This window comes from Pseudomonas sp. NPDC089996, from assembly GCF_044748405.1.
Classification (GTDB): domain Bacteria; phylum Pseudomonadota; class Gammaproteobacteria; order Pseudomonadales; family Pseudomonadaceae; genus Aquipseudomonas.
The window spans coordinates 285500-340424 of the sequence record NZ_JBIVGA010000007.1 but is presented as its reverse complement, the minus strand read 5'-3'; the positions used below and the strand labels follow the sequence as shown (position 1 = coordinate 340424).

The following is a 54925-nucleotide window of genomic DNA, read 5'->3' as shown; positions in this document are numbered from 1 at the left end:
CCCGGCCGCGCGCGCCTGCTCGGCCAGGTGTGCCGGCTCGCGCGCGGCCCAGACCAGCAGCCGCCCTTGTTCGGCCGCCACCTTGGCCACCAGGCCCGGCGCATCCACGGCAAAGTGCAACTGCCCCCAACGGCTGGCAAAGAAGCGGCGAATGTTGTGCTGCTTGTGGCGCTTGACCCCCAGCACCGTGGTGCGCCCGGCGAACTCTGCGTCACGGGCCTTCTTGCCGGCCAGCTGGCGGGCTACGGTGAGGGCGTCGGTCAGCGCGCCGGTCAGCGGGTCGACATAGCGGCAGTAGCGCACGTAGGCCGCTGCCACCAGTTGCACCAGGTCCGGCTGTGCCTGGCGGCGGGGGATCGCCATGCGGTCGTCGGTCAGCCCCCAGCCCGCGTAGAACGGCAGCCCGAAGCAGGTCACCGGCACGCCCTGGATCAGCGCTTCGAGGCCCGCCTGGCTGGTGCCGATATACACCCGCCTGGCGCGCCTGGCCAACGATGCCCACGCCACCGGCCGCGCCTCCAGGGTCACCCCGCGGGCCTTGGCCGCTGCCAGCAGGCAGCTGGGCTTTTGCCCACCCAGGCAGTCCGGGTGGATGCGCACCCGCACATCGGCGTCGGGGTTTTCCGCCAGGGCGGTGTCGAGCATGCGCACGTAATCCGCCTCGCACAGCCCACCGCCGGGGATCGAATAGTCACCGGCGGTCTGGTCGACCACCAGCACCAGCGGCCGCTCGCGGCCCAGCGGGTCATCGGCGGGCAGGTCGGGGGCGTTGTTGTACTTGCCGATGCCGCTGCTGCGCATCAGCGCGATCAGCTCGCGGGCACAGTCCAGCTCCGCTGTGCTCAGGGCTTCGGGCTGCTGCAGGATGTTTTCCAGCAGCGAAGGCCGATCGGCCAGGTAGTGGATGCCGATCGGGTCGACCACCATCGACATCGGTGTGTCGCCTTCGATGCCCAGCGATGAGGAACGCAGGAAGCCGTCTTCCAGCGCAATGTAGGGCAGCCCCCAGCGCTGGCACAGCACCCGTGCGTGGGCAGACGACTGCTTGTAGCCGATGCCGGCGATGGCCTTGAGCCCCTTGGGCTTGCGGCTGCCACGGCGCCACAGCCAGAAGGGCGGCCCTTCAGGGCCAAGGAACTGCGGCAAGTGCAGGACCTTCCAGGCCACCCACTGCGACATGATGCCGACCCAGCCCGGCCCTTCGACCAGCGCTTGCAGGTCCACCTGCTGTGGTGTGTTCATGGCAGCCCCCGCCACATCCCGCGCACCGGCGGGAACGGCACCAGGCGCTTGCGGCGCAGGGCAAAGCCGTTGTGCAGGTACAGCCGCCGTGCCCGTGGGTTGTCCAGTGGCACTTCCAGTTCGATGCGGGCGAAACCCTGGGCAGCGGCGTGCGCGCAGCAGGCCTGTACCAGGGCTGCACCGACACCCTGGTTGCGCGCAGGCTTGTCCACGCGCAGCCCGTACAGCAGGAACGGGTAGCGCCACTCGCGCCATTCGCTCAGGCAGAAACCGGCGAAGCGTACCCCGCCAGCGACCAGGCCGAACTCACGCACGAACGGCCGCCAGCGCAAGGCGAACGGCCCGCGCCGGGCATGCTTGAATGCCGCGAAGCCCACCGCCCGCTCGCCGTCGAAGGCCAGCAGCACGCGGTCCCAGTGAATGCCCGTGGTCAACAGGCGATAGCGGCAGGCGGCATCGCCGAGCAGAAACGCCAGCGAGCCGCGGCCCTGGCTCAGCAGGTGCGCCAGGGCCGGGTCTGCGGCACGCTCCGGTGCCAGGTCCGATCCCAGGACGATGCGCAGCACGGTGTCAGGCTACCCCGGCGGCGGCTTTGCACGCCGGCTTGCTGGCGTTGGCCGCGAGGGCCTCGGCCAGCACCGCGCTGGACAACGCTTCGACGCGGATCGGGGCGGCCTGGCTGCCCGGCTGACGGCGGTTGGACCAGATCAGGTAGTCGGTATCGCCGGCCGGGGCGCCGATGGCCTGGTACACCTCGGGCAGGATCGGCACATGGTCACCAAAGAAGCACAGCAAGGCTTCGCCGGGCAGGCCCTGCAAGGTATCGCGCAACATGCCGAGCATGCGGTCGGCGTTGCCGATGTGGCGCAGGTAGGGTGCCAGGTCTTTCATGCCCGCTTGCAACGGGCGGTCGAACCAGCTGGGCAGCTCGGCGTCGGTGACGCTTTCAAGGTGCAGCGGGCCGTGGTTTTCCATGGTGATGGCATGGATGAACAGCGGTTGCTTGCGCATCGGGTCTTGCAGCAGCACGCGGATCTTTTCTGCCACGGCGCAGTCGCCGATGAACGGGCCGGCCTTCTGCGACGGCTCGAAGGCGCGCACGTCGATGAACTCATCGAAGCCCAGCGCCGGCAGCACCTTGTCGCGGCCATAGAAGCTGCCGTCGTAGGGGTGGATGCAGACGGTGCGGTAGCCCAAGGCCTTCATGTGCGCGGCGATGCTTGGCAAGCCCTGGCGGGCCAGCACGCGGTACGGGTTGAAGCGGTGCACACCGAGGCGTTCGGCCGGGATGCCGGTGAGGTAGGCGAACTCGGTACGCACCGTGTTGGCGCCCCAGGCGGCGACCTGCAGTTTGCCGTGGGCCAGGGATTCGCTGGCCAGGCGGTCGAACTGCCTGAGTACATCAGGGCGCACGCCGGGCCACAGGCTGCGCACGTCGAAGAACGATTCGCTCTGGATAGAGACCAGGTCGGGGAGGTGGGTTGGCTGTGCTGGCCTCATCGCGGGCAAGCCCGCTCCTACAGGTTTCGCGCTCGCTATAGGAGCGGGCTTGCCCGCGATGGGGCCAGCACAGCCGCCATCACCCGCCCAAGCGAACGGAGACCCCAGCCCATCCCGGTCCACCTTGACCCTTGCCGCCCAGAAGTAGCGCCACAAACTGCCCGCCAGTCCCCAGCCCAGCACATCCCGTTCGGCATCGAAACTCGGCCGCACCTGCCGGTGCCCCAAGCGCAGCAGGCCCAGGCCAAGCACCAACGGCAGCACTGCCTCGCCACGCGCCTTGGGCACTTCGAAACTCAACCCTGCCCACAGGTAAACGAGGAAGCCGGCCGCCAGCACCGCCGCCTTGCCAAACCCGAAGAACGGCAAGTACAGGCGCGGAAACTTCACCGCATCGCTGAAGTACTCGAAGTCCGCGCACACGAACGGCTCGCGCAGCGAGTGATACTTGGCATTGCTCACCAGCACGATCAGCAGCCACAGCAACAACAGGTTCACGCCACTGAACAGCGCCCGCGCGGTCAGCCCGTAGAGCACGGCAAAACCCACGCACCACAAGCCTGCGTGCAGCAGCCAGCAATCCAGCGGGCGGTTCAGGGCGGGGCGGGGCACCAGCAGGCGTTCGACCAGGACGGTCAGGCCCAGCCCGACCACGGCAACCGGCAACAAGGAAACATCAATCACTGTACTTCAGCCCACGCAGGATCATCGAAGAAAGCCACTGCGGGATCAGCCCCAGCAGCCAGGTGCCCAGGTTGAGCGGGAAGGGGAAGCTGATGCGCGCCTGGTTTTTCGCCAGGCCACGCTTGATGCGCTTGGCGGCTTTTTCAGCCGTCCACAGAAACGGCTTGGGCCCGGGCATTTCGAAGCACATCTTCGACTCCACATAACCCGGCACGATCACATTGACCTTGACCCCCTCCGGCGCCAGCCAGTCACGGATCGCCTCGCCATACACGCGGATCGCCGCCTTGCTGGCGCTGTAGGTCGGGGTCACCGGCAGCCCGCGCCAGCCGGCCAGCGAGCTGAACAGCCCGATCTGCCCGTGGCCACGGCTGCGCATGGCCGGCAGCGCCGCTTCGACGGTGGCCAGCGCAGCCATCACGTTGACCTCCAGCAGGGCGCGGCTGTCGTGCCAGGATTCGGCCTCGCCATTGGCGCCCACGGCCGTGTTCAGGCCGGCGCCGACCAGCACCAGGTCGGGCTGATGGGCGTCGCTGACCCGGCGCACCATCGCCCGCAAGGCGTCGAGGTCACGCACGTCGATGGCTTCGAGCAGCACGTCGGCACCCAGGGCGCGGCATTGTGCGGCCATTTCCTCCAGCCGGTCCTGGCGCCGGCCTTGCAGGATCAGGGTCACGCCCGGCGCGGCATAGGCCGGCGCCAGGGCGCCACCAATGCCACCCGTGGCGCCGGTGATGAAGATGCAGCGGGGCGAAGCGGTGCGGTTCATAGGTACTGTTCGATTCTTGAAGTTTTTGCCATCAGCACTTCCAGGCAGTTGGCCACCGCCATGTCCATGCCACAGCCGGTGTAGAACCCGCCGTTGACCTGAGTGGTGTGGATGACCGTATTGCGAAAGCGTTGGAACAAGGTGTTGTCGGGCACCTCCGGCTGCTGCCAGAAGGTGTCCAGCCCACCTTGGTGGGTAAGGCCCGGCATGGCGTAGATCGGCTCGGCCAGCACGCAGGTGGGCCGATGGTGCAGCAGCGCCGAAGCCCCGGCGGTGCTGTTGACGGTGATCATGCCGGCGATGTGCGAAAGCAGCGTGGGCATGTGCCCGCTTTCCATGAAGTGCACGCGGTCTTCCACGCCGTACTGCGCAGCAAGCCTGGCGACCACCTTGCGGTAGTTGACGAGCCCCGGCGTCAGCGGGTGGTTCTTGATCAGCAGGCGCGCATCGAACGGTGCGTTGAGCGAAAACGAGTCGATGACATGCTCGATCACCTGCTCCATGTTCTGGAACGGCGAGTGGTCGCGAATTTGCGCATCGCTGTCCAGCTGCAGCGGCAGCAGGAAGGTCGGGTGCCGCTCGCGGGCCACTTCCGCCACCAGCGCATCGTCATGCACGCGGGCGCGCATCAGGCGTAGCCCCTGGCGGATGAACCCGGCATATTCGGTTGCCGCGCTGAACGGCGCATGGGTGCGGTAGCGCGGGTAGAGCAGGGCGTTGAGCGCTCCCCCGGCGTGGTACAGCACATCGTGGGTGGCACGTGCGGCAAACGACAGCTTGAAGGCGTTGCCGTTGTGGTAGCGCGGGATGTGCTTGCCCACCTCGCGGTACCACTGCGGGTCGCGTGGCAGGCGCGAATGGTTGTTCACCCCGTCGCGTTCCAAGGTCACCCAGTAGGGCCGGAAGTAACCCTCTTCGAACACATGCACGCGCACGCCATACAGCCGCGCCAGCTTCACCGCCGGGCGATGCACCGGGCGGCAGTCGCCGAACAGCACCAGGTCGGTGATGTCGAGCTGGCGCAGCACCTGGGCATACCAGGCTTCGCTGTCCTCGGCCTTGTGCGGGCAGTTCAGGTAGCCGCCATTGGCGCCATACAGCGCATCGCCGACGTTGTAGCGCACGCTGTGCACGCGCTGGCCAATACCGCGCAAGGCCGTGGCCAGCCGGTTGAAGAACGGCGAGCTGACCCCTTGCAGGAACAGGAAGTTATGGGTGGGAATACGCAGCAGCGGACCACGTGTCGCCCGTGCATTCAGTTGTTGGGGCGCTTGATCCCCAACAAACCGCTCAAGCGTCGTTTCAAGTCCTGCCATCGGGAAGTAGCTCCTTGCTGCTGCGGTAACGCATGCCAATGCTGTAGTTCGTAAAGCGTCTGTTCTGCGGTGGTGAAGCGGTTGGTGATGCGGCTTACGTAAGTGGGGTAGAGCAGCAGCGTGCCCGCCACCAGTTCGTCCAGGCTCAGGCGCCGGCTGCGCCGTGCCTGCACCTGGGGTTGCAGGTCCCTGTCGCGGGTCAGCCCCCAGCCGGCGTAGAACGGCTGGCCATAGGTGGTTACCGGCACCCCGCGCAGTAGTGCTTCGAAGCCCGACTGCGAGGTCAGCACGTGCACCTCGTCCACCACCTCCAGCAGCTGCTGCAGCGGTGTGTTGCCGATCACCTCGTCGCACCAATGCACGGTTTGTGCCTCATCGTCGCCACGGGCGCGGGTACCGGCCAACACTTCCGGGTGCGGCTTGTACAGCACCCAGGCCTGCGGGTTGTGTTCGCGCACGGCGCGCAGCAGTTGCAGGTTGCTGCGGATCTGGTTGCCGCCGAAGCGGATCGAGGCGTCGCCCTCGACCTGGCCGGTGACCAGGATCACCTGGCGCGCCTCGGCAGGCCGCTGCCAGCTGGCGCCGGGCAGGTTGTACTTGGTCAGCCCGGCACTGCAGATGGCCAGGCGCAGGGCCTGGGCACGGGTCAGCAGTTCAGGGGTGAAGGTTTCGCTGGCGAGAATGCGCTCCAGCCGCGAAGGGCGGGTGGCGTCGTAGTAGATGCCCAGGTCATCGACCACCCACGACAGCGGCCGCGCCTTGCCGGCGCCCAGGCCTACCGAGCGCAGGAAGCCGTCTTCCACGCGGTTGACCGCGTGCGGGTGGTCGAGCAGGTGGTCGTCGTGCTTGCAGCCCCACGACACCACCGGCATATCACCGGTCAGGGGTTGTTCGGGCTTGACGAAGCGAATGGCTGCGCCATTGAAAAACAGATCTGCCAGTGGCTCTTTCCAGCGGCTGAAACCGAGCATCTGCACGTTGCCGGGCAGCACGCTGCGGTGCCGGCGCTGCAGGCCCAGCCAATTGATCAGCACTTCCGGCGTGCACGGCGTACCGCGCTCGGGGCACACATAACGCGGGTAGGCCACCAGGCTGGCGTGCACCAGCTGCGCCAGCGAGACCGGCATGCGCCGCGGCGGTGCCGGCAGGCGGTCGTCGGTCAGGCCCCAGCCGGCATAGAACGGCATGCCCCAGGTGTGCACCGGCACGCCCCACAGCAGGGCATCGAAGCCCAGTTGCGAGGTCATCACATACACCGCGCGCATGCGCGGCAGCAGCTCGGCCGGGTGGACGTTGCGCGCCAGCACCTGCACCCGAGGGTTGCCCGCCAGCGCGGCCAGATCGTAGTGGCCGGCCTTGCGCCCGGCGACCACGTCGGGGTGCACCTTGAGCAGAATGGTGCTGTGGGGGTAGCGCGCCAGGGCTGCTCCGAGCATGGCCTGGAAGTCCGCCGCCCCGGCGCCTTGCAACGAAGCGTCGGCGCAGGTCTGGTCGGCCACCAGCACGCAGTCCGCCGGCAAGGGCGGCTGTTCGATACGGGCGTCGTTGTACTTGGACACCCGCTGCTGCTGCCACAGGCTGCGCAGCGCCTCGGCGCGCTCGGCCTGTTCGGAAGTCAGGGGCGTGGCGATCAGTTGCTCGAGCCGTGACGGCTGGCTGGCGTCGTAATACACCCCGACGTCGTCGACGATCAGCGACAGCGGTGGCTCATCGGCCCCCAGCCCCACCGAACGGATGAAGCCGTCTTCCAGCGTCAGTACCGGCTTGCCGGCCTTGCTAGCCTCGGCCATGGCCTTGAGCGCACTGGGCTTGCGCCCCCAGGCCATCACTCGGTCGGCGCCCGGCACGTCGCGCACGGCACCGTTGTGCAGCGCGTAGTCGGGCAACAAGGCAGGCAAGGTACTGATGCGCTGGGCACCTTTGGACAGGATCAGCAAGCGCGGGCGGTGTGACGCGTCATCCATAAACGAGAAGCGGGCTTCCATACCAGAACAAGGTGTCAGGAGGTCGGTCCCTTATGGGATCCAGAATTCGTAGGCGGCGAATCTTAATACAATTCCGCATAAGGAAAATTGCTTTTAGAGAAATTTCCTACAAAGAAATCAGAGGTTTTTCAGCAATGTCGGGGGGATTAGAGGCGATTTGATATCAAATCGCCGGCAATGACCGTCTGTCGGTCAATTTTTGTGACGGACTTTCGACTTTGGGGCCTGCAGGCAATCGGCAGCGAACTTTGAGCGCAGCGCTATCCTCGTAATCAGGTTCGTCAATTGATTGATGTCATGGAGACCTACCGCATGCACAAAGCCAAAATGCTGCACCGGACCTGCATCCTGGCCATGATGGCTACCCCTCTCGCGGCAACTGCCGCTCCCAGCACTGAACCCCGCTTCGTCGTTGGCCTGATCGGCGCCTACGACGAATTCAATTTCCACGGTGGCAGGCAATCCCAGAGCGAGCACGTCTGGGAAGGTGGCCTGTTCGCCAGCTACGGCAACAAGATGACGGCCGAGTCCGGCCTGGTGTACCAGCTTGGCGCGGAGGGCAAGTACGCCGAACAGGACGACTACAAGTTCAAGGATGCCCGGGCCGCCCTGGACGTGGGCTGGCGCATGGCGTTGGATGCACGCAATTTTGCCGATGTGATCGTGGGGGTCGGTTACACCTGGCAGCGTTTCGAGCTGGTGTCGCACAGGCTCGACACCGACCTGACCTACAAGGCGCCGTTTGCCAAGCTGGCGCTGGGTTACAACCACCAGTTCGATTGGTCTACGGTACGAGTGGAGGCGGGGGTGCGGCGCATGTTCGATGGCCGGGTCAATCTGGATGTCGAAGGCTTTGACGATAATTCGGGCGACATGAAGGATCGCACCAATCCCTTTGCGGAAATCACCTTGTTGATGAACCAGCAGGGTGACTTCCCGATTCAGGCGGGGGTTTATTACATTCGGTCCAATTATGAGATCGAGGACCAGTCGCTGGTGAGGGACAACACCGAGCTGAAGCGGGATGAGTATGGGGTGAAGCTGGGGATGGCGTTCTGAGGTTGGGTTGGGTTGGGGATTGCGCCAGGGCATCAAGGGACCCGCCATGGCATTTTCAGCGCCTGTGAGATCGAGCGCCGCCCGCGCGGCGCATCGCGACCAAGGTCGCTCCTACATCTGTTTCGGGCCAGTCCCTCCTGTGAAGCCAACAGGGACCGCCTTGGTGCATGGCTGGAGACGGGTGGAGCGGCATCGGCGCGCGGATCCTGTTGGCGGCATAGGAATGACTGGCCCGAAACAGATGTAGGAGCGACCTTGGTCGCGATGCGCCGCGCGGGCGGCGCTCGATCTCAAGAGCGCTGAAGATGTAATGGCAGGCACCTGTCAGCCCGGACACTGTCATGCCCCAACCACCACCGCTGCAACAACTTTTCGTTGTACATCAGCCGCCTATGCCGCAGCATACCCCCTTCACAGCTACAGATGGACACACGGCTGCTGCCTGATCGGATGCCATGACTGCCCCTTCTCGCCCGCCCGCAGTGAGCAAGACGCTCTACCGCTGGCAACGGGCCCCTCTCGCCGAGCACCTGCACGCACTGATGCCCCAATGGGCCGGTCAGGCGCTGGATATCAGCAGCCAGGACCTGGCCTCGAACGCGTCTTTCGTCAATTACGTGCGCCACCATCGCTTCACCGACCCGTGCACTGGCCAGCCGGTTGAGGTAGTGGAAAAATCGATCCGCAAGGTGGCCTTGCTCGGCAGCCAGGAAGCGCGTTTTCACCGCGAAGCAGGCATGCTGGCCGGGAGCACGCAGTTCCGTTATCCCGCCTGCCTGGGCGTGATCGAAACCCCCTGGGAAAGCCTGATCTTCAGCGAATTCGTGCGCGGCAAGCCGCCACGCATGCAGGCCATCGCCCGGCAGCTGGCGCTGGGCATCGCCGAGCTGGAACAGCTCAGCCATGCCCACCTGCAGGCCCAGCCGTTGGCCAAGGCGCCGCTGTTGTGGAGCATGGACTTCTTCCGCCCGTGGTTCCTGCTGCGTCCACGCTTCAATTTCGCCCGCTGCATGCCGGGCCTGGCACAACTGGGCCGCGAGGATGCACGTTTTGCTAGCCTGGCGCAGCGCTTCGAAGCGTTCATCCCGCTCACCCGCCAGTTGGCCCGCGAAGCACGCCGCAGCCCGCGCTGCTTCAGCCACATGGATTACCTGCGCAAGAACCTGTTCGTCGACAAGGGCCAGTTGCACCTGATCGACTGGAGCGAGGTGAAGGTCGGCAGAGTCGGTTTCGATGGCGGCGCCTACTTGGGCAGCCTGTTCCGGCGCAAGGACATGGCGATGTACCTGGCCGCGCAAGATGATTTCATCAACGCCTACCGCGAAGCATTGCCACCACACTTCGCCACAGAACAGGCGCTGCGCAACATGCGCTATGTGTTCTTGCTGACCGCCTTGTTCCACTGCCTGCGCCCGGAGACGCTGGACGAGTACCGCGAACGCGAGCGCATGCCCTTGTTGCGCGAGAAATACGATTATCTGCTGGGTCTGGTTGCAACCGATGCCACCAGCCTCTGAAAGGACATGCTGCATTCTGTTGCCTCGACCCGATCTCCAGCCCTGCACCTTGTAGCCCTCATGCAATCCCCAGGCATGCCCCAAAGCGAGCAGTGGTGACCACACAGGAATGACTGGCCCGAAACAAACTGTAGGAGCGGGCTTGCCCGGGATGCGCCGCGCGGGCGGCGCTCGATCTCACAGGCGCTGAAGCTGTTGTGGCAGGCCCATGGCAGCCTTCACCCAATCTCCAGGCAGGCCCCCTGTGGCCCTGATGCAGTTCAACTCGACCCTTACTGCCCCGGCGCCGTTCGCTCCATGGCCGCCCCAAGCGCTTCCGACTGCCCCCAGGCAATCTGTATCGCCCGCAACCCATGCAGCAGAAGCTGGCGCGTCTCTTCATCCTCGATCCGCTCGAGGGCTTGGCGACTATCGCTATAGGCAAACATCAGGTAGTTGGAAATATTCAGCAGCACATATTCCTTGGGAACAAGGTTGTCGCTGATGGCTCTGGAAAAGGTCCGATCGAGTGGCAGATCGAGAGAGTGGGGTGGATCGGGTACGATTTTTTTCATGATTTATCCTGAACGCTTATGGCACACCACCTTTCCGTTCCACAGGAAGGGTGGCGGCGGTACGCAGGGTGGAAACCCGAGTGCATTCAGGAAAACTCGGTAGGCACGTGGCCTCCCGCGTACAGCCGCCATTAACGACAGAATCCAAAAATGCTTATACGGGTTTCCACACCCGGCCGCTGAGAATCAGCGACCCGGAAAGCCTAAGGTGCAAACTTCCCAGCCACAATCAGACGCCTGCCGACAGAGTGCGTAGGATATTTTCCCAGCTCCATGATCTCCAGCCCCAACTTGTAGGAAGCGTCTGAATCCGAAGTAGGACCATGCCATTCAGAACCCCCCAGTCACTTTCCCGCCAAACCCCGCCGCAACGCTTTGCTTCACATGACAAAAACCTTACCATTCGCCGCTTCGCATTAACTGCAGTCTTCAGGGACGAAAATGAACCACCTCGACATCGCCAAAGAAGCCCTCATCGCCCAGGCCCAAGCCGTCACCCAACTGGCCGACCGCCTCGATGGCGAATTCCAGAGCGCTGTAGAACTGATTCTCGGCTGCAAGGGCCGCACCGTGGTGTGCGGCATGGGCAAATCCGGCCTGATCGGCCAAAAGATGGTCGCCACCTTCGCCTCCACCGGCACCCCAAGCTTCTTCCTGCACCCCGCCGAAGCCTTCCACGGCGACCTGGGCATGCTCAAGCCGATCGACGTGCTGATCCTCATCAGCTACAGCGGCGAAACCGAAGAGCTGATCAAGCTGATCCCAAGCCTGAAGTCGTTCGGCAACAAGATCATCGCCATGACCGGCAACGGCAAGTCGACCCTGGCCAAGCACGCCGACATCTGGCTGGACATTTCGGTCGAGCGCGAGGTCTGCCCGAACAACCTGGCCCCAACCACGTCGACCCTGGCCACCATGGCCATGGGCGACGCCCTGGCCGTGGCCCTGATCGAAGCCATCCAGTTCAAGCCGATGGACTTCGCCCGCTACCACCCCGGCGGCAGCCTGGGCCGCAAGCTGCTGACCCGTGTGCGTGACGTGATGCACTCGCCGGCACCGGTTGTTTCCTTGGATACTCATTTCCACGACTGCCTGCTGATCATGACCCGCAGCCGCCTTGGCCTGACCGTGGTGATGGACAACGACAAGCTGGTCGGCATCGTCACCGACGGCGACGTGCGCCGGGCGCTGCTGGAGGATGAAGGCATCGTGCATGAGACCGTTGCCAAGTTCATGACGGCCAACCCGCATACCATTCAGGAAGATGCACAGCTGTCCGAGGCTGAGACGTACATGCTGGATAACAAGATCCGGGCGTTGGCGGTGACGGATGCAGAGGGAGCTGTAGTGGGTGTGGTCGAAATCTTCGACTGACACTCAGGCCAGCAGTGTCAACACGCTGCTGGTTGTCCCAGCTGTTGCAGGCGGCTGTTTATGCTCACAGGGCGCGAGCGGCCTTGACCAGTTCGTAAGGCAGTACGTTTTCTGGGCAGGCCTCGTACAGTGGCGGTAGCAATCGAGCGTCATTTGTAAGGATGGTGTATTCGCCGGCCAGCTTTACCAATGACGTGTCGGTGATGCCATAGCGGAGGAAGAGGGCGGGTGCACTGTCCTCTTCGATGTCGGAATTTATCTTTTCAAAAATCCTGAAAAACGCTCTGGCGACTTCGAGTGCGCGCTCATACACATAGCCAGTGAGGTCGATAAGGTTTGAGATTTCAGTTGCGATGTACGGCGTGATGTAGACCGCTCGATACTGCTGCATGACATTAAGAACATTTTGATAGTCACTTTCTTTAAAGGCTTTGAGGCGGTTCGAGCTTTTTATATGCCTTCCATTTTCGATGGAGCCAACGATAAGCAGAAGTAACAAGTTGGTGTCTATTATCAATTTCGATTTTTTCAAACTCAGGCCTCTTTCTGGCTTTTGAAGCCTTTGAACTCACCTGTTTCGCTGTCAATGAGAAAGACCTTGTACTCTCTGCGTTTGCTCAGCAAGTTGGCGAGTGTCTTGAAGGTATTGGGCGTGCCGTCTGGCAGCGCGTCAGCATCGGGGCTGAGCCTGTCGTAGCTGAATGTCACCTCGTAGAGCTTTCCATCCGAGGAAATGAGCGCGCCTTCCACCTCGAGGTTGGTCGCGGTTTTCACGAGTTTTTTGACATTGGCCTCGGCGACACTTATGGCTTTGTCGAAGTCGATCATGGAATCTCCAGTAGATTTTGCTTAGGCACCCGGTTGCCCTATGCCGGCTGCCGCAGTTTGTCATTCATGAGTGTAGGATTTCCACCCCAGCATGAAGTAGGAAATTTGCTCTGAGAGATGGCAAAGGCTGTAAGCCTGAGGGGCATGTTTCGTAGGGCTGTGGGAAGTTACGTATTTTCGTAAGTCAGACAGGTGCTGTTCGAGCGGCCTCAATTTCCCCGCAGCTGAATGGCTCGTCAGGAAAGGCATGCGGCCAGGAGCAGGCGATGCCCCTGGCCGGTTCGGGTACTGATTATGCTGTTGCGAATCGGCTAGCGATCACTGAGCCATCTTCGCCATCACTTTCGCATAACCCGCAGCACTGCCCAGTACTGCCCCTTTGCCTTGCGCAAACAGAATGGCATCAGCCACCTCACGGAACGCACCGGTACCCCCCGCCGCATTCAGCGTCTGAGTAGCCGCCGCTTTGACGTAAATCGGCGCATCAGCCACCGCAAACGCCATCCCGCAAGCCGCGAAGGCCGGCAGGTCGATGCAATCGTCCCCGATGCAGGCGGTTTGCTCTGCAGTCACCCCAGCCTCAGCCATCAGCTGGTTACAGGCCGCGAGCTTGTCCTTCACGCCGAACTGGCACAGCGTCACTCCCAGGTCTGCCACCCGCTTGCGCAGTGTCGCCGAATCACGCCCGGACAGCACCGCTACCCGAACACCATTCTCTTCCAGCAAACGCATGCCCATGCCGTCGCGCACATGGAAGCGCTTGAGGCATTCGCCGGTCGCGTCGTAGTAGATGCCGCCATCGGTCAGCACGCCATCCACATCGGTGATCACCAGTCGGATATCCGCAAGCGTTGGCTTGGGCATCGGCGCTTGGCCCGTCATCAGGGCGCGTACCTGTTCAAGGCACTCTGGTGTATCCACACCGGGGCCGGTCGGTTCGACGACATAGGCCCGAATGCAGTAACCGACAGCCATCAAGCGCAGCTGCTCAAGTTTCTCGGCGTGTTCCATCATTGGCTGCGGCAGGCTGGAGTACTCAGCCAGCACTGCACGGCGATAGGCATAGACGCCAACGTGCTTGAGGTAGGTCGCCGCTTCACTGTCACGCGGGTAGGGGATAGGCGAGCGGCTGAAGTACAGTGCATTGCCATTGCCCGCCAGCACCACTTTGACGGTGTTCGGGTTGGTCGCTTCGTGCGCGTCGATGGGGTGGCACAGGGTGCCTACACTTACGCTGGCATCGGCCAGCATGCCGGCAGCCAAGGCTTCGATATCGCTTGGGCGCACCAGCGGCTCGTCGCCTTGCAGGTTGATGTAGATGTCCGCTTCAACCTGGGCCATCACTTCAGCCAGGCGGTCGGTGCCGGAAGGGTGGTCCGGCGAAGTCATCACGCACTTGCCACCAAAACCACGCACGGCCTCGGCAACGCGTTCGTCGTCAGTGGCGATGACCACGACTTGTGCATTGGCAACCTGCAGGGCGCGTTCGTAAACGTGCTGCACCATCGGTTTGCCAGCGATATCGGCCAGCGGCTTGCCCGGCAGGCGGGTGGAGCCGTAGCGGGCCGGAATGACGATCGCGACCCGTTGTTCAGAAGTTGCCATGCTTGTAGTCCTTGTTGCCGAGGGCTTACGAAATCACCAGCGGCTGGAAGCCTTTGATCAGGTCATCCAGTGCCTGGATCTGCGCCAGGAACGGCTCCAGCTTGTCCAGCGGCAGGGCGCTCGGGCCGTCGCACTTGGCCTGGTTCGGGTTCGGGTGAGCTTCCAGGAACAGGCCAGCCAGGCCAGTTGCCATGCCGGCACGGGCGAGGTCGACCACCTGCTCGCGGCGGCCACCGGAGGCCGCGCCGGACGGGTCGCGATTCTGCAGGGCATGGGTCACGTCGAAGATGATCGGCAAGTCGTCACAGGTGCGCTTCATCACGCCGAAGCCGAGCATGTCGACCACCAGGTTGTCGTAGCCCATGCAGGTGCCGCGGTCGCACAGGATCAGCTGGTCGTTACCGGCTTCCTTGAACTTGTGCACGATGTTCTGCATCTGCGACGGGCTGAGGAACTGCGGCTTCTTGATGTTCACCGGCTTGCCGGTCTTGGCCAGGGCCACCACCAGGTCGGTCTGGCGGGCGAGGAAGGCGGGCAGCTGCAGCACGTCGACCACTTCGGCGACCGGTGCGCACTGGTAGATTTCGTGCACGTCGGTGATGATCGGCACGCCGAACTCGGCTTTGACCTTCTCGAAGATGCGCAGGCCTTCTTCCATGCCTGGGCCACGGTAGGAGTGGATCGAGGAACGGTTGGCCTTGTCGAAGCTGGCCTTGAACACGTAAGGGATGCCCAGTTTCTCGGTAACCCGGACGTACTCGGCGCAAGCGGTCAGGGCCAGGTCCTCGGATTCGAGCACGTTGATGCCGCCGAAGAGGACGAACGGGGCGCTGTTGGAGCACTCAATAGTTGGGGTTATTTTCAATGTTCTTACTCGGGAAATTCTAGGGGCATGCCTAGCTGGCTAAGCAGGGAAGTTAAAGCATTAGCCAAAGAAAGTTAAGTTTCCGTTGTCTATCTATGAGCCAGCTGTAGACTATTCGGGCATCTTGGCTGATGCCCGAATGACTGCGGGTTTGTGACTTATTTGGTAGCTAGGATTTCTGGCTCTTTAACTGGGCGTACCAACAGTTTAAGGCCGAAGCGGAACAGAGGTCCGTGATACTTTTCAATGAAAAGGAATCGCAGGCTTCTGGTCATCGGCTTCTTGGCATCCTTGAAGTAGTTATAAGGAGTGGTACGGAGCTTTTTGTTAAGCTTATACTTCTTATATTCCTTGCTGTTCGTCAGAGCGTGATCTTTAACGGGGGTGTCGGCTGCTGGCTTTTTAGTTAACACAGGTGCCAGTTTCGGCTCGGCGACATCTGCTGGGGTGGCAGCTGGATTTGATGCGCTCTTGTGATAAATATTGTACTTCGCTGCGAGATAAGAGCTCTTGAAATAGGTGCGATCTTGCTTGGATGGCGTAACGTTGATGTGGAAGTCATCAATATTAAGACGTTTAGGCAAGATATTTTTGTATGCGTGAGATTTCCTGTCTCCAAAGTCTCTAACAACAGAGTCGGCGAGGAAATAAGAGTACTTTCTGTGTGCAAGCCAGCCGACAAATTGGAATACGGCAGCGGGCGATACTTTTTCCGCGCTCTCATCGTGGATGGCTTTTAGTGCCTCATCAAGATCTGCAGCTTTCTTGGCGAGTCCTGATGAGTGGCTATAGAAAGAGTTGCCAACGGTGTAGGTCTCTTTGCCGTGAACTAGACTGAGAAGTCCTACACCGCTGTTGTAGCAGATTACAGCGTCGCTCAAGTCAATAAGTGCGTGGATGTTGTCGGAGTGATCGCAAACAATTACGTTGTTTTGCGGGAACTCAAGTTTATAGGCTGAAAGTGGATGCGGCTTGATGAATACGACAGTGTCTTGATCAATTTTGTCGCAAATTGACAGTACCGAGTCATAATGATCGCTATAGCTGACGTGCCCCTCGGTGTAGCGAGTTACAGCCATGTCATCATGCAATTGAAGAGGGATGAATATGGTCTTCTTCGCAAGTGCAGAAACTAGCGAGTGTTTGTCATAAGTAGGCTGGTAGTCAGAAAGCTTTTCAAGGGTGCTGCTACCTCCTTGGAGCTCGCTAATAAGTGCAGTGGTTGCTTCTGTTTCGACTTGGCTGGGGCTCCAGTCGAGATAAGCTTGAGTCTTGTAGTCAGAGTCGTTGTAAGCTACTTCAGGCGCGTAGTACCAGCTGCCTGGCAGAGCGCCACGCTCTACAACAATTGTTTTGATACCGCATTTCTTCGCCAGTTCATGATAAGGCCGAATGGCTTCGTGCGATTTCATGTAAGGATTGAAAATCGATACGGCGTCATAATAACCGTTCTCGATTTTATCTACTACGCGCTCGGGCATATGCTCGCCTGGAAGCAGCACCTCGATGGAGTAGCCAGCTGATCTCATTGGCAAGAAGTATTCATACTGGTCTTTATGCTTCAGTAGCACCAGTAGTTTTTTTTCTCGCGGAAGCCAATCCTGTTCAAGGATTTTCCACGGAGTTTTCATGATTTTCTCAAGCTCAATATTGAAGTTACTACGTTTCCAGTCGTTTTTGGAAACCCAGTCACTTACCGCTGGCTTGTCATGATGCAAGTGCATGACTTTCAGGCCAAGGAGTTCGGCCGGGGCCGAAAGGACCTCAAATAGTCTTCTGTAGCCTTTATATTCTTTAAGCTCTGTGTAGTAGGCGTCTCGAAGAGGGCCGTAAAAATCTTTGTCAAGATGCGCAGGTGTTGGCAGATATTTGCTGATGAGCGCGTATCTGATAAGGAATTCGAAATCTTCTGATCCGTGGCCGCGGAATGTTTCGTTGTACCCGCCAAGGTGTTCAAAGTAGTCTTTGCGAATAAGGAAGACGTTGCTATATGGGGCAACGAAGTCGACGTGCTGGCGTCTCCAGGATGCAAGTGACCGGTGTGCAGTTTGCTCCATTTTTAGAGACATCAGTGCATTGGCTTCTTGCTCAGGAACATAACCTTGAGCGATGTCGGTGGTTGCTTCTTCAGTTAGATGGTAGACCGGCATGTTTAGCATGCGATCCCAGTACTGATCTAATTGCTCGATATTGGCTGCGTGGGCAAGCTTTGCAAAGAAATCAGATGTCCAGAAACAATCGATGTCGTTGAAGAAAATAAGTGGCGTTTTTACATGAGCAACTGCCGAGTTGCGAGCAATGGCAGGGGAAAAGGTCTCATAATCTTCTACGAATTGATAGTCGAACCCGTGCTGCTCGCAAATTTCTTTAATTTTTGCGCTTTGGTCTTCAGGTGAGCCAAAGTCGACAATAACTACCTTAGGCAGAGGATTGTAGTAGCTGCCTACCAGTGCTAGACGCTCGAGAACCCATGGGTTGTAGTCGCGAGCCCGGATGCCGAAAACTAATGTGATATCGTTATGTGAGTAGCTCATGCATATTCCTTCCGCATGTCTAAAGGCGAATATTGATATGTGATTAAATTCAAAGGCCAGTGATGAACCTGAGCGGATTCGCACAATTCATTCGTCACCGGCCTGGAATGTGAAAAGTTAGTTGACGGCGCCAGTTGCTCTTCCAAGAAGCATGGTCTGCACAATCGGCGAAATAACCTTTTGCCATTCATACACAGCCGCATTGGTCACATAAATAGTGTCGTCCGGCTTAACCGCAATCTGCCGCGCATAGAAGATCGCCGCCGGATCACGCATATTCAGGCGCAACACAGTCGGCTTCCCATTCGCCGAATCACCCATGCGGAACACAAACACACCCTCCGGGTTGGCATTCGCTTCACGCAAACCACCTACGCTACCCAACGCATCCAGCAAGCTAGTGTTCTGGCTAGGCAAATCTTTCAACCCAGGCTCACCCACAGCCCCCATCGCCACAAACCGCTGACGCGCACGGTCCAGCACCACTTCCGAATTCGGTCGCAGCACCATGTTGTTACCGGCCAGCACGTCCTCATAGTTGAACTGCTGCACCTGGCTACCGGTACGCACAGTCACATTGACCAGATGCGGCTCCAGCACCGGCCCACCCGCCTGGTTCACGGCATCCAGCAGCGTCAGCGGCCCTTGCAGGGTGCTGAAGCGCCCCGGCGTCTTCACCGCACCCGCAACCAGCACCGAGCCCGACAGGTCACCCACCAGCTCAACGTGAGTCTGCACGTCGGTAGTGATGCCCTTGAGCTTGCGACGGATCATCTGCTCAACCTGGTTCAGAGTCATGCCAGCCACAAACTCGCGACCGACATATGGCAGCGAAATCATGCCCTGCGAATCGACGCGCGATTTGAGCATCGTGCCGCCGGTAGCCAGCGGCGCGAACAGTGCCGAGCCTTCCGGCGCGGTATCAGCAATCAGCACGTTAAGCACATCACCCGCCGCCAACCGCACTTCCGCCGACACTGGCTTGGTAACGCTGGCCAGGGCAGGGCGCGCTGCACCAAACATGTACGGCGCAATGTTGCTCGCATTGATATCGACGAGGTTGTACGCCTCGTTCTTGCTCTCGATCGTGCCCTTGTAAGGGCCAGCGCCCGACAGGGTGCCGCCGCAACCGGCCAGGCCCAGGGTCGCCAGGGCAAGTGCTGCCAGTTTCAGGTTGAAGCGCTTGGAAACAGCCAGGGAGTTAATCACGGTGATCCTCGATCGAAGCCAGAATGAAGCGGGTGATGCCGTACACCATCAGCAGGCCAAGCAGAATGGTCGCCAGGTTGTACAGTCGCTCCGGGTAAAGGGCGAGTTGCGGGGTGTTGGGGCTGACTACGGTCACCAGAGTGCGGATCTTCTTGCTCGCTTCGATGCGGGCATTGTCCAGCGCGGCGACGGCAGTCTTGTAGGTTTCTTCGGCAATGCCGGCGTCCAGCATCAGCTGCTGGTAGCGCGAGGCAACCACGTTCAGCTGCGAGCCTTGTGGCGACGACACCAGCAGGCGCTTTTCTTTGGCCAGCTGCTGGGTGATGGCTTCGACTTTCTGCTTCTGCTGGCGTACCTGTGGGGCATCGCCGCGTAGCTTGAAGGACATTTCGGTCAGGGCGGCCTGTTCCTTGGTGTACTGGCTTTCCAGGTCGGCAATGATGGTGGCGCGGCTCTGCGCGGTGTTGCCGCCGTCCAGTACCTTGTTGTCGTTCTGGAAGGTCAGCAGCTGGGTCTTGCGCTTGCCGTAGTTCAGGCGCGCGGTTTCCAGCTCGCCCTGGGCGAACTTCATCTGCTCGCGGGCGATGTTGTGGCTCACTTCGTTGACGAAGTGCTCGCTGGCCTGAAGGATCACCCGCAGCATCTGCTCGGACAGCTCAGGGGTGAAGGCCTGCACTTCCACCCGCAGCAGGCCGGTGGTTTCGTCGTAGTGGGCCGAGACCATGCGCTGGTAGTACTCCAGCAGGTCTTCGCGCGGGGCGTCTTTGTCGAGCCAGAAGAACACGTCGCCACGCTGGGCGGCGTACTGCTCGATCCAGTGCACTTTGCTTTCCAGCAGCAGCATCATGTCCATCGAGGTGATGTATTCGCGCAGGTACAGGGTTTCTTCGCGCGAAGCGGGGTTGGCGCCGGTCAGCAGGGTGGCCAGGCCGGGCACCTGGGCGCCCTGGTTGTTGCCGTCCTGGCGCACCACCACCTGGGCGGAGCTGACATAGCGGTCGATGGCGAACACGCCGTAGTACACGCCGGCCAGGATCATTGGCAGGACCACCATGGCCAACGCCAGGCGCCAGCCCTTCTTGTTACCCGTACTGCTCATAGTTGGATGCATCCTTGATGTCGAACGGTGCTGCTTAATTGGAAGAGGGTGATCAGCTGTTGTAGGCCTGGATGCCTTCGGCGACGTCGTCGTACACCTGGATGCCGCCATCGCGCACCAGCAGCACCACGTCGCAGAGCTTTTCGATTTCCGGCATGGAGTGGGAAACCAGCACCACGTTGGATTTCTGCAGCTTTTCCTTGAATACGTCGGCGCACTTGCGCTTGAACTGGGCGTCGCCCACCGACATGACTTCGTCGATCAGGTAGTAGTCGAAGTCGAACGCCATGCTCAGGCCAAAGGCCACGCGCGAGCGCATGCCCGAGGAATAGGTCTTGATCGGCTCGTCGATCCAGTCGCCGATTTCGGCGAATTCCTGCACGTAGCGGATCTTCTCGCGCATGGCTTCGCCGGTGGCACCGTAGATGCGGCAGACGAACTTGATGTTGTCGCGCCCGCTCATGCTGCCCTGGAAGCCACCGGTCAAACCCACCGGCCACGAGATGCTGCGGTCGGTGACGATGGTGCCGGAGTCGGGCACGTCGGCACCGCCCAGCAGGCGCATCAGGGTCGACTTGCCGGCGCCGTTGCGGCCGATCAGGCCGATGTTCTTGCCGGGCGGGATGGCCAGCGACAGGTTGCGGAAGACATACCGCCGGCCATTGGGCGTGAGGTACGACTTGGTGACGTTTCTGAGCTCGAACACGTGTGGCCTGTACTTAACCGTTCTTGGTGGAAATCAGGTGCATCCTGCGGGCGCGGTAGGCACCAAGGGACAGGAACAGCAAAACCATGGTGAAGCTGATGACGTAGGTGACGGACACGCCATCGACCGGGATGTAGTGCGGCAGCACCTCGGCGCGGATCAGTTCGAGGATGTGCAGGAAGGGGTTGAGCAGCAGCACCGGCATCATCGCCGGTGGCAGGTAGGAAGCAGGGATCAGCACGCCCGAGATGAAATACAGCGGGAAGAACGCCATGCGGATGACGATCTTCAGGCTTGGCAGGGCATGGGTGACCAGGGCCAGCAGCATGCCCAGGCCGAAGGCGAACAGCAGGCCCAGCCCCAGGGTTGCGACCCATTGCAGGGGGCTGTGCACCGACATATCGAAGCCGTACCAGGCGAAGCCGAACACGATGATGGCGTACACGGTGGTGGCGATGCAGGTTTCGACCAGTACCCGGGCGACATAGGTGTCGAGGGGCTTGATCTGTTTGTAGCCGAATAGCGAGCGGTTCTCGCGCAGGCTGTCCATCAGGCGCAGGGCGGTGTTGCGGTAAAGCAGGAACGGCGCCATGCCAACAAGGATGAAGACGGGGTATTCGACGCCAGACACGGTACGACCGCGCAGCATGCCAAACAGCAGAGAGAAGATGAGCAGGTGGCAGATCGGTTCAAGCAACAGCCACACGGCACCCATGCGGCGGTCGCCGAAACGGGAGCGGGCTTCACGCAAAACGAGGGCAAAGATGACCGATTTCTGGATCTGGAGGGAGGAACGAGGCTTCAAGATGGTAACCGCAAAGCAAAGCAGCGCGCCAAGGCACGCCGGAATTCATCTTCAGGAAAGGCCCGAGCCCAGCGGCATTTTGCCTGGGGATGTTCCGGAGACTTCCATGTTCTAAGGCACGCGAGGTTAAGCGCGAGAAGGCATAAGCGTCAAGGATGTACCACGAAACAATCGGAAAGTTCCTACCGTTCAAGAAGCTATTTTCGCCGTTGATCGTGTTTCATCTAGCCTTTTAAGGATGGTAATGAAGGCAATGTGCCGTATGTCGGATTTGGCCCGTTCCCGGTATGCCAGGCGTCACAACAGGGGGAAGCGCGCCAGAACGCTTGAGGCCGGCGCAATCGCGTTTACACTATCGCCATCATTCATTTGGCCAGTACGGGAACGACCTGACCCATGACTATTCTGGTTACCGGCGGAGCCGGGTTCATTGGCGCCAATTTCGTGCTCGATTGGGTAGGCCAGTCGGGCGAGACGATCATCAACCTCGACAAGCTCACCTACGCGGGCAACCTGCAGAGCCTGGCCAGCCTGGAAGGCAACCCCCAGCATGTGTTCGTGCACGGCGACATTGGCGACCCTGCGCTGGTGCGGCGCTTGCTGGCCGAGCATCAGCCACGGGCGGTGCTCAACTTTGCCGCCGAGTCGCATGTCGACCGCTCCATCCACGGCCCGCAGGCGTTCGTCGACACCAACGTGGTTGGCACCTTTCAACTGCTCGAAGCAGTACGCGGCTATTGGCAGGGCCTGGACGAAACGGGGCGCGGGGCGTTCCGTTTCCTGCATGTGTCCACCGATGAGGTTTACGGCTCGCTCAAGGCTGGCGAGCCGGCGTTCACCGAAACCCATCAGTACCAGCCCAACAGCCCGTACTCGGCCAGCAAGGCGGCCAGTGACCACCTGGTGCGCGCCTACCACCACACCTATGGCCTGCCGGTGCTGACCACCAATTGCTCGAACAACTACGGGCCGTTGCATTTCCCGGAAAAACTGATCCCGCTGATGATCGTCAACGCCCTGGCTGGCAAGGCGCTGCCGGTGTATGGCGACGGTCAGCAGATCCGCGACTGGCTGTACGTCAAGGACCACTGCAGCGCCATCCGCCGGGTGCTCGAAGCGGGGCGGGTAGGGGAGGTGTACAACGTCGGCGGCTGGAACGAAATGCCGAACCTGGAGATCGTCAGGCGCGTATGCGCCTTGCTGGACGAATTGAGCCCCAAGGCGGGCGGCCAGCCCTACGCCGAACAGATCACCTACGTCACCGACCGGCCGGGCCACGACCGCCGCTACGCCATCGATGCCCGCAAGCTTGAACGCGAACTGGGCTGGAAGCCGGCTGAAACCTTTGAAACCGGTATTCGCAAGACCGTGCAATGGTACCTGGCCAACGCCGACTGGGTGGCGGCGGTGCAGTCGGGCAGCTACCGCGAATGGGTCGAGAAGAACTACGCGGCGCGCAGCCAATGCTAGGCTTGCCAGTAATGGCAAAAAGATGGCTAACCACTCGCCATACCCGTCTGAACGGAAGCTACTGACATGACCACGCTCAATCGCAAAGGCATCATTCTGGCCGGTGGCTCGGGCACACGCCTGCACCCGGCCACCCTGGCGATCTCCAAGCAGCTGCTGCCGGTGTACGACAAGCCGATGATCTACTACCCGCTGACCACGCTGATGCTGGCCGGCATTCGCGACATCCTGATCATCTCCACCCCGCAGGACACACCGCGCTTCGCCCAGTTGCTGGGTGATGGCCACCAGTGGGGCATCAACATCACCTACGCCGTGCAGCCGTCGCCGGACGGCCTGGCCCAGGCGTTCATCATTGGCGAGGACTTCATCGGCAACGACCTGTCGGCGCTGGTGCTGGGCGACAACATCTACTATGGCCACGACTTCCAGGCGTTGTTGATGGATGCCATGGGGCGGCGCGAAGGCGCCAGCGTGTTCGCCTACCACGTGACCGACCCGGAACGGTACGGCGTGGTGGAGTTCGACGGCAGCGGCAAGGCCATCAGCCTGGAAGAAAAGCCGCTGCAGCCGAAGTCCAACTACGCCGTGACCGGGTTGTACTTCTACGACCAGGATGTGATCGAGATGGCCAAGGGGCTCAAGCCCTCGCCGCGGGGCGAGCTGGAGATCACCGACCTCAACCGCCTTTACCTGGAGCGCGAGCAGTTGTCGGTGGAGGTAATGGGGCGTGGCTATGCCTGGCTCGACACCGGCACCCATGACTCGCTGCTCGAAGCCAGTGGCTACATCGCCACCATCGAGCGCCGCCAGGGCTTGAAGGTCGCCTGCCCGGAAGAGGTTGCCTACCGCCAGCGCTGGATCGACGCCGAGCAGCTGGCGAAGCTGGCCGCGCCGCTGTGCAAGAACGGTTATGGGCAATACCTGCAACGGGTGCTGCGCGATACGATCTTCTAATGGTGTAGGTAGTGTGCACGCCCGTTGTGGGAGGTTTTTCTCAACGGGCGTGCAACATGTGGTGACGTCTAATCTGGTAACCATTCCCCTGTGGGCCGATGGCCTGTGAGCCGCTAGTTTGAAAGGGCAGCCAAGGAGCTTGCTGCATTCAAACCCAACTCACAGGAGTGCCCTTCATGCGCAATACCGTCCTCAATTACCTGCTGCTGCCGCTGTTCGCCGGTCTGTCGTTTTCCATCAGTGCCGCGCCGGGGGCTGCGACCGTACCCAAGGAGCCGGTGCCAGTGGTCAGCCAGGTGCAAGCGCCAGCCGGTATGCTCAACCTGAACACGGCCGATGCACCTACCTTGCAACGCGAACTCAATGGCATAGGCAAGGCCAAGGCCGAGGCGATCGTGGCGTATCGGGAGGCCCATGGTGCGTTTGCTTCGGTGGATGAGTTGCTGGAGATCAAAGGCATCGGCAATGCCTTGCTGGAGCGTAACCGGGCCAACCTGACCGTGGAATAGCTAGTGGCTGGGCTGGCCCTTTCGTGGGGCAAGCCCGCTCCTACAGGATTTGCGCGATCCCGGTGGGAGCCGCGCTTGCCGGCGATGGGCTGCGAAGCGGCCCCGGCAAGTTATGAAACAACCTTGAAATCGTGGGGCCGCTTCGCGGCCCATCGCCGGCAAGCGCGGCTCCCACACGTCCAGTACACGCCTGGACGCTGGTTGAAAACAGTGCAGGCTCAGCGGTCCTGCGCATCCTTGGCATCGGCCTCGGCATTGCGTTCATGTACCTTGCGCAGTTGCTCCTCGGTCAGGGGCAACTTTTTGGCCGTGTCGCGCAGCATCATCAGCCCGCCGACGATCGAGCCAAGGGCTAAGATGAGTATCAGCCAGGCATACCAAGGCATCGTGTGTTCTCCTGTCAGCGTCATGGGGCAGTGCTTGTACAAATATTGAGCAGTTGCCGGTTGCGTTGGTTCAATTATAGGTGGCGCACCTTACCGGGCCAATTCCGTTGACCCGCGGCCCCCAAAGCCACTGCCACTTCGTTTACAATGCGCGCCGTTTACGACTTGCCAAGAGAACCCCGACCATGTCCGCCTGCCAGACGCCCCTGATCGTCGCCCTGGATTTCCCCACCCGTGACGCCGCCCTGAAGCTGGCTGACCAGCTCGACCCTGCCCTGTGCCGGGTGAAAGTTGGCAAAGAGCTGTTCACCAGCAGCGCTTCGGGCATTGTCGAAACCCTGTGCGCGAAGGGCTTCGAGGTGTTCCTGGACCTCAAGTTCCACGACATCCCCAACACCACGGCCATGGCGGTCAAGGCCGCTGCCGAGATGGGCGTGTGGATGGTCAACGTGCACTGCTCCGGTGGCCTGCGCATGATGGCCGCCTGCCGCGAAGAGCTGGCCAAGCGCAGTGGCGCGCAGCCGCTGCTGATCGGCGTGACCGTGCTGACCAGCATGGAGCGTGAGGACCTGGCCGGCATCGGCCTGGACGTGGACCCGCAGGTGCAGGTGCTGCGCCTGGCAGCGCTGGCCGAAAAGGCCGGCATGGACGGCCTGGTGTGCTCGGCACTGGAAGCCCCGGCGCTGAAGGCCGCCCACCCGGCGCTGCAGCTGGTAACCCCTGGCATTCGCCCTGCGGGCAGCGCCCAGGATGACCAGCGCCGTATCCTCACTCCGCGCCAGGCGCTGGACGCCGGCTCCGACTACCTGGTGATCGGCCGCCCGATCAGCCAGGCGGCAGACCCGGCCCAGGCGCTGGCAGCCGTGGTGGCGGAAATCCGCGGCTGATACGCGTCGCAAAAAAAGGGCCGACCTGCACAGTGCAGGTCGGCCCTTTTTTTATTGCTCTCGAATCAGGCAATAACCAGCGGCTGGAAGCCTTTGATCAGATCATCCAGCGCCTTGATCTGCGCCAAAAACGGCTCCAGCTTGTCCAGCGGCAGGGCGCTCGGGCCGTCGCACTTGGCCTGGTCCGGGTTCGGGTGAGCTTCCAGGAACAGCCCAGCCAGGCAAGTTGCCATGCCAGCACGAGCCAGGTCGACCACCTGCTCGCGGCGGCCACCGGAGGCCGCGCCGGATGGGTCGCGGTTCTGCAGGGCATGGGTCACGTCGAAGATGATCGGCAAGTCGTCACAGGTACGCTTCATCACGCCAAAGCCCAGCATGTCCACGACCAGGTTGTCGTAGCCCATGCAGGTGCCGCGATCGCACAGGATCAGCTGGTCGTTACCGGCTTCCTTGAATTTGTGCACGATGTTCTGCATCTGCGACGGGCTGAGGAACTGCGGCTTCTTGATGTTGACCGGCTTGCCGGTCTTGGCCAGGGCCACTACCAGGTCGGTCTGGCGGGCGAGGAAGGCGGGCAGCTGCAGCACGTCGACCACTTCGGCGACCGGTGCGCACTGGTAGATCTCGTGCACGTCGGTGATGATCGGCACGCCGAACTCGGCTTTGACCTTCTCGAAGATGCGCAGGCCTTCTTCCATGCCTGGGCCACGGTAGGAGTGGATCGAGGAACGGTTGGCCTTGTCGAAGCTGGCCTTGAACACGTAAGGGATGCCCAGTTTCTCGGTAACCCGGACGTACTCGGCGCAAGCGGTCAGGGCCAGGTCTTCGGATTCGAGCACGTTGATGCCGCCGAAAAGAACGAACGGGGCGCTGTTGGAGCACTCGATGGTGGGGGTGATCTTGATCATGGTCATCTCTGCAAATCCCTGTCACTGGTTTCAGTGGCGAAGGGGAATCTTACAAGATCTGTGCTGCCTGTGCCGGCCCTTTCGCGGGCAAGCCCGCTCCTACAGGGCCCCCACAACACTTGAGCTGGCCGGCACAGGCATACCCCAATCTCAGACCTTGAGCACCAGCTTGCCGAAGTTCTCGCCACTGAACAGCTTGAGCAGCGTCTCGGGGAATGTCTCCAGCCCTTCGACCACATCCTCCTTGCTCTTGACCTTGCCCGTGGCCAGCCAGCCGGCCATCTCCTGCGCAGCCTTGCCATAGTCCTTGACGTGGTCCATCACCACGAAGCCTTCCATGCGCGCGCGGTTCACCAGCAGTGCCAGGTAGTTGGCCGGGCCTTTGACGGCTTCCTTGTTGTTGTACTGGCTGATGGCACCGCAGATGACGATGCGCGCCTTGAAGTTGATGCGGGTGAGCACGGCGTCGAGGATGTCGCCGCCGACGTTGTCGAAGTAAACATCAACGCCCTTGGGGCATTCGCGCTTCAGGCCGGCCAGCACGTCCTCGGCCTTGTAGTCGATCACGCCGTCGAAGCCCAGCTCGTCCTTGAGGTACTGGCATTTCTGCGCACCCCCGGCGATGCCGACCACATGGCAGCCCTTGAGCTTGGCAATCTGGCCGACAATGCTGCCCACCGCGCCGGCCGCGCCGGAGATGACCACGGTGTCGCCGGCTTTCGGCTGGCCGACCTCGAGCAGGGCGAAGTAGGCAGTCATGCCGGTCATGCCCAGGGCCGAAAGGTAGCGGGGCAGTGGGGCAAGGCGGGGGTCGATCTTGTGCAGGCCCTGGGGTTCGCCGGTGTAGTAATCCTGCACGCCGAGGGCGCCGCTGACATGGTCACCGGGCTTGTAGTCCGGGTGGCTGGAGGCGACCACTTCGCCCACGCCCAGGGCACGCATCACTTGGCCCAGGGCAACGGGGGGGATGTATGACTTGCCTTCGTTCATCCAGCCGCGCATGGCCGGGTCCAGCGACAGGTACAGGTTGCGCACCTGGATCTGGCCATCGGCGGGGGCGGCGGCGGCCACCGTCTCGAAGGTGAAGTCGTCACGGCGCACGGCGCCGACCGGGCGTTTGGCAAGCAGGAAGCGGCGGTTGGTCTGGGTCATGGCAGGTCCTTGTGGGCGATGGGGGCAGAGCGGTCAATTTAACCTGCTGATGCAAGTTGGTCTGCAAAATCACTGGTAAGCATGGTAGCCCAACCGTTGCCCTGATGATGCTGCCCGGCCGGGCGGTGGGCTGACTAGACTCTGAGCCCATCCATCACCTTCAGGAGCAGACGATGAGTATGACCTTTTCCGGCCAGGTAGCCCTGGTCACCGGCGGTGCGGCAGGTATCGGCCGGGCAACGGCGCTGGCGTTCGCCCGCGAAGGCCTGAAGGTGGTGGTGGCCGACCTCGACCCGGTCGGTGGCGAGGCCACGGTGGCGTCGATTCGCCAGGCCGGTGGCGAGGCGCTGTTCGTGGCCTGTGACGTGACCCTTGATGCCGAGGTTCGGCAATTGCACTCGCGCATCATCGAGGCTTACGGACGGCTGGATTATGCCTACAACAACGCCGGCATCGAGATCGAGCAGGGGCGCCTGGCCGAGGGCAGCGAGGCCGAGTTCGACGCGATCATGGGCGTCAATGTCAAAGGCGTGTGGTTGTGCATGAAGTACCAGCTGCCGTTGCTGCTGGCCCAGGGCGGTGGGGCGATCGTCAACACCGCCTCGGTGGCGGGCCTGGGTGCGGCGCCGAAGATGAGCATCTACGCCGCGTCCAAGCATGCGGTGATCGGCCTGACCAAATCGGCGGCCATCGAATATGCCAAGAAGGGGATCCGGGTGAACGCCGTGTGCCCGGCGGTGATCGACACCGACATGTTCCGGCGTGCCTATGAAGCAGACCCGCGCAAGGCTGAATTTGCCGCCGCAATGCATCCGGTGGGGCGTATCGGCAAGGTCGAGGAAATTGCCAGTGCAGTGCTGTACCTGTGCAGTGACGGTGCGGCATTCACCACCGGGCACAGCCTGACGGTGGATGGCGGGGCTACCGCAATCTGATCATCGTTCGAGATACAGCGCGCAACCCATTGACCGCTAGCGTTAAGTTGAGTAAAGGCGGGTTTCTGATTCACCGGCTATACTTGCGCTTCTCAGTTGTGGGGAGCTGCAGTGGAAAGAGTCAACGCCAACACGCCCGCCCGGCATGCTTCGATCATGGATTTCGCGGCATGCCGGGGTATTGCCGAGGGGCCCGTATTCATCGTCGCGTCTGGGGCCTCCGCAAAGGACTTCCCCATTCAGCGCTTTGCGGATGTGCCGATGATCACCCTCAACGGCGCGATCTCGATGTTCCCGGAACAGGGCCCGCGGCCTTACTTCTATGTGTGCACCGACACCGGGTTTGCGCACCAGCAGCCCGAGCTTTACGCAAAGGCGGTGCGGCTCAGCCAGCGCCTGGCGATCTGGCCGGAAGAAGTCGAGGCACTGCCGGAGCCAACAAGCAAGGCGCAGATCTTTGCGCTGGCCAAGGCGGCCCGCTCGGGGCTGTATGACGCGCTGTTCAACCCCGATCCGCACATGGTCCGCAGCCGGGTATTCTGGGGCAGTCGCTCCCGTTCGGTGGGCTTCAGCAAGGACCTGTCGCAAGGGTTTTTCGATGCGCGCACGGTAGCCTACGCGGCGCTGCAGATTGCCTGTCACCTGGGCTTCAACCAGGTGTTCCTGGTGGGCGTGGACCTAGACCAGTCGGTGGGGCGCTTCTACGAGACACCGGGCCAGTCGGTTTCGCGCTGCCACCTGGATGAATCCTACGAGCGGCGTATCCTGCCCTCGCTGAAGCTGATGGCCGACCGGGTTGTCGGTGAGCATTTTGCCGTCTACAACCTGTCGGCCACCTCAAGAATCCCGGATGCAGTCATCCCCAAGGTCACCCTCGACCAGGCCCGGGCGTTGATCCTGGGTAACACGCCTCAGGCCTTCATGTGCAGCCACCCCGCGTGACCGTCTACTTCCTGGGCTGGCAAGCGCGTTACGAGCAGATCATGATCGAGCAGTTGGCGCAGTCGCACGCGGTGCGCGTGTTTTGCCTGCCTGCGTATGTACGCCGGGGTGTGCGCCTGGCGCGGGCGCTGGGGGGCGTGCCAGCGTTGCTGAAGTGGCTGGGCAGGCGAGCGTGCCGGGCCAACCGGGCCACCGCCAGTGACCTGCTGGTGTGCAACGAGGGCCAGCTCAAGCGCGGGCGCCAGTTGCATGTGGTGCAGGGCTTTCCCGGCAAGCGGGTGCTGCTGGTGCGCGACCTGGTCGATGCCGCCTTCGTCGAGCGCATGCGGCCGCTGTTCGACCGGATCTACAGCTACGACCCGGTGCAGTGCGAGTGCCTGGGCATGGCCCATCTGGAGCAGTTCTTCCCGTTCGACCCTGAACGCGTCCGGCAGCCGACTGCCAAGCGCTGCGCTGGCCTGCACTCACCGTTGTGCTTCTTCCTGGGCCGCGACAAAGGCCGCGCTGCGCGCCTGCAGGCCTTGGCGCAGGCGCTGGACGGGCTGGGTTGCGAGCTGGACTTCCACATCGTGAAAGACGCCACCACCCAGGCCCCGGGCCGCTATCACGTCGATGCGTTGTTGCCCTACGAGGCCAACCTGGCCAGGGCCAGGGCGTGCGATGTGCTGGTGGAAATCAACCAGCCAGGCCAGGCTGGCCTGACCCTGCGGCCGCTGGAGGCGGCGTTCTTCGACAAGCAGCTGATCACCGACAACCGGCGGGTCAGGGAGACGGCGTTCTATCATCCCGACCGCTTCTATGTGCTGGGGGATGAACAGCGTGGCCTGCAGGCGTTTCTGGCCAGCAAGGCTCCCGTGGTGGCGCCGGATGAGCTGCGCAAACATACACCGACGGGGCTGATGGAGCGCTTGCTGGAGGACGTGGTTCAGCATTGAGCCGGTTTTCAGCAGGTTGTGATGACCCTTTGTGGGAGCGGCCTTGTGTCGCGAAAGGGCTGCGCAGCAGCCCCGGCAATATCAGCATGAGAGCAGATATTCTGGGGCTGCTGCGCAGCCCTTTCGCGACACAAGGCCGCTCCCACAGGGGCCGCGCAGGCCTTTCAGATTTTGAGCGAGACCGTTGCTCCCACAAGAGCAGTGCGCTGGTCTTCAGGCCTTGCGCGGGTTGAGGATCAACAAGGTCAACACCCCCGCCACGATCCCCCAGAACGCCGAGCCGATCGAGAACAGGGTCAACCCCGAAGCCGTCACCATGAAGGTGATCAGCGCCGCTTCCCGCTCCCTGGCCTCGCTCATGGCCACGGTCAACCCGTTCATGATCGATCCGAACAGCGCCAGCGCCGCAATCGACAACACCAGCTCCTTTGGCAACGCCGCGAACAATGCCGCCAGGGTGGCGCCGAAGGTGCCGGCAATGCCGTAGAAAATCCCGCACCACACCGCTGCGGTGTAGCGTTTGCCCGGGTCTTCATGGGCATGCGGCCCGGTGCAGATCGCCGCGCTGATCGCGGCCAGGTTGATCCCGTGCGAGCCGAAGGGGGCAAGCAGCAGCGAGGCGAAACCGGTGGTCGAAATCAGCGGCGAGGCGGGCACCTGGTAACCGTCGGCACGCAGCACGGCCACGCCAGGCATGTTTTGCGAGGTCATGGCCACCACGAACAGCGGGATGCCGATGCTGATGGTCGCGGCCAGCGAGAAGCTTGGCGTGGTCCACACCGGGGTGGCCACCTCCAGCCTGAAGCCGCTGAAATCCAGCAGGCCGAGGGCACCGGACAGTGCCGTGCCGACCAGCAGTGCGGCCAGCACGCAGTAGCGCGGCGACAGGCGCTTGACCAGCAGGTAGCTGAAGAACATGCCCAGTACCAACAGGGTGCGGTGCTGGGCGGCAACGAAGATTTCGCTGCCGATCTTGAACAAGATCCCGGCCAGCAGCGCCGAGGCCAGCGACGCCGGTATGCGCTTGACCAGGCGCTCGAAACTGCCGGTCAGGCCGCAGATCAGCACCAGCACCGCACAGGTGATGTAGGCACCAATGGCTTCGCCATAGCTCACCCCGCCAAGGCTGGTGATCAACAACGCCGCACCGGGGGTCGACCAGGCCACGGTAATCGGCGTGCGATAGCGCAGCGACAGGCCGATGCTGCATGCCGCCATACCGATCGACAAAGCCCAGATCCACGATGAAATCTGCGCGTTGGTCAGGCCCGCCGCCTGGCCGGCCTGGAACATCAGCACCAGCGAACTGGTGTAGCCGGTGAGCATGGCGATGAAGCCGGCGACCACTGCCGACGGGGAGCTGTCTGCCAGGGGCCGCAGGCGTGCGGAGGTGGCATCGGTCATTGGGTTGGGTCCTTGTCCATGTGTAAGCAGTTTTTTCAGACTAACGCGGGCCGCATTGATCTTTGCCATACAGCAGGCATTGCTTTTAGCCGTACAGTCGCCAACTATTGGGCACGATTGCACAACTGCATGGGAGGGGATGGGCGATGCTCAAGGTGTATGGCGACTACCAGTCGGGCAACTGCTACAAGGTCAAGCTGATGCTCAGCCTGCTTGGCCGCCCGTATGAATGGCAAGCGGTGGATATCCTCAAGGGCGAGACCGAAACCGCAGCGTTTCTGGCCATGAACCCCAACGGCAAGGTGCCGGTGCTCAAGCTGGAGGACGGTACCTGCCTGTGGGAATCGAATGCCATCCTCAACTACCTGGCCGACGGCAGCGAGTACTTGCCCAGCGAGCCGTATCTGCGGACTCAGGTATTGCAGTGGCAGTTCTTCGAGCAGTACAGCCATGAGCCGTACATTGCCGTGGCGCGGTTCATCCAGTTCTACCTGGGGCTGCCGGACGAGCGCGTGGACGAATACCGCAAGCTGCACAAGGGCGGTTACAAGGCGTTGAAGGTGATGGAGCGGCAGTTGCAGATGACGCCGTACCTGGTCGGGGACCAATATTCGATTGCCGATGTGGCGTTGTATGCCTACACCCATGTGGCGCATCAGGGTGGGTTCGACCTGGCGGATTACCCGGCGGTGTGCGCCTGGCTTGAGCGGGTGGCCAGCCATCCTCGGCATGTGGCGATGGTCGAGTAAGCCGGCGCTGCTTTTGTAGGAGCGGCCTTGTGTCGCGAAAGGGCTGCAAGGCAGCCCCGGCGATAGTGGCACCGCTGCTGAAATCCTGGGGCCGCTCTGCGGCCCTATCGCGACGCAAGGCCGCTCCTACAGGGGCGGCGCAGGCGCTTTACGCGAAGCGCTTGTCCAGGTAGGCAATGATCGCCTTGGACTCATACATCCAGGTCACCTTGCCCGCTTCTTCGATGCGCAGGCACGGCACTTTCACTCGGCCACCGCCTTCGAGCAACGCCTGGCGATGCACCTCGTCGTTCTTGGCATCCCGCAACGCCACCGGCACATTCAAGCGGTGCAGGGTACGGCGGGTCTTCACACAGAACGGGCAGGCATGGAACTGGTACAGCGCGAGGCCCTTGGCCTCCTGCTCGACACGCGCCTGGGCCGCCGCATCACGCTTGCGCTTGGCCGGGCGGCTGATCCAGTCGCCGAACACGATGAGCTGGCCGAGGCCGACCCGCAGGGCTTTGACGATCATGGGCTACTCCTGAAATGCAAAAGCCGACCCCTGGGGGCCGGCTCGGGTCATGCGCCGATCACTTGATCAGGCTGAGGAACTCGCTGCGGGTGGCGGCGTTCTCGCGGAACTCACCCAGCATCACCGACGTGAGCATGGTCGAATTCTGCTTCTCCACGCCGCGCATCATCATGCACATGTGCTTGGCTTCGATGACCACCGCTACACCCGCGGCCCCCGTCACCTGCTGCACGGCCTCGGCGATCTGGCGGCTGAGGTTTTCCTGGATCTGCAGGCGGCGGGCGAACATGTCGACGATGCGCGCGACCTTCGACAGGCCCAGCACCTTGCCCTTGGGCAGGTAGGCCACATGGGCCTTGCCGATGAAAGGCAGCATGTGGTGTTCGCACATCGAATACAGCTCGATGTCCCGGACCAGCACCATCTCGCTGTTGTCGGAGGTGAACAGCGCGCCGTTGGTGACTTCTTCCAGCGTCTGCTCGTAACCGCGGCAAAGGTACTTCATGGCCTTTGCAGCCCGCTTGGGCGTGTCGAGCAGGCCCTCACGGGAGACGTCCTCGCCAAGTTGGCTGAGGATCTCGGTGTAGTTCTGTTCCAGGGACATGTATCTACCTGTGGGTAAAAATCGCAAAAAAGGAAGGGTACGGCGGCGCGGGCGGCGCTGCAAGCGCGGCGTTACTCGTCGCGGCCTTCCATCATGGTTCGCTTGAGCATCACGTACACCGCGCCAGTGCCGCCATGGCGGGCCTGGCACGAGGTGAAACCGAGCACTTGCGGATGCTGGCGCAGCCAGGTGTTGACGTGGCTCTTGATCATCGGGCGCTTGCCGTCCAGGCGTGCGGCCTTGCCATGCGTCACCCGCACGCAGCGCACTTCCAGCTTCGTGGCTTCGGCGATGAAGGCCCACAGGGTTTCACGGGCCTTTTCCACGCTCATGCCATGCAGGTCGAGGCTGCCCTCGAAGGCGATCTGGCCGAGCTTGAGCTTGCGGATCTGGCTTTCCTGCACGCCATCGCGGCGCCACATCAGCTCGTCTTCGGCACCGACGTCGATGACGAACTGGTCGGACAGGCCGTCGATCACCAGGGCCTGGCCGCTGCGGATGGTCGCCGCCTGGCGCAGGCCGGCCAGCTGCTTGCGGTCGGTTTTCGGCTTGCCCACGTCGGCGCGGTCGTGCTTGATCGGCTTGACGCCGCGCACTTCAGCGCTGAACAGGGAAAAATCATCGTCTTGCATGGTGCCTCCACGTGGGCGGCGTAGTTTACGCGATCAACCCTGTGCCGTCAGTACCGGCCTCTTCGCGGGCTTGCCCGCTCCCACAGGGATGGTGCAAACCTTGACTGTGGCGCTTTACCTGTGAGAGCGGGCAAGCCCGCGAAGAGGCCAGCAGCACAAACCACTAATCATGCTTTTTCATCAGGTGCGGCGACAGGTTCAGTTCGCGCCCACGGCGCAGGCGAATGCGGCTGCGCCGCCAGAAGCGCACGCCAACGTACAGCAGCAACAGCCCGGCCACGGCCAGGATGCCGGCCAGCGGGCGGTTGGCATTGAGTTCGGCCAGGGCGGTGTAGTTGCCGAGCAGCCCGGCGATGCCGGCCATGGCCAGCAGCACACCGAGCGTGGCGATCAGGGCCGACAGGCCGGCGGCAATGCGCGCACCCCAGTTACGCGGTTCACGCGGGCGCAGACGCTTGGCGTCGAAACTGCCTTTGAGCTTCATTCCAGTTTCCTCTGTGGACATCCGGAATTCGACCTGGGCCCGGCCCTCGGGTTCCGCCCGGCTGCCGGGCGGTCATCGCAACGTCAGCTCAGATCAGGCTGGCGGTAGGGGCGACACAGGCGAAGTTGTCGGCCATCACGGCCATTTCGCACGCGTGGATCTGTGCGGCGGGAATCACTTGATCCTTCAACGCGAGGTCGCGCGTTGCCGAGGCGTCTTCCACCAGGGTGCAACGATAACCATAGTCCTTGGCGCGGCGCACCGTGGTGCTGACACTGGAGTGGCTCATGAAACCGCACACGATCAGGTCCAGGTGCCCCAGCGCTTGCAGGGTGTCGTGCAGTTGGGTGTTCTTGAAGGCGTTGGGCATGCGCTTTTCGATGATGACTTCACCTTCGCGCGGCTCAAGGCCCGGAATGAACTGGCCAGCCGGGCCCTGCGGGTCGAAGCGCCCGCCAACGGTACCGAGGTGGCGAACGTGGATGATCGGGCGGCCGGCCTTGCGGGCGGCGTCGAGCAACCGGGCGATGTTGGCCACGGCCTCGTCCATGCCCGACAGTTGCAGAGGACCGCTGAGGTATTCCTTCTGCGCATCGATGATGATCAGGCTGGCTTGGCTCAGCTTGGCCGGCGGATAGTCGCGGCCAGTGAGGCGGAACATCGTGGTTGGAACGGACATCAAGGGCTCCTTCGGTAGGGCTTTTGTATACCTATTCTCCCTTGCCTTGGCGCCAATGGGAATGGTTGACATCGCAAGCGGCGTGGTTACTGGCCTGTGGCCTGCCGCTGGGGCATCACGGGGAACAATTATGCGGGTTGGGCTGTTAGACTTTTGTACGGTCTGAAATAGGAGTACCCCGTGATCACATCTCGTCTGCGCACGTTGCGCGACCATATCCGCTGGGCGGTCAGCCGCTTCCATGAGCACGCGCTGTTCTTCGGCCACGGTGCCGACAATGCCTGGGACGAAGCCCGCCTGCTGGTACTGGGCGCCGTGCACTTGCCATGGGAAATCGCCGACAGCTACCTGGACTGCCAGCTCGAGGACGACGAGCGGGTACGCCTGCAGCACCTGCTCAAGCGCCGCATCGAAGACCGCGTGCCGACCGCCTACCTGCTGGGCGAGGCCTGGTTCTGCGGCATGTCGTTCATTGTCGACGAGCGCGTGCTGGTGCCACGTTCGCCGATCGGCGAGCTGATCGAAAAACGGTTCGAGCCGTGGCTGGCGGCGGAGCCTGCGCGCATCCTAGACCTGTGCACCGGCTCGGGCTGCATCGGCATCGTGGCTGCCGACGTGTTCCCCGAGGCCGAGGTGGTACTGGCCGACCTGTCGTTCGACGCGCTGGAGGTGGCCAACCAGAACATCGAGCGCCATGGCCTGGACGAGCGCGTGTTCACCGTGCAGGGCGACGGCTTCGCCGGCTTGCCGGGGCAGCGTTTCGACCTGATCCTGTCCAACCCGCCGTATGTCGATGCCGAAGATTTCGGGGACATGCCGGCCGAGTATCACCACGAGCCGGAAATGGGCCTGGCGTGCGGCAATGACGGCCTGGACCTGGTGCGGCGGATGCTGGCCGAGGCGGCGGACCACCTGACTGAAAAGGGCTTGCTGATCGTCGAGGTCGGCAACAGCCAGGTGCATGTCGAGGCGCTGTACCCGGAAGTGGACTTCGCCTGGCTGGCGTTCGAGCGGGGCGGGCATGGGGTGTTCATGCTGACCGCCGAGCAGTGCCGCCAGCACCAGGAGCTGTTCAAGGCTCGCGTCTGACTGTGGATTGCCGGGGCCGCATTGCGGCCCTTTCGCGACACAAGGCCGCTCCTACAGGAGTACGCAATTCCCTGTAGGAGCGGCCTTGTGTCGCGAAAGGGGTGCAAAGCAGCCCCAGCTGTCTACCGGGTTGCAATCCAGATCAGCAACCCCGCCTGGAACACGGCAAACGCCACCAGGCAGGTGATGGTAAAGCGCAACCCGCCATCCTCCCGCCGATACTTGGCCACCCGCTCATCGCGCTCGCGCAGCTGCCCCTCTTTCTCCAGCAACTGCTGCTCGGCCTGCTGCAGCATGCCCGCCGCATCGAGCATGCTCACCTGCTGCACCTTGTCGGTATTCCAGCCGCCCTTGAGCTGGCCCACCGTGGTGTCGAGGGTGCGGCCCTTGAGGTGCTGCGGGTCGGCGTACTCCACTTCCAGGCCGGTGGCGGTGATGAAGCGGTCGCGGCGCAGGCGGGTGTCTTCGTTCAGCGCATCCTTGTTCGGCAGCGCCATGCCTTCGACCCGGTAGCTTGCCCAGCGGCGCTGCAGCCACTGCACGGCCTGGCCCAGCATGAAGCGGCCGACGCCGCGGTTGAGCGGCTCCAGTTGCAGGCCGCTGTCGCTGCCGATTTGCACCAGGCGCTCGGCGTGATCCACCCGCACATCCAGCTGGTTCTGCTCCTTGCGCACTTTCTGCCCCGGCAGGCGGATTTCCATGCGCAGCAGGCTGTGAGCCTTGTCGTGGCGCTCGGCATAGGCGAACTCGACGAAGCGCAATGGCCGTGCACCGCTGTTGCGGTCGGTGGGCATGGGCGCCAGGCGCAGCAGCTGGAAGTGTTCGACGGCAAGGTCGGCCCAGGGCAAGGCGGCGGGTTCCGTGGCCTGTGGCTCTTCGGCTGGCTCTACGGCGGTGGCATCGGTCATCAGGGCGTTTCCTCAGGTACGGGCGGGCACCGATAGGGGCGCGAAGCGGCCCCAATCAGCACCGATACCGCGTTATCGGCAGGTTTTGCCGATGTTTGAGGGTCAGGCCGAAGGCAACTGGTGAATGAAACTGACCACCTGCTCGCCAAGCTCCCTGGCCAGTGGCAATTCCGGGTTCAGGTAGCTGTCACGCTGCAGGTGCATGTCCTTGGGGCTGATACGCAGCATGTGGTTCATGCCGTCGATCAGTACCAGCCGGGCATCCGGCTTGGCCGCCTTGAGGCGTTCGGCGTCGGCCACGTCGACTTGCACGTCGTTGCGGCCCTGCACGATCAGCGCCGGCATCGGCAAGCGGGCGAAGGCTTGCGCCGGGTCCTGCTGGAGCAAGGTGATCAGGTAGGGCTGCACGCTGGGGCGGAACACCTGACGCAGCGGTGCCGGCACATCCAGGCTGGTGTGCCCGGCCTGCAGGCGGTCGAGCAGGGCGCTGCCGCCGGCCAGTTGTGCCGGTGACATACGCTGGGCCAGCTGCTCACGCAGTACGTCAGCCAATGGCCGGCCCATGCCGGCCAGGGTGATTACCGCGCTGGCACCGGCGCGCTCGGCGGCCAGGCTGGCGATCAGCGCCCCTTCGCTGTGGCCGACCAGGATCAACGGGCCGAAGCGCGAGTCCGCCTTGAGCTTGCGGCTCCAGGCCACCACGTCGTCCACATAGCGTTGCACGCTCAGGTTGCGCTCATCGGGCGTGGCCGGCTGGCTGGCGGCCACACCGCGCTTGTCGTAGCGCACGCTGGCGATGTGCTCGTTGGCCAGCACCAGCGCCAGGCGCTTGAGGTTGTCGACGCGCCCCGAGGCCGGGTTGTTGCCGTCGCGGTCGGTGGGGCCGGAGCCGGCGATGATCAGCACCACAGGCGGCGGTGTGGCCTGTTGCGGCAACAGCAGGCTGCCATGCAGCACGCCCTGGCCGGTGTCCAGGTCGATGGGGCGTTGCAGCACGGTGGGGGCAGCGGCGTGGGCCAGGCCAGTGCACAGCAGGAAGAGGAGGGCGACGAAGCGCGACATCATGGGGGTACTACAGTGGGGAGATGACAGTTTGACCCAATGATTGCGGGAAGGTTCGCCCGCCAGTAGTTCTGTGCTGGCCTCTTCGCGGGTAAACCCACTCCCACAGGGACCGCACTGCATTCAGGCCTTGTGCGGTCCTTGTGGGAGTGGGTTTACCCGCGAAGAGGCCAGCACAGGCGAGCGATCCATCTGTATACTCGCTGCTTTCGTTCATCTCAGGCAGATTTCGCGGAGCGTCCATGTCCGGCAATACCTACGGCAAGCTGTTCACTGTCACCACCGCTGGCGAAAGCCATGGCCCGGCGTTGGTCGCCATTGTCGATGGTTGCCCACCTGGCCTGGAAATCTCCATCGCCGACCTGCAGCACGACCTCGACCGGCGCAAGCCCGGCACCAGCCGGCACACCACCCAGCGCCAGGAAGCCGACGAAGTGGAGATCCTCTCCGGCGTGTTCGAAGGCCGCACCACTGGCTGCTCGATCGGCCTGCTGATCCGCAACACTGACCAGAAGTCCAAGGACTATTCGGCGATCAAGGACCTGTTCCGCCCGGCCCATGCCGACTACACCTACCACCACAAGTACGGCACCCGCGACTACCGTGGCGGTGGCCGCAGCTCGGCGCGCGAAACCGCCATGCGCGTGGCCGCCGGTGCCATCGCCAAGAAGTACCTGGCTACCCAGGGCATCCAGGTACGTGGCTACATGAGCCAGTTGGGTCCGATCGAAATCCCGTTCAAGGGCTGGGATTCGGTGGAGCAGAACGCCTTCTTCAGCCCCGACCCGAGCAAGGTGCCGGAACTCGAGGCCTACATGGACCAGCTGCGTCGTGACCAGGATTCGGTCGGGGCGAAGATCACCGTGGTGGCCGAAGGCGTGATGCCAGGCCTGGGCGAGCCGATCTTCGACCGCCTCGACGCAGAACTGGCCCACGCGCTGATGAGCATCAACGCGGTCAAGGGTGTGGAAATCGGCGCCGGGTTCGCCAGCGTTGCCCAGCGTGGCACCGAGCACCGTGATGAACTGACCCCGGAAGGTTTCCTCAGCAACAATGCTGGCGGCATCCTCGGCGGCATCAGCTCGGGCCAGCCGATCGTCGCCCACCTGGCGCTCAAGCCCACCTCCAGCATCACCACCCCGGGCCGTTCGATCGACGTCGATGGCAACCCGGTCGAGGTCATCACCAAGGGCCGTCATGACCCGTGTGTAGGCATCCGTGCCACACCCATCGCCGAGGCGATGATGGCCATCGTGCTGATGGACCACCTGCTGCGCCACCGTGGGCAGAATGCCGATGTGAAGGTCGACACCCCGGTGCTGGGCCAGCGCTGATCTAGCCTGTACCGGCCTCTTCGCGGGCTCGCCCGCTCCCACAGGATCACCACAATCTCCAATATTGTGCGGTCCCTGTGGGAGCGGGCGAGCCCGCGAAGAGGCCGGCACAGGTTTCCACAAGGCCCACCCCATGCCCCCGATCCCCTACTGGCGCCTGTCCAGCTTCTACCTGTTCTACTTCGCCCTGCTGGGCTCCACCGCGCCATTCCTGGCCCTGTACTTCGACCACCTGGGCTTCTCCCCGGCACGTATCGGCGAGCTGGTGGCCATCCCCATGCTCATGCGCTGCATCGCCCCCAACCTGTGGGGCTGGCTCGGCGACCGCAGTGGCCAGCGCCTGCTGATCGTGCGCCTGGGCGCCTTGTCGACCCTGGCCACCTTCTCGCTGATCTTCTTTGGCAAGAGCTACGCCTGGCTGGCGTTGGTCATGGCGCTGCATGCGTTCTTCTGGCACGCGGTGCTGCCGCAGTTCGAAGTCATCACCCTGGCTCACCTGCATGGCCAGACCTCGCGCTACAGCCAGGTGCGCCTGTGGGGCTCGATCGGCTTCATCCTCACCGTGGTCGGCCTGGGGCGGCTGTTCGAATGGCTGAGCCTGGACATCTACCCGGTGGCGTTGGTGACCATCATGGCCGGCATCGTCGCCGCCAGCCTGTGGGTGCCCAACGCTCAGCCGGTGGAGCAGGGCGAGCGGCGCGAGGTGGGCGGCTTCCTGCGCCAGCTCACTGCGCCGGGAGTGATCGCCTTCTATATCTGCGTGGCGTTGATGCAGCTCAGCCACGGCCCGTACTACACCTTCCTCACCCTGCACCTGGAACACCTGGGCTACAGCCGCGGTGCCATCGGCTTGCTGTGGGCACTGGGCGTGGTCGCCGAAGTGTTGATGTTCATGGGCATGAGCCGCCTGTTTGCCCGCTTCAGCGTGCAGCGGGTGCTGCTGGTCAGCTTCCTGCTGGCGGCGGTGCGCTGGCTGCTGCTGGGCAACCTGGCGGGTGAACCGGCCGTGCTGATCTTCGCCCAGTTGCTGCATGCGGCCACCTTTGGCTGCTTCCATGCCGCGTCCATCGCCTTCGTCCAGGCGAGTTTCGGCGCTCGTCAGCAGGGCCAGGGCCAGGCGCTGTACGCGGCACTGTCGGGTACCGGCGGTGCGCTGGGCGCCTTGTATTCGGGCTACAGCTGGAAACTGCTGGGGCCGACCTTCACCTTTGGTATGGCCAGCGCCGCAGCAGTGGCTGCAGCCGTTATCATTGCCACTCGTTCGAAATCGACCAGGACCAGCAGCCGATGAGCATCCTCTGTGTTTTCCACCCGTCCAGCCCGGGCTCGCCGAACAAGGTACTGACCCACCACGACGACATCGCCGCGACCCTGGCCGAGCAGGGCGTGCGCTTCAGCCACAGCCCGTTGACCCTGCGCGTGCGCCCGGGCAGCAGCCAGGCCGAGGTGCTGGACGCCTGCCGTGAGCACCTCGACGCGCTGATGACGGCTCAGGGCAGTGTGGCGTTTACCCTGCTTAACCGCGATGGCCTCGATCCGACGCAGGTCGATGTGCGTGACGAGCATGTACACGACAGCGACGAAGTGTTCGCCGTGGTCACCGGGCGCGCGCAAGTCGGCCTGCGCCTGGGCGAGTACGTGTATGCGGTGCTGTGCGAGAAGGGTGACCAGCTAGAGGTGCCGGCGGGAACGCGGCGCTGGGTGGAGCTGGGGGACAATCCGTTCTGCCTGGCGTTGCGCCTGTTTGGCAGTGAGCCGGGCGTAGAGCCGCGATTCACCGGTGATGTGACTGCCCGGGCGTTTCTCGGGATCGACGAGTTGTAATGCCTGCCCCGGCCTCTTCGCGGCTATAGCCGCTCCCACATGAACCCCGCCATCCCTAAGGGCAATGCAGTACCTGTGGGAGCGGCTTTAGCCGCGAAAGGGCCGGTGCAGGCAGACACTTAACGGTAGGTCGGCAGCGCAAACCGCTGCTGACTCTGCAGCATGGAAATCACCGGCAGTTCACTGGCCTGCTCGGCCAGGTCACGGCGGATGGCGCTGATCGCCCAGGACAGTTGCTCGGCGCTATGCAGCTGCCCGTAGGTCAACACGCGGCGAGTCACCACGCCGTCGGCGGCACGCAGGGTCAGCAATACGCCACCGTCAGGGCGGGGCTGGGTGGTGACCTGGTGCGCTGGGAACACCGAGACGAATTTTTGCTGGATGAGGTCCATATCAACTCCTGACTGTTGTGTGGGCAGACGTGAGTTGATTGTTGCAGTGACCGTGCCAGAACGTGGCGGTGGGAAAAGCCCAGTAAATACAAGGTGTTATGGGATATTTGGCGAGGCGGGACCGTGCAGGCTGCATGGTCGTGCATTTTGCATAGTGCATTTTGCACGGCTCAGGCTCTACCTATTGGCCCCATAGAATCTGAACCTTTGACCGCAATGGCTTGCCTGACAAAGACTTGGGCAATCATTTATGCCAGGAGGTTCCCGATGTCTGCTCACCCTACCGCCACCGCCATGACCGACGATGAAACCGCCGCCTTTGCCGAGCAGGTGTTCGAGCGGGCCCGCCAGGGCGACGCCGAGATGCTTGGGCGCCTGCTTGCCAGCGGCCTGCCGGCCAACCTGCGCAACCACAAGGGTGACACCTTGCTGATGCTGGCCAGCTACCACGGCCAGCATGAAGCGGTGCAGGTGTTGTTGGCCCACGGGGCCGATCCGCTGATCGCTAACGACAATGGTCAGCTGCCAATTGCTGGTGCGGCGTTCAAGGGGGATCTGCCGATGGTCCGCCTGCTGCTGGAAAGCGGCGTACCGGTGGATGCAGCCGCGCAGGACGGGCGTACCGCGCTGATGCTGGCGGCGATGTTCAACCGCTGCGAGATGCTCGACTACCTGCTGGCCCAGGGCGCCGACCCGGCGCGCCAGGATGCCCGCGGCGCCACGGCGCTGATGGCAGCGCAGACCATGGGTGCAGTGGACACCAGCGCACGCCTGCAAGCGCTGGCCGGCTAACCGCCCGGGGGCATTTGCGGCTATCCTTGGCGACTTTTCACCCGTCGCAGGCCCCCTTCATGAAAAACCAGTTGCTCGAATTCATCAGCCTCATCGGCGCCGGCTGCATGCGCGATGAGGACATCGAGCGCATCGCCGACGAGGCCGCGCAGGCGTACGCCGACCCCGCCGCCTTCCTGGCCGCCAACCCCGACATCAACTACGACGACAGCTTTCCGATCCCGCTGGGGGAATGGGTGGTGCTCGGCAGCCTGCCAGACACCGTGGTGTTCCAGGCCGACAGCTATCAGGAGCTGTTCCAGCACATCAGCGATTCGTTCGACCAGAGCGTACCGTTCACCCTCAAGCCCAAGCAGCTGGCGCGCACCGAGCCGCTGACCGCGCTCAACCGCATCCAGGTGCAGATGGGCGCGTTGAACAAGGACGCTGGTGGTTATGTGCTGCTCAACTTCAGCCAGCTGCTCGATGACGAGCTGCAGATGGTGATGGTTGGCCAGCAGGACCTGGCGCGGGTGCTGGAGCTGGGGGCAGCGGTGGGGATCAAGGTGGAGCCGGCGCTGGAGGCCTTGAAGGTCGCGGTTCACGTCTGATTTCACCTATTGCCTCTTCGCGGGCCCGCCCGCTCCCACAGGGATATGCATTACCTGTGAGAGCGGGCGAGCCCGCGAAGAGGCCGGCACAGGCAACCAGTAGCTTCAGCCCAGTGCAGTATCGAGAAACATCATCACCGCAAACCCTCCCATCAACCCCAGGGTCGCCGCTGTCTGGTGCCCGTTGCGGTGGGTCTCGGGTATCACTTCATGCGACACCACAAAAATCATCGCCCCCGCCGCCAGCCCCATGCTGATCGGGTAGGCCAGGGCAAACCCGGTGGAAATGCCCAGGCCGATCACCGCACCCAGCGGCTCCATCAACCCCGAACCAATCGCCACCAGCGCCGCCTTCAGGTTCGACAACCCGGTCGCCCGCAGGGCCAAGGCCACGGCCAGCCCTTCGGGAATGTCCTGAATGGCAATGGCGCTGGTCAGCGGCAAACCGATATTCATGTCGCCATTGGCAAAGCTCACGCCGATGGCCATGCCCTCGGGCAGGTTGTGCAAGGTGATCGCCAGCACGAACAACCACACCCGGCTGATACGCTCCGCCTCCGGGCCGCAGCGGCCGACGCTTTCATGTTCATGCGGGGTGAAACGGTCGAGGCCGAGCATCAGCAGCACCCCCAGCCCCATGCCCAGCACCACGGTGAACGCCGCTGCCGGGCCATTGCCGGTGATTTCGCGGGCGGCGTCCAGCCCTGGCAGGATCAGCGAAAACGAACTGGCGGCGAGCATCATGCCGGCGGCAAAGCCGAGCATCACATCCTGGCTGCGGGCACTGACATCGCGCAGCACCACGGCCAGCACCGCACCCAGCGCAGTGGCGGCGAACCCGGACAGCCCGCCGAGCGCGGCCAGGTGCAGGTTGTCGGCATGGTCGCCGTTGATGGCATTCCAGAAACTGGCCGCCAGCAGAACAATGACCGCCAGCAGGCTTACGCCCAGGCCCGCGCTGAGCCATGGGGTGCTGATCGCTTGCTGGCGCCAGGCGCTCAGCAACGAGGGCGGGGTGGCGTTTTGTGTGTGGGCGGGTGGCATGTAAACCTCGGATCCATGGATGCTTGCAGTTTATGCAGTGACCTGCGGGGCGGGCCAAGGATTCCCTTCTATGGCCTCGATAGAAGACTATGCTCAGCATCAGCCTTTCAAGGAGAACGTGGCAATGGGCTCTACTTTCAATGGCCTGGTCGGCCTGATCATCCTCGCCCTGGACATCTGGGCGATCCTCAATGTGATCAAGAGCGGCAGCGAAGTGGGGAGCAAGGTACTGTGGATTCTGCTGATCGCCCTGCTGCCGGTAATCGGCCTGGTGATCTGGGCGATTGCCGGGCCGCGGGGCAATGTCCGTCTATGAAAGCCGCGCCCCAGACAAAATCTGCAACAGGGTCGTGACAAAATTTTCACATTGGTTTAAACAGAATCCGCACCCGCATAATGCTGCGCCGGGCATGCCCCTGCGCCACCTCCGCAAACCGCAATCCTAGGACCTCTCCATTCATGGCTAACACGGATGCCTTGAAGCAACAGGGCGCGCGAGCTTTTACGCCGACCTTGAAATCGCACCTGGCCTACACGCTGCTCAGCGGCCTGGTGATCATGTTGATGCTCAGCCTGGTGCGCCTGGCGCTGCTGGTCTACAACAGCGACATGGTCGGCGACACCCCTTACTCGACCGTCGCCGAAGGCTTCCTCAACGGTTTGCGCTTCGACCTGCGGGTGGTGGTGTACCTGAGCATTCCCCTGTTGCTGGCGATCCTGAGCCCTTGGCTCATGGCCCGGCGCGGGCTGTTCCGCGTCTGGCTGACCGTCACCTCGAGCGTGGTGATGTTCCTCGGCCTGATGGAGATGGACTTCTACCGCGAGTTCCACCAGCGCCTCAATGGCCTGGTCTTCCAGTACATCAAGGAAGACCCCAAGACTGTATTGAGCATGCTCTGGTACGGCTTCCCTGTGGTCCGCTACCTGCTGGCCTGGGCCTTCGGCACTTGGCTGCTGAGCCTGCTGTTCAAGGGCATCGACCGCCTCACCCGCGGCAATGGCGAACAGCGCGTGGCACCGTGGTACAACCGCCTGGCGGTGTTCATGGTGATCCTGCTGGTGGCCGTGGTCGCCGCCCGTGGCACCCTGCGCCAGGGCCCACCGATGCGTTGGGGTGATGCCTTCACTACCGACTCCAACTTCGTCAACCAGCTGGGCCTGAACGGCACCCTGACCCTGATCGATGCCGCCAAGAGCCGCTTCGGCGAAGACCGCGCCAACATCTGGAAGCCGGTGCTGAAACAGGAACTGGCCACCGACACCGTGCGCAAGCAGCTGCTGACCGCCCACGACACCCTGGTCGATGCCGACGAGGCCGCCGTGCGCCGCGACTTCGTGCCGCCGGCCGACCGCACCCTGCCGATCAAGAACGTCGTGGTGATCCTCATGGAGAGCTTCGCCGGCCACTCGGTGGGCGCTCTGGGCAGCCCGAACAACATCACCCCGTACTTCGACAAGCTGGCCAAAGAGGGCGTGCTGTTCGACCGCTTCTTCTCCAATGGCACCCATACCCACCAGGGCATGTTCGCCACCATGGCCTGCTTCCCTAACCTGCCAGGCTTCGAATACCTGATGCAGACCCCAGAGGGTGGCCACAAACTGTCGGGCCTGCCGGCGCTGCTCAGTGCCCGCGACTACGACGACGTCTACGTCTACAACGGCGACTTCGCCTGGGACAACCAGTCCGGGTTCTTCGGCAACCAGGGCATGACCACCTTCATCGGCCGTAACGACTTCGTCAACCCGGTGTTCTCCGACCCGACCTGGGGCGTGTCCGACCAGGACATGTTCGACCGCGGTAACGAGGAGCTGGCCAAGCACGACCAGAAAAAGCCGATCTATGCGCTGCTGCAGACGCTGTCCAACCACACCCCGTACGCGCTGCCGGCAAATCTGCCGGTCGACAAGGTCACCGGCCAGGGCCGCCTGGACGAGCACCTGACCGCCATGCGCTATTCCGACTGGGCGCTGGGCCAGTTCTTCGAGAAGGCGCGTAAAGAGCCGTACTTCAAGGACACCCTGTTCGTCATCGTCGGCGACCACGGCTTCGGCAACCATCAGCAAGTCACCGAGCTGGACCTGGGCCGCTTCAACGTACCGCTGCTGCTGATTGCCCCTGGCATCCAGGAGAAGTTCGGTGCGGTCAACCACACCGTGGGTACCCAGGTCGACATCGTGCCGACCATCATGGGCCGCCTGGGTGGCGAAACCCGTCACCAGTGCTGGGGCCGCGATTTGCTCAACCTGCCTGAGGGCGACCAGGGCATCGGCATGATCAAACCGTCGGGCAGCGAACAGATCGTCGGCCTGGTCAAGGGCGATCAACTGCTCATCGAGGCCAAAGACATGAGCCCGCGCATGTACCGCTACCAGCTGGGCAGCGAGTTCAAGGCCGAGCTGATCGAAAGCCCGGAGCAGCCGCAGATGCTGCAGCAGCTCGAGGCCTTCATCCAGACGGCGACCAAGAGCCTGCTGGACAACACGGCCGGTGTCGTTCACGGCACACCGAAGAACTGAGCAGCTGCAAGCAAGCAGAAAGGGCCGCCATGCGGCCCTTTCTGCTTGAACGAATCCCCAAGCGCAAGGTCAGCATTTACACGCGTCATACACAGGGTGTTCTTTGATTGAGAGGGCAATTCAATGAAAGAGTGGGAAGTCATCTTTGCCGACCAGAAAGGCGAGCCAACGACCTTGTTGCTGCACGGCGAACAATGCCCCAGCGAGGAAGAGGCGGCTCGCGCCATCCGTTCGCATCTGTTTCCGGTCATGGATGAGCTGGACCTCAACGACTTCCAGGACCGCGCCCCATCCCCTACTGCACGCTGGCTCAAGGAACAGAACGGCGTGATCATCACCAGCATCCACGAAGCGCCCTGAATCAGGGGTTGGCGTGGTGCCTGTGCAGGCACTACGCTGGTAGGAGGTGCCGGCCTTTTCTGCGGGCCTGCACCCATTCAATTCGCGTCTTGCATCAGCTCGATCTGCTGGCACTGCCGGCAGGTGCGTAGTGCACGGAAAGTCTATCCATCGCTTTATTCGGGAGGACGATTCATGAGCAGCCTGAACGACGATATCAGCAGTAATGTTCTGCGCCAGATGAAAGCGGGCGGTTTCGACTTCACCCGCATCCACCCCATCGAGTTCTACGCGGTATTTCCAGATGAAGCCGGCGCGCGACGGGCAGCCGGGCAATTTCGTGGCGAATCGTTGAATGCTCAGGTGCGTGAACTGGACGATGGTGGCTGGCACCTGGAACTGAGCAAGGTCATGTACGCCACCTATGGTGGGATTGGTGATTTCGAGGAGGCCTTCGAACAGGTCGTTTCACCTTGCGGCGGCGAAGTCGAAGGGTGGGGCGTCAAGCAGGAAAGGCCGATAGCCTGAGATTTTGGGGCTGCTGCGCAGCCCTTTCGCGACACAAGGCCGCTCCTACAGAAGATCGCATACCCCTGTAGGAGCGGCCTTGTGTCGCGAAAGGGGTGCGAAGCGCCCCCCTTCAATCTCAAGGCCTGCGCCCGGCCATGTGCCCCAGATAAGCCAGCAACGCATCCAGCTCCTGATCACTCAACACACTTTCGGCAAACCCCGGCATCCGCGCCTGCGGCCATTGCCGCAAGCTCTGCGGGTCCCGTATGTACATACGCAGGTATTCCGGCCGGAAGTACTCGGTCGGGTTGTGCGGCACATTCAGGTCCGGCCCGAACTGCGCATCCCCAGCACCATTGAGCCGATGGCAGGCCAGGCAGTTCTGCTGGAACAGCGCAAAGCCCTGGCGCACCGGGTCATCGGCCGGCAGCCCGGGGTCGGGCAGCAGTGCCGGGAAGCGTTGCTCGACGGAAGCCAGGCGGCGGATCGTGGCGACTTGGAAGGGCCATTGCTCGGGGCGGATGCCGCTTGCCTGGGGGTTGCTCCAGACCAGGTAGAAGGGCCCGGCGCTCGGTTTGCCGTTGCCCAGCGCCGGCCACGGTTTGGCCGGGTCCTCGATGGCCAGCCAGGCACGCGCCGGGCCTTCCTGCAACAACGGCCCGGCCGGCATTTCTGCAGCAAAACCATCCAGCGCCACCACCTGCAGATGGTCATCGGCCTTGACCCCTTGCAGCAGCGACGCCACGGGCACGGCGCGATAATGCATGGGCCGCTTATAGGAAACGTCCTGATCGATGTCGATGTCGCGCGCCTGAGGGTGCTTGAGCAGGTCCTCGCTGGACCACTGGCGGCTGTTGTCACCCAACTCCAGATGCAACTGCGCCGCCGATAACGGCAGGCTCAACAACAAGACTAACGCGGCAAGGCAGTGGCGCATGGGCAATCTCCGATCATGAAGCCGGAAGATTAACCCAGGCGAAGCGCTGACGCTGTCAGCCGAACAACCGCGTGAGGTTGGGAAGGATCAACAGCAAAGTCGTGGCGAAGAGAATGAGCCCGGCTTGGCGAAGTTTCGATTGTCTGAACATGGCGGACCGCCTTCTTGTTGTTATTCCTGAATACCCGGTGGCTTCCTTGTCGGGTCTGCTGCCTCATGTATGTGGATATAAACCACTGGCAGGGCGAGCGTTAACCCTCGTTGAGAACCCTTTGTTCTAAAAGCCACGGCTTCCGATTTCGAATGGCTATGAGGCCAATGGCCATGGCGCTGACAACCTCTGCCTAGACAGCCGCGTATCCCGCTGCGGTTCTCCGACAAAATGTGACCGTTCGTCAGTGCAGCCTACTTGCTTGTACAGGGCTTTCGCGTCAGTCTCTACAACAGATTCCCATCCATGTCGTTCAGGACCATCCCTATGTCGTTACGCATCTGCATCCTTGAAACCGATGTCCTGCGACCGGAGTTGACCGCGCAGTACCAGGGCTACGGAAGGATGTTCGAGCAGCTCTTCTCGCGTCAGCCGATCGCCGCCGAGTTTCGTGTGTACAACGTGATGAACGGCGACTACCCGCCCGACGGCGAGCGTTTCGATGCCTACCTTGTGACAGGCAGCAAGGCCGACTCGTTCGGAAGCGATCCATGGATCCAGACGCTCAAGGTTTACCTGCTCAAGCTCTACGAGCGCGGCGAGAAGCTGCTGGGTGTGTGCTTTGGTCATCAGTTGCTGGCATTGACCCTGGGTGGCAAAGCCGAGCGCGCCGACCAGGGCTGGGGTGTCGGCGTTCACCGCTATTCGCTGGCGGCGCATGCACCGTGGATGGACCCGGAAGTTTCCGAGCTGACCTTGCTGATCAGCCATCAGGACCAGGTCACCGAGCTACCGGAAGGCGCCACGGTGATCGCCTCCAGCGACTTCTGCCCGAATGCGGCGTATCACATCCGCGACCAGGTGCTGTGCTTCCAGGGTCACCCGGAGTTCGTCCATGACTACTCGCGGGCGCTGCTCGATGCGCGTCAGGAGTACCTGGGCGACGAGGTGTACCACAAGGCCATTGCCAGCCTGGCCACCGAGCACCAGGGCGACCTGGTGGGGGAGTGGATGATGCGCTTCATCCAGCAACCGGCCAAGGCCAGCGACAGCGCTGCCTGACAGATATTTGGGGCCGCTTTGCGGCCCTTTCGCGACACAAGGCCGCTCCCACAAGGGCCTGCCAACACTCGGCAATTCATAACCAGCCCGATTTCTTGAAGCTGGCAAACAGCCCCGTACACCCCAGCACAATCACCCCCAGCACCCCGAAGTAGCCATAGTGCCACCCCAGCTCCGGCATGTTCTGGAAGTTCATCCCATAGATCCCGGCAATCGCGGTCGGGAACGCCAATATCGCCGCCCACGCCGCAAACTTGCGCTGCACGATGCTCTGCCGTGATGACTCAAGCAGCATGCCGATCTCGATGGTCTGGCTGGCAATGTCGCGGATCCCGGCCAGGTCCTCCATCTGCCGCGTCACGTGGATCTGCACATCACGAAAATACGGGCGCATGTTCTTGTCGATGAACGGGAAGCTCAGGCGCTGCAGTTCCTCACTGACTTCCACCATCGGCGCCACATAGCGGCGCAAGCGCAGGATATCGCGGCGCAGGCTGTGCAAGCGCTGAATGTCCTCCTCTTGCAGCGTGGTGCTCAGCACGCTCTGCTCCAGTTCCTCGATCTCGCCATGAATGGCCTCGCTGACCGGCTGGTAGTTCTCGGTGACGAAGTCGAGCAGGGCATACAGCACGAAGTCCTCGCCATGTTCGAGCAGCAGCGGGCGCGCTTCGCAGCGCTGGCGCACCAGGGCGTAGGATTTCGAATGGCCGTTACGGCAGGTGATGATGTAGCCATTGCCGGCAAAAATATGGGTTTCGATGAACTCCAGTTTGCCTTGGTGGCGTACCGGTGAGTAAGTGACGATGAACAGCGCGTCACCAAAGGTCTCCAGCTTGGGCCGGCTGTGCTTTTCCAGCGCATCCTCGATGGCCAGTTCGTGCAGGTTGAACTGGCACTGCAGGTTGGCCAGTTCCTCGGCATTGGGTTCCTCCAGGCCGATCCACACGAAGTGCCCCGGCTTGCGCGCCCACTCGCTGCCTTCATCGATGCTGATGTTGGTGACCTTCCTGCCGGCGGCGTACACCGCCGATGCCACGACTCGACCCATGGTTATCCACTTGTTTGGTTGCACACGGGTTACAGCTTGGGCCGTCGCGAGCAGGAGAGCAACCTGGCTGGTGGCTGCAATCAGCCCATGTGGCCCTGATCGAGCTGGATCGCCTCGTCCAGGGTATCCAGCAGCGCCTTGCGCACCTTCAGCTTGGTGTTCTTGTGCGCCAGCATGTTCAGCTTCTTCAGCTCACGGGCAACGCCCTGGGCGACTTCAAGCAGCTGCTCGGCCGGCACTAGCTTGTCGAGGAAACCGGCATCCAGTGCCTCTTTGGGTTCGAACATCTCGGCATTGATTACCGAGCGGTGGAAGGCCGAGCGACGCAGGCGGTCGCGCGCCAGCTCGATACCGGCGTGGTGCATGGTCATGCCGATTTGCACTTCGTTCAGGCCGATCTTGTAGGGGCCTTCGACGCCGATGCGGTAATCCGCCGACAGCAGCAGGAAGGCGCCTTTGGCCACGGCATGGCCAGGGCAGGCGACGATCACCGGGAATGGGTGCGACAACAGGCGGCGGGCGAGGGTGGAGCCGGCGGTGACCAGTGCGACGGCTTGCGTGGGGCCGGACGTCATCACCTTGAGGTCATAACCGCCCGAGAGGATGCCCGGCTGCCCGGTGATGATCACCACGGCACGCTCCTGCGTGGCTCGGTCGAGGGCGGCATTGAAAGCTTCGATGACGTCCGGCGAAATGGCGTTGACCTTGCCGTTGTTCAGGGTCAGGGTGGCGATGCCGTCTTCGGCGTGGTAGGTAATCAGCTCGCTCATTGCAGGGTCCTTTGGGTGGCGTGGCGCTGACGTTACCCAGCGCCGAAGGCCAGGTAAAGCAGCAAGGCTGACTGGTCGGTCAGCGTTCACCGGCCCATTTATGCAAATGCATGAAAAATTTGAAAAAAATGCTTGCCAAGTAAAAGCTCTTCCACTAAATTAGCGCGCCTCGACAGGGTGAAAGCCTTGAAGAGAAACGGTGAAGTGTCCGAGTGGTCGAAGGAGCACGCCTGGAAAGTGTGTATACGAGAAATCGTATCAAGGGTTCAAATCCCTTCTTCACCGCCACATTCTGCGAAAGCCCCCGCGCTGAAAAGCTCGGGGGCTTTTTGCATTCTGCGGCCGCCACGCGGCTCTTTGTAGGAGCGGCCTTGCGTCGCGAAAGGGCTGCAAAGCAGCCCCCACAAAAAAGCAGTCGACCTATCCTGAGCCTCAGAAACTCACCGAGGCCGACAACCGCGCCGTCCGCGGCGCCCCCTGGAACAGGTAGTTGTCGCCCAGGTAATCCCCCACATCCCGCCAGTAGCGCTTGTCAAAGACGTTATCCACCACCAGCCGCAGTGTCGTGTCATAGCCGCCGATGCGTGTGCTGTAGCGGCTACCGAGATCGAACACGGTGTACCCGCCCACTTCCACATTGCCGGCCTGGCTCGCCTGCTTGCTGGCGCTGTAGCGCGCCCCGCCGAGCAACGCCAGGCCGGGCAGCGGCAGGCGGTACTCGGCATGCAGGGCGGCGCGCAGCCGCGGCACGTTGATTGCCTGATGGCCTTCGTAGGCGTCGGTGCCGCTGCCTTGCACCCGGGCACGGATGGCTGCGGCACTGGCCTGAAGCTGCAGGTTCGACGTTGCCCAGCCGCTGGCGCCCAGTTCCAGGCCGATGTTCTTCTGCTGGCCCTGCTGAACATAGGTAAAGCTGCCGTCGCCTTCTGGGCGTGCGTACTGGTACGCCTGGCGGATCTGGAACAGCGCGGCGCTGAAGCTGATGCCCTGCCAGTCACGCTTGATGCCGAGCTCCAGCTGGTGCGAGAGGGTGGGGGCGAGTATCTCGGCCGCGTTGCTGGCGTACCAGGGCGCTGTGCCGCCAGCCGACAGGCCTTTGGCGTAGCTTGCATACAGCGTGGTGTCGGGGCGGGGTTTGAAGATCAGCGCGGCGTTGGGCAGCAGCTGGTATTGCCGGGTATGCCGCCCTGCCACGCCGTTCTCGTCCCAGGTCTGTTCATCCAAGCGCACTTCGCGGGCGCCTATCACGCTCTGCCACTGCTCGTTGAAGCGGATGCGGTCGCTGATGAACAGGCCGTACTGGCGGCTGTCCAGGCGCTTTTCGCTGGCGCCGACTGGCTGGTCCGACGGCGCCCAGGCCGGCGCGCCGGTGTAGATGTTGCCGCTGCCGACCAGCACGTTGTAATAGGGGCGCTGGTCGAGGGTACGGCGCTGGGCGCTGCTGCCCACGGTCAGCTCGTGCTGCACACCCAGCGCATCGAAATGGCCATTGAGCATGGCCTGGGCTTCATCGGTGCGGCGGGTGTCGTCGGGGCTGCGGAAGTCGTAGATGTCGTAGTCGCCTTCGGGGCTGAAATGCGACTGCCATCCTCCCTCGCTGCCCCAGGCGAATGCACTGTAGTCATCGATCACCACCTTGCTGCGCGACGCGCTGAGGGTGCCGGTCCAAGCCTCGTTGAAGCGGTACTCGAACCGCCCACCCAGATTCAGCGCGTCGTTCTGCACCGGCCTGGCCCAGTGCTGATAGGCCAGGCGGTCGCTCGGGTCGATGCCATGGGGCAGTTCGCTGCCGCCCAGCAGCTGGTAGCCCGGCACAGAGCGCTGTTCGCGGTGCTGGTACTCGGCATCCAGCTGCAAGGTGGCATCGGGGCTGATCTGCCAGTCGAAGGCCAGCGAGGCGAAATCGCGCTTGCCGTCGGCATGGTCGACGTAGGAGCGGATGTCCTCGTGGGCCAGGTTGGCGCGCACGCCGAACTGCCGCTCGCTGCCAAACCAGCCACCCAGGTCGGTGGCCAGGTAGCGCTCGCCTTGCGCATTGGTCGAAACTGTGACGCTGTGAACGTCTGCAGCGCGCTTGGTCACGTAGTTGATCAGCCCGCCCGGTTCCGACACGCCGCTCTGCAACCCGGAAAGGCCCTTGAGCAGTTCGACCTGCTGCTTGTTCTCCAGCGCCACGTTCTGCTCACCGGCGATGGTCTGGCCATTGATGCGGTAGCTGCTGGCGGCATTGAGCTCGAAGCCGCGCACGTTGAAGTTTTCGTAGTAGCCGATCGGGGCATAGCTTTCACCCGTCGAAGCATCGCTTTGCAGCACTTCGCTGAGCAGACGGACCTGGCGGTCTTCCAGCAGTTGCTGGCTGAACACGCTGACCGAGGCGGGCGTGTCGAGCAGAGGTGCGGGCTGGAAACCGCCGACCGCAGCCTCGCGAACCTGGTAGCCCTCATCGCCGTAGGTGTCGGACACCTGCACCGGTGCCAATTCCAGGCTGTCTTCGGCCAGGCCGTGGGGGCTGTGCAGGGCCAGGCCCAGGCTGAGCAGGCTCAGGGGCAGGTGAGGGCGAAGCAGGGGCATGCAGGGGGGGCGTCCTTGGGGCAGATACCGCACAGGCTTCGTCGCGGGCACGCCCGCTCCCACAGTTACTGCACTGCTTTTGAGGCCAGTGCAGTACCTATGGGAGCGGGCGTGCCCGCGAAGAAGCCGGAACAGGCGAAAAAAGGGGCGCTATATTATCAGGCCCAAGCCCTGCGGGTCTTCAGTC

General features: G+C 62.6%; 56 protein-coding genes and 1 tRNA gene (2 of these 57 cut by a window edge). 23 read left to right on the top strand and 34 right to left on the bottom strand.

The window, feature by feature from the left end; translation table 11 throughout:
- The 6 genes in view from ACIPW4_RS15265 to ACIPW4_RS15240 are tightly spaced (at most 7 nt apart) and all read right to left on the bottom strand, a layout consistent with a single transcriptional unit that may run on beyond the window.
- A protein-coding gene (locus ACIPW4_RS15265) for a capsular polysaccharide biosynthesis protein (protein ID WP_400659089.1) crosses the window boundary here: on the bottom strand, positions 1–1242 show its 5' portion. The gene continues 879 nt to the left of window position 1, outside the view; the window shows 1242 of its 2121 coding nt (coding positions 1–1242); its start codon is at positions 1240–1242; the stop codon falls past the left edge of the window.
- Complete coding sequence (locus tag ACIPW4_RS15260) at positions 1239–1808, bottom strand: GNAT family N-acetyltransferase (protein WP_400659087.1); 570 nt, start codon at positions 1806–1808, stop codon at positions 1239–1241. Before ACIPW4_RS15260 ends, ACIPW4_RS15265 begins: the two co-directional genes overlap by 4 nt.
- A 4-nt stretch (positions 1809–1812) precedes the next feature.
- Complete coding sequence (locus ACIPW4_RS15255; RefSeq protein WP_400659160.1) at positions 1813–3411, bottom strand: sulfatase-like hydrolase/transferase; 1599 nt, start codon at positions 3409–3411, stop codon at positions 1813–1815.
- Positions 3412–3418: 7 nt separating this feature from the next.
- Positions 3419–4195, bottom strand: coding sequence for an SDR family NAD(P)-dependent oxidoreductase (locus ACIPW4_RS15250; protein ID WP_400659085.1), 777 nt, complete (start codon positions 4193–4195; stop codon positions 3419–3421).
- The gene (locus tag ACIPW4_RS15245; protein WP_400659084.1) at positions 4192–5511 is read right to left on the bottom strand and encodes a capsule biosynthesis protein; all 1320 of its coding nucleotides are present in this window, start codon (positions 5509–5511) and stop codon (positions 4192–4194) included. The genes ACIPW4_RS15250 and ACIPW4_RS15245 overlap by 4 nt, the downstream gene beginning before the upstream one ends.
- Complete coding sequence (locus tag ACIPW4_RS15240) at positions 5451–7475, bottom strand: capsular polysaccharide biosynthesis protein (RefSeq protein WP_400659082.1); 2025 nt, start codon at positions 7473–7475, stop codon at positions 5451–5453. The genes ACIPW4_RS15245 and ACIPW4_RS15240 overlap by 61 nt, the downstream gene beginning before the upstream one ends.
- Positions 7476–7808: 333 nt before the next feature.
- Here ACIPW4_RS15240 and ACIPW4_RS15235 point away from each other — a divergent pair, with 333 nt between their 5' ends.
- Positions 7809–8555, top strand: a complete 747-nt coding sequence (locus ACIPW4_RS15235; protein ID WP_400659081.1) for a hypothetical protein — start codon at positions 7809–7811, stop codon at positions 8553–8555.
- A 455-nt stretch (positions 8556–9010) separates the two neighbouring features.
- Positions 9011–10072 carry a phosphotransferase gene (locus ACIPW4_RS15230; protein WP_400659079.1) on the top strand — a complete coding sequence of 354 codons (1062 nt, stop codon included), beginning with the start codon at positions 9011–9013 and terminating at the stop codon, positions 10070–10072.
- Between the two features lie 272 nt (positions 10073–10344).
- Here the strand turns inward: ACIPW4_RS15230 and ACIPW4_RS15225 are convergent, their stop codons facing one another.
- On the bottom strand, positions 10345–10626 hold the full coding sequence (locus ACIPW4_RS15225) for a hypothetical protein (protein WP_400659077.1): 282 nt from the start codon (positions 10624–10626) through the stop codon (positions 10345–10347).
- Positions 10627–11067: 441 nt separating this feature from the next.
- Here ACIPW4_RS15225 and ACIPW4_RS15220 point away from each other — a divergent pair, with 441 nt between their 5' ends.
- On the top strand, positions 11068–12000 hold the full coding sequence (locus ACIPW4_RS15220; protein WP_400659075.1) for an SIS domain-containing protein: 933 nt from the start codon (positions 11068–11070) through the stop codon (positions 11998–12000).
- 64 nt (positions 12001–12064) lie between these two features.
- Here ACIPW4_RS15220 and ACIPW4_RS15215 read toward each other — a convergent pair whose 3' ends face one another.
- The 9 genes from ACIPW4_RS15215 to ACIPW4_RS15175 form a co-directional block, all read right to left on the bottom strand.
- Positions 12065–12532, bottom strand: coding sequence for a hypothetical protein (locus tag ACIPW4_RS15215; RefSeq protein ID WP_400659073.1), 468 nt, complete (start codon positions 12530–12532; stop codon positions 12065–12067).
- 2 nt (positions 12533–12534) lie between these two features.
- On the bottom strand, positions 12535–12828 hold the full coding sequence (locus ACIPW4_RS15210) for a hypothetical protein (RefSeq protein WP_400659071.1): 294 nt from the start codon (positions 12826–12828) through the stop codon (positions 12535–12537).
- Between the two features lie 318 nt (positions 12829–13146).
- On the bottom strand, positions 13147–14433 hold the full coding sequence (gene kdsB / locus ACIPW4_RS15205; RefSeq protein WP_400659069.1) for a 3-deoxy-manno-octulosonate cytidylyltransferase: 1287 nt from the start codon (positions 14431–14433) through the stop codon (positions 13147–13149).
- 25 nt (positions 14434–14458) lie between these two features.
- Positions 14459–15298: a 3-deoxy-8-phosphooctulonate synthase gene (gene kdsA / locus ACIPW4_RS15200; protein ID WP_400659067.1), complete on the bottom strand. Its 840-nt coding sequence runs from the start codon at positions 15296–15298 to the stop codon at positions 14459–14461.
- Between the two features lie 158 nt (positions 15299–15456).
- Positions 15457–17832 (bottom strand): glycosyltransferase, encoded by a 2376-nt coding sequence (locus tag ACIPW4_RS15195; RefSeq protein WP_400659066.1) that lies wholly within the window; start codon positions 17830–17832, stop codon positions 15457–15459.
- Positions 17833–17949: 117 nt separating this feature from the next.
- On the bottom strand, positions 17950–19041 hold the full coding sequence (locus ACIPW4_RS15190; protein ID WP_400659064.1) for a polysaccharide biosynthesis/export family protein: 1092 nt from the start codon (positions 19039–19041) through the stop codon (positions 17950–17952).
- A complete protein-coding gene (locus tag ACIPW4_RS15185) occupies positions 19034–20140 on the bottom strand; it encodes an ABC transporter permease (protein WP_400659062.1) in 1107 nt (368 codons plus the stop codon). Before ACIPW4_RS15185 ends, ACIPW4_RS15190 begins: the two co-directional genes overlap by 8 nt.
- 52 nt (positions 20141–20192) lie before the next feature.
- Positions 20193–20846, bottom strand: coding sequence for an ABC transporter ATP-binding protein (locus ACIPW4_RS15180; RefSeq protein ID WP_400659061.1), 654 nt, complete (start codon positions 20844–20846; stop codon positions 20193–20195).
- A gap of 13 nt (positions 20847–20859) precedes the next feature.
- The gene (locus tag ACIPW4_RS15175) at positions 20860–21651 is read right to left on the bottom strand and encodes an ABC transporter permease (RefSeq protein WP_400659059.1); all 792 of its coding nucleotides are present in this window, start codon (positions 21649–21651) and stop codon (positions 20860–20862) included.
- Positions 21652–22047: 396 nt separating this feature from the next.
- On the opposite strand from ACIPW4_RS15175, the gene rfbB reads away from it, so the two are divergent.
- From rfbB to ACIPW4_RS15160, 3 genes are all read left to right on the top strand, one after another.
- Positions 22048–23121 (top strand): dTDP-glucose 4,6-dehydratase, encoded by a 1074-nt coding sequence (gene rfbB, locus ACIPW4_RS15170; protein WP_400659058.1) that lies wholly within the window; start codon positions 22048–22050, stop codon positions 23119–23121.
- A gap of 66 nt (positions 23122–23187) precedes the next feature.
- Positions 23188–24078, top strand: coding sequence for a glucose-1-phosphate thymidylyltransferase RfbA (gene rfbA, locus ACIPW4_RS15165; RefSeq protein WP_400659056.1), 891 nt, complete (start codon positions 23188–23190; stop codon positions 24076–24078).
- Positions 24079–24254: 176 nt separating this feature from the next.
- Entirely contained in the window at positions 24255–24587 is a 333-nt protein-coding gene (locus ACIPW4_RS15160) for a ComEA family DNA-binding protein (protein ID WP_400659055.1), read from the top strand.
- Positions 24588–24805: 218 nt separating this feature from the next.
- Here ACIPW4_RS15160 and ACIPW4_RS15155 read toward each other — a convergent pair whose 3' ends face one another.
- A complete protein-coding gene (locus ACIPW4_RS15155) occupies positions 24806–24973 on the bottom strand; it encodes a DUF2897 family protein (protein ID WP_400659053.1) in 168 nt (55 codons plus the stop codon).
- Positions 24974–25158: 185 nt separating this feature from the next.
- On the opposite strand from ACIPW4_RS15155, the gene pyrF reads away from it, so the two are divergent.
- Positions 25159–25860, top strand: coding sequence for an orotidine-5'-phosphate decarboxylase (gene pyrF, locus ACIPW4_RS15150; RefSeq protein ID WP_400659051.1), 702 nt, complete (start codon positions 25159–25161; stop codon positions 25858–25860).
- Between the two features lie 65 nt (positions 25861–25925).
- Here the strand turns inward: pyrF and kdsA (ACIPW4_RS15145) are convergent, their stop codons facing one another.
- Both kdsA (ACIPW4_RS15145) and ACIPW4_RS15140 read right to left on the bottom strand, forming a co-directional pair.
- A complete protein-coding gene (gene kdsA, locus ACIPW4_RS15145; protein ID WP_400659159.1) occupies positions 25926–26768 on the bottom strand; it encodes a 3-deoxy-8-phosphooctulonate synthase in 843 nt (280 codons plus the stop codon).
- A 150-nt stretch (positions 26769–26918) separates the two neighbouring features.
- Positions 26919–27920: an NADP-dependent oxidoreductase gene (locus tag ACIPW4_RS15140; protein WP_400659049.1), complete on the bottom strand. Its 1002-nt coding sequence runs from the start codon at positions 27918–27920 to the stop codon at positions 26919–26921.
- A gap of 173 nt (positions 27921–28093) precedes the next feature.
- Here ACIPW4_RS15140 and ACIPW4_RS15135 point away from each other — a divergent pair, with 173 nt between their 5' ends.
- The 3 genes from ACIPW4_RS15135 (at position 28094) to ACIPW4_RS15125 (ending at position 30732) form a co-directional block, all read left to right on the top strand.
- Positions 28094–28855 carry an SDR family oxidoreductase gene (locus ACIPW4_RS15135; protein WP_400659047.1) on the top strand — a complete coding sequence of 254 codons (762 nt, stop codon included), beginning with the start codon at positions 28094–28096 and terminating at the stop codon, positions 28853–28855.
- Between the two features lie 111 nt (positions 28856–28966).
- Entirely contained in the window at positions 28967–29797 is an 831-nt protein-coding gene (locus ACIPW4_RS15130) for a lipopolysaccharide biosynthesis protein (protein WP_400659046.1), read from the top strand.
- On the top strand, positions 29779–30732 hold the full coding sequence (locus tag ACIPW4_RS15125) for a hypothetical protein (RefSeq protein WP_400659044.1): 954 nt from the start codon (positions 29779–29781) through the stop codon (positions 30730–30732). Before ACIPW4_RS15130 ends, ACIPW4_RS15125 begins: the two co-directional genes overlap by 19 nt.
- Before the next feature lie 213 nt (positions 30733–30945).
- Here ACIPW4_RS15125 and ACIPW4_RS15120 read toward each other — a convergent pair whose 3' ends face one another.
- On the bottom strand, positions 30946–32136 hold the full coding sequence (locus ACIPW4_RS15120) for a benzoate/H(+) symporter BenE family transporter (protein WP_400659042.1): 1191 nt from the start codon (positions 32134–32136) through the stop codon (positions 30946–30948).
- Positions 32137–32282: 146 nt separating this feature from the next.
- Between ACIPW4_RS15120 and ACIPW4_RS15115 the strand changes: the two genes are divergently transcribed.
- Entirely contained in the window at positions 32283–32885 is a 603-nt protein-coding gene (locus tag ACIPW4_RS15115) for a glutathione S-transferase family protein (protein WP_400659040.1), read from the top strand.
- A gap of 148 nt (positions 32886–33033) precedes the next feature.
- Here ACIPW4_RS15115 and ACIPW4_RS15110 read toward each other — a convergent pair whose 3' ends face one another.
- From ACIPW4_RS15110 to ACIPW4_RS15090, 5 genes are all read right to left on the bottom strand, one after another.
- Positions 33034–33399, bottom strand: coding sequence for a glutaredoxin (locus tag ACIPW4_RS15110; protein ID WP_400659038.1), 366 nt, complete (start codon positions 33397–33399; stop codon positions 33034–33036).
- A 58-nt stretch (positions 33400–33457) separates the two neighbouring features.
- Positions 33458–34003, bottom strand: coding sequence for a GTP cyclohydrolase I FolE (gene folE / locus ACIPW4_RS15105; protein WP_054883671.1), 546 nt, complete (start codon positions 34001–34003; stop codon positions 33458–33460).
- Positions 34004–34074: 71 nt separating this feature from the next.
- Positions 34075–34635 (bottom strand): Smr/MutS family protein, encoded by a 561-nt coding sequence (locus ACIPW4_RS15100; protein ID WP_400659036.1) that lies wholly within the window; start codon positions 34633–34635, stop codon positions 34075–34077.
- A gap of 163 nt (positions 34636–34798) precedes the next feature.
- Complete coding sequence (locus ACIPW4_RS15095) at positions 34799–35119, bottom strand: hypothetical protein (RefSeq protein ID WP_400659034.1); 321 nt, start codon at positions 35117–35119, stop codon at positions 34799–34801.
- Positions 35120–35207: 88 nt separating this feature from the next.
- Positions 35208–35798, bottom strand: coding sequence for a cysteine hydrolase family protein (locus ACIPW4_RS15090; protein WP_400659032.1), 591 nt, complete (start codon positions 35796–35798; stop codon positions 35208–35210).
- Between the two features lie 180 nt (positions 35799–35978).
- On the opposite strand from ACIPW4_RS15090, the gene prmB reads away from it, so the two are divergent.
- The gene (prmB, locus tag ACIPW4_RS15085; RefSeq protein ID WP_400659030.1) at positions 35979–36887 is read left to right on the top strand and encodes a 50S ribosomal protein L3 N(5)-glutamine methyltransferase; all 909 of its coding nucleotides are present in this window, start codon (positions 35979–35981) and stop codon (positions 36885–36887) included.
- 122 nt (positions 36888–37009) lie between these two features.
- On the opposite strand, the gene ACIPW4_RS15080 is transcribed toward prmB, so the two are convergent.
- Positions 37010–37795 carry a hypothetical protein gene (locus tag ACIPW4_RS15080; protein WP_400659028.1) on the bottom strand — a complete coding sequence of 262 codons (786 nt, stop codon included), beginning with the start codon at positions 37793–37795 and terminating at the stop codon, positions 37010–37012.
- Between the two features lie 102 nt (positions 37796–37897).
- Positions 37898–38860, bottom strand: coding sequence for an alpha/beta hydrolase (locus tag ACIPW4_RS15075; RefSeq protein WP_400659026.1), 963 nt, complete (start codon positions 38858–38860; stop codon positions 37898–37900).
- A gap of 239 nt (positions 38861–39099) precedes the next feature.
- On the opposite strand from ACIPW4_RS15075, the gene aroC reads away from it, so the two are divergent.
- The 3 genes from aroC to ACIPW4_RS15060 all read left to right on the top strand — a co-directional run bounded on the left by aroC (position 39100) and on the right by ACIPW4_RS15060 (position 42015).
- On the top strand, positions 39100–40191 hold the full coding sequence (aroC, locus tag ACIPW4_RS15070; protein ID WP_400659024.1) for a chorismate synthase: 1092 nt from the start codon (positions 39100–39102) through the stop codon (positions 40189–40191).
- 133 nt (positions 40192–40324) lie between these two features.
- Positions 40325–41482 (top strand): MFS transporter, encoded by a 1158-nt coding sequence (locus tag ACIPW4_RS15065; RefSeq protein ID WP_400659023.1) that lies wholly within the window; start codon positions 40325–40327, stop codon positions 41480–41482.
- On the top strand, positions 41479–42015 hold the full coding sequence (locus ACIPW4_RS15060) for an oxidase (RefSeq protein ID WP_400659021.1): 537 nt from the start codon (positions 41479–41481) through the stop codon (positions 42013–42015). The genes ACIPW4_RS15065 and ACIPW4_RS15060 overlap by 4 nt, the downstream gene beginning before the upstream one ends.
- Positions 42016–42134: 119 nt before the next feature.
- On the opposite strand, the gene ACIPW4_RS15055 is transcribed toward ACIPW4_RS15060, so the two are convergent.
- Positions 42135–42407: a DUF3509 domain-containing protein gene (locus ACIPW4_RS15055; protein WP_400659020.1), complete on the bottom strand. Its 273-nt coding sequence runs from the start codon at positions 42405–42407 to the stop codon at positions 42135–42137.
- A 267-nt stretch (positions 42408–42674) separates the two neighbouring features.
- Between ACIPW4_RS15055 and ACIPW4_RS15050 the strand changes: the two genes are divergently transcribed.
- Both ACIPW4_RS15050 and ACIPW4_RS15045 read left to right on the top strand, forming a co-directional pair.
- Positions 42675–43199: an ankyrin repeat domain-containing protein gene (locus ACIPW4_RS15050; RefSeq protein ID WP_400659018.1), complete on the top strand. Its 525-nt coding sequence runs from the start codon at positions 42675–42677 to the stop codon at positions 43197–43199.
- A gap of 59 nt (positions 43200–43258) precedes the next feature.
- Positions 43259–43789, top strand: a complete 531-nt coding sequence (locus ACIPW4_RS15045) for a hypothetical protein (protein ID WP_400659017.1) — start codon at positions 43259–43261, stop codon at positions 43787–43789.
- A 105-nt stretch (positions 43790–43894) separates the two neighbouring features.
- Here the strand turns inward: ACIPW4_RS15045 and ACIPW4_RS15040 are convergent, their stop codons facing one another.
- Positions 43895–44833, bottom strand: coding sequence for a ZIP family metal transporter (locus tag ACIPW4_RS15040; protein WP_400659015.1), 939 nt, complete (start codon positions 44831–44833; stop codon positions 43895–43897).
- 124 nt (positions 44834–44957) lie between these two features.
- Between ACIPW4_RS15040 and ACIPW4_RS15035 the strand changes: the two genes are divergently transcribed.
- The 4 genes from ACIPW4_RS15035 to ACIPW4_RS15020 all read left to right on the top strand — a co-directional run bounded on the left by ACIPW4_RS15035 (position 44958) and on the right by ACIPW4_RS15020 (position 48217).
- Positions 44958–45149 carry a PLDc N-terminal domain-containing protein gene (locus ACIPW4_RS15035; protein WP_400659157.1) on the top strand — a complete coding sequence of 64 codons (192 nt, stop codon included), beginning with the start codon at positions 44958–44960 and terminating at the stop codon, positions 45147–45149.
- Between the two features lie 143 nt (positions 45150–45292).
- Positions 45293–47350, top strand: coding sequence for an LTA synthase family protein (locus ACIPW4_RS15030; RefSeq protein ID WP_400659013.1), 2058 nt, complete (start codon positions 45293–45295; stop codon positions 47348–47350).
- Between the two features lie 123 nt (positions 47351–47473).
- Entirely contained in the window at positions 47474–47710 is a 237-nt protein-coding gene (locus ACIPW4_RS15025) for a hypothetical protein (RefSeq protein ID WP_027919510.1), read from the top strand.
- A 174-nt stretch (positions 47711–47884) separates the two neighbouring features.
- On the top strand, positions 47885–48217 hold the full coding sequence (locus tag ACIPW4_RS15020) for a ribonuclease E inhibitor RraB (protein ID WP_400659011.1): 333 nt from the start codon (positions 47885–47887) through the stop codon (positions 48215–48217).
- A 118-nt stretch (positions 48218–48335) separates the two neighbouring features.
- Here the strand turns inward: ACIPW4_RS15020 and ACIPW4_RS15015 are convergent, their stop codons facing one another.
- Positions 48336–49136, bottom strand: coding sequence for a c-type cytochrome (locus ACIPW4_RS15015; RefSeq protein ID WP_400659009.1), 801 nt, complete (start codon positions 49134–49136; stop codon positions 48336–48338).
- A 478-nt stretch (positions 49137–49614) separates the two neighbouring features.
- Between ACIPW4_RS15015 and ACIPW4_RS15010 the strand changes: the two genes are divergently transcribed.
- Positions 49615–50349 carry an amidotransferase gene (locus ACIPW4_RS15010; protein WP_400659008.1) on the top strand — a complete coding sequence of 245 codons (735 nt, stop codon included), beginning with the start codon at positions 49615–49617 and terminating at the stop codon, positions 50347–50349.
- A 76-nt stretch (positions 50350–50425) separates the two neighbouring features.
- On the opposite strand, the gene ACIPW4_RS15005 is transcribed toward ACIPW4_RS15010, so the two are convergent.
- Together ACIPW4_RS15005 and ACIPW4_RS15000 are read right to left on the bottom strand one after the other, a co-directional pair.
- Entirely contained in the window at positions 50426–51397 is a 972-nt protein-coding gene (locus ACIPW4_RS15005; RefSeq protein WP_400659006.1) for a magnesium and cobalt transport protein CorA, read from the bottom strand.
- An 80-nt stretch (positions 51398–51477) separates the two neighbouring features.
- The gene (locus ACIPW4_RS15000) at positions 51478–52167 is read right to left on the bottom strand and encodes a crotonase/enoyl-CoA hydratase family protein (RefSeq protein ID WP_400659004.1); all 690 of its coding nucleotides are present in this window, start codon (positions 52165–52167) and stop codon (positions 51478–51480) included.
- Between the two features lie 198 nt (positions 52168–52365).
- Between ACIPW4_RS15000 and ACIPW4_RS14995 the strand changes: the two genes are divergently transcribed.
- Positions 52366–52455: transfer RNA gene (locus ACIPW4_RS14995), tRNA-Ser, on the top strand.
- Between the two features lie 144 nt (positions 52456–52599).
- Here ACIPW4_RS14995 and ACIPW4_RS14990 read toward each other — a convergent pair.
- Positions 52600–54738 (bottom strand): TonB-dependent siderophore receptor, encoded by a 2139-nt coding sequence (locus tag ACIPW4_RS14990; RefSeq protein WP_400659003.1) that lies wholly within the window; start codon positions 54736–54738, stop codon positions 52600–52602.
- A gap of 181 nt (positions 54739–54919) precedes the next feature.
- Positions 54920–54925 carry the final stretch of a hypothetical protein gene (locus ACIPW4_RS14985; RefSeq protein WP_060483775.1) on the bottom strand. Its footprint extends 375 nt past the window's final position, so the window shows 6 of its 381 coding nt (coding positions 376–381); its start codon lies beyond the right edge, outside the window; its stop codon occupies positions 54920–54922.

Excerpts from the sequence above, each read along its gene's own strand:
- ACIPW4_RS15250 (WP_400659085.1), bottom strand. The coding sequence starts at position 4,195 with ATGAACCGCACCGCTTCGCCCCGCTGCATCTTCATCACCGGCGCCACG.
- ACIPW4_RS15245 (WP_400659084.1), bottom strand. The coding sequence starts at position 5,511 with ATGGCAGGACTTGAAACGACGCTTGAGCGGTTTGTTGGGGATCAAGCG.
- ACIPW4_RS15240 (WP_400659082.1), bottom strand. The coding sequence starts at position 7,475 with ATGGATGACGCGTCACACCGCCCGCGCTTGCTGATCCTGTCCAAAGGT.
- ACIPW4_RS15235 (WP_400659081.1), top strand. The coding sequence starts at position 7,809 with ATGCACAAAGCCAAAATGCTGCACCGGACCTGCATCCTGGCCATGATG.
- ACIPW4_RS15230 (WP_400659079.1), top strand. The coding sequence starts at position 9,011 with ATGACTGCCCCTTCTCGCCCGCCCGCAGTGAGCAAGACGCTCTACCGC.
- ACIPW4_RS15225 (WP_400659077.1), bottom strand. The coding sequence starts at position 10,626 with ATGAAAAAAATCGTACCCGATCCACCCCACTCTCTCGATCTGCCACTC.
- ACIPW4_RS15220 (WP_400659075.1), top strand. The coding sequence starts at position 11,068 with ATGAACCACCTCGACATCGCCAAAGAAGCCCTCATCGCCCAGGCCCAA.
- ACIPW4_RS15210 (WP_400659071.1), bottom strand. The coding sequence starts at position 12,828 with ATGATCGACTTCGACAAAGCCATAAGTGTCGCCGAGGCCAATGTCAAA.
- kdsB (WP_400659069.1), bottom strand. The coding sequence starts at position 14,433 with ATGGCAACTTCTGAACAACGGGTCGCGATCGTCATTCCGGCCCGCTAC.
- ACIPW4_RS15195 (WP_400659066.1), bottom strand. The coding sequence starts at position 17,832 with ATGAGCTACTCACATAACGATATCACATTAGTTTTCGGCATCCGGGCT.
- ACIPW4_RS15185 (WP_400659062.1), bottom strand. The coding sequence starts at position 20,140 with ATGAGCAGTACGGGTAACAAGAAGGGCTGGCGCCTGGCGTTGGCCATG.
- rfbB (WP_400659058.1), top strand. The coding sequence starts at position 22,048 with ATGACTATTCTGGTTACCGGCGGAGCCGGGTTCATTGGCGCCAATTTC.
- rfbA (WP_400659056.1), top strand. The coding sequence starts at position 23,188 with ATGACCACGCTCAATCGCAAAGGCATCATTCTGGCCGGTGGCTCGGGC.
- ACIPW4_RS15160 (WP_400659055.1), top strand. The coding sequence starts at position 24,255 with ATGCGCAATACCGTCCTCAATTACCTGCTGCTGCCGCTGTTCGCCGGT.
- ACIPW4_RS15155 (WP_400659053.1), bottom strand. The coding sequence starts at position 24,973 with ATGCCTTGGTATGCCTGGCTGATACTCATCTTAGCCCTTGGCTCGATC.
- pyrF (WP_400659051.1), top strand. The coding sequence starts at position 25,159 with ATGTCCGCCTGCCAGACGCCCCTGATCGTCGCCCTGGATTTCCCCACC.
- kdsA (WP_400659159.1), bottom strand. The coding sequence starts at position 26,768 with ATGATCAAGATCACCCCCACCATCGAGTGCTCCAACAGCGCCCCGTTC.
- ACIPW4_RS15140 (WP_400659049.1), bottom strand. The coding sequence starts at position 27,920 with ATGACCCAGACCAACCGCCGCTTCCTGCTTGCCAAACGCCCGGTCGGC.
- ACIPW4_RS15135 (WP_400659047.1), top strand. The coding sequence starts at position 28,094 with ATGAGTATGACCTTTTCCGGCCAGGTAGCCCTGGTCACCGGCGGTGCG.
- ACIPW4_RS15120 (WP_400659042.1), bottom strand. The coding sequence starts at position 32,136 with ATGACCGATGCCACCTCCGCACGCCTGCGGCCCCTGGCAGACAGCTCC.
- ACIPW4_RS15115 (WP_400659040.1), top strand. The coding sequence starts at position 32,283 with ATGCTCAAGGTGTATGGCGACTACCAGTCGGGCAACTGCTACAAGGTC.
- ACIPW4_RS15110 (WP_400659038.1), bottom strand. The coding sequence starts at position 33,399 with ATGATCGTCAAAGCCCTGCGGGTCGGCCTCGGCCAGCTCATCGTGTTC.
- folE (WP_054883671.1), bottom strand. The coding sequence starts at position 34,003 with ATGTCCCTGGAACAGAACTACACCGAGATCCTCAGCCAACTTGGCGAG.
- ACIPW4_RS15100 (WP_400659036.1), bottom strand. The coding sequence starts at position 34,635 with ATGCAAGACGATGATTTTTCCCTGTTCAGCGCTGAAGTGCGCGGCGTC.
- ACIPW4_RS15095 (WP_400659034.1), bottom strand. The coding sequence starts at position 35,119 with ATGAAGCTCAAAGGCAGTTTCGACGCCAAGCGTCTGCGCCCGCGTGAA.
- ACIPW4_RS15090 (WP_400659032.1), bottom strand. The coding sequence starts at position 35,798 with ATGTCCGTTCCAACCACGATGTTCCGCCTCACTGGCCGCGACTATCCG.
- ACIPW4_RS15080 (WP_400659028.1), bottom strand. The coding sequence starts at position 37,795 with ATGACCGATGCCACCGCCGTAGAGCCAGCCGAAGAGCCACAGGCCACG.
- ACIPW4_RS15075 (WP_400659026.1), bottom strand. The coding sequence starts at position 38,860 with ATGATGTCGCGCTTCGTCGCCCTCCTCTTCCTGCTGTGCACTGGCCTG.
- aroC (WP_400659024.1), top strand. The coding sequence starts at position 39,100 with ATGTCCGGCAATACCTACGGCAAGCTGTTCACTGTCACCACCGCTGGC.
- ACIPW4_RS15065 (WP_400659023.1), top strand. The coding sequence starts at position 40,325 with ATGCCCCCGATCCCCTACTGGCGCCTGTCCAGCTTCTACCTGTTCTAC.
- ACIPW4_RS15060 (WP_400659021.1), top strand. The coding sequence starts at position 41,479 with ATGAGCATCCTCTGTGTTTTCCACCCGTCCAGCCCGGGCTCGCCGAAC.
- ACIPW4_RS15055 (WP_400659020.1), bottom strand. The coding sequence starts at position 42,407 with ATGGACCTCATCCAGCAAAAATTCGTCTCGGTGTTCCCAGCGCACCAG.
- ACIPW4_RS15050 (WP_400659018.1), top strand. The coding sequence starts at position 42,675 with ATGTCTGCTCACCCTACCGCCACCGCCATGACCGACGATGAAACCGCC.
- ACIPW4_RS15045 (WP_400659017.1), top strand. The coding sequence starts at position 43,259 with ATGAAAAACCAGTTGCTCGAATTCATCAGCCTCATCGGCGCCGGCTGC.
- ACIPW4_RS15040 (WP_400659015.1), bottom strand. The coding sequence starts at position 44,833 with ATGCCACCCGCCCACACACAAAACGCCACCCCGCCCTCGTTGCTGAGC.
- ACIPW4_RS15035 (WP_400659157.1), top strand. The coding sequence starts at position 44,958 with ATGGGCTCTACTTTCAATGGCCTGGTCGGCCTGATCATCCTCGCCCTG.
- ACIPW4_RS15030 (WP_400659013.1), top strand. The coding sequence starts at position 45,293 with ATGGCTAACACGGATGCCTTGAAGCAACAGGGCGCGCGAGCTTTTACG.
- ACIPW4_RS15025 (WP_027919510.1), top strand. The coding sequence starts at position 47,474 with ATGAAAGAGTGGGAAGTCATCTTTGCCGACCAGAAAGGCGAGCCAACG.
- ACIPW4_RS15020 (WP_400659011.1), top strand. The coding sequence starts at position 47,885 with ATGAGCAGCCTGAACGACGATATCAGCAGTAATGTTCTGCGCCAGATG.
- ACIPW4_RS15015 (WP_400659009.1), bottom strand. The coding sequence starts at position 49,136 with ATGCGCCACTGCCTTGCCGCGTTAGTCTTGTTGTTGAGCCTGCCGTTA.
- ACIPW4_RS15010 (WP_400659008.1), top strand. The coding sequence starts at position 49,615 with ATGTCGTTACGCATCTGCATCCTTGAAACCGATGTCCTGCGACCGGAG.
- ACIPW4_RS15005 (WP_400659006.1), bottom strand. The coding sequence starts at position 51,397 with ATGGGTCGAGTCGTGGCATCGGCGGTGTACGCCGCCGGCAGGAAGGTC.
- ACIPW4_RS15000 (WP_400659004.1), bottom strand. The coding sequence starts at position 52,167 with ATGAGCGAGCTGATTACCTACCACGCCGAAGACGGCATCGCCACCCTG.
- ACIPW4_RS14990 (WP_400659003.1), bottom strand. The coding sequence starts at position 54,738 with ATGCCCCTGCTTCGCCCTCACCTGCCCCTGAGCCTGCTCAGCCTGGGC.